The sequence below is a fragment of the Thioalkalivibrio sp. XN8 genome (assembly GCF_011058255.1).
In the GTDB taxonomy this organism is placed as follows: Bacteria; Pseudomonadota; Gammaproteobacteria; order Steroidobacterales; family XN24; genus XN24.
In genome coordinates this window covers 169,173-225,544 of sequence record NZ_JAALFH010000066.1, presented here as the reverse complement: position 1 = coordinate 225,544, position 56,372 = coordinate 169,173, and the positions used below count along the sequence as shown (strand labels likewise).

Sequence of the window (56,372 nt, the reverse complement as noted above, 5' to 3'; positions counted from 1 at the left end):
CATGCCGCACTACGAGGCCGGACCGGCGGACGGCCCGGGCACCGAGACCTGGCGCTTCGTCGCCCTCGAGCCCGGTCACGCGCACCTGGTGTTCGACTACCTGCAGCCCCTTGGCGGCGCGGCGCCGGCACGGTCCGTGACCTTCCATTTCGACGTCGAGTAGCGACCATGTGGCGACTGGTGTTCCCCGTCCTGGCGCTGCTCCTGCTCGGGGCCAGCTTTTTTCGCGCCGGCAGCGAGGCCATGCTCATCGCCGTCCTGCTGCTGGCGGCCGTGCTGGCCGTGCCGCGGCGCTGGGCGGCGCAGCTCGTCCAGCTGGGGCTGCTCGGCGGCGCCGGGTACTGGGTCATTAGGGCCTGGGAGATCGGGGCGCAGCGCGCGGCCGCGGGGGCGCCCTGGGCGCGGATGGCGCTGATCCTCGGCGCGGTGGCCGCCTTCACCCTGGTTGCGGCGCTGGTGTTCCGCAGCGAACGGCTGCGGCGCTTCTATCGGCCTCAGCCATCCGCGGCCGGCTGAGGCCGGCGCCCGCACCATGAGCTCCCGCCCGGTACCAAGGCACCGGCTCCGCAACCCGGAGACCTACCTGGATCACGCTGCCCGCTGGATGCTGATCGCCGCGGGCATGCTCTGCGTCGGACTCGGCGTGATCGGGATCCTGCTGCCGGGGCTGCCGACCACCCCGTTCCTGCTCCTTGCCGCCTACTGCTTCGCACGCAGCTCGGAACACTTCCACAATTGGCTGCTCAATCACCGCTGGCTGGGCAGCTACGTGCGCAACTTCGAGGAGGGACGCGGCATGACCCGGCCTGCCAAGGCCACCACCCTGCTGCTCATGTGGCTGTCCTTCGGCGTCACGATCGTGTTCTTCGTGCCGCTGGCCTGGGCGCAGGTCGCGATGTTCCTGCTGGCGCTGGCCGTGACCATCTACCTGGTACGGCTGCCGACGCCGCCCACCGGAGCGCCGTCCCCGCGGGACGGGCGCCAGCCGGCGAAATGAAGTCGGCTCCCCGCGATGTAACCGGCCCCGCGCCCGCGGCTGCGGGGCTACAGGGTGTCGAGCGGCACCCGCAGGTAGCGCCGCCCGTTGTCCTCCGGTTCCGGCAGGCGACCGGCGCGAATGTTCACCTGCACCGAGGGGATGATCAGGGCGGGCATCTTCAGCCCGGCGTCACGCTCGTTCCGCATGGCCACGAAATCGGCCTCGCGGGTCCCGGCGTTGATGTGCACGTTGCCGGCGCGCTGTTCCGCCACGCTCCACTCGCAGCGGGGCTCGCGGCCCGCCGGCGGATAGTCGTGGCAGAGGAACAGCCGCGTCTCCGGCGGCAGCTGGTACAGGCGCTGCACCGAGGCGAACAGGCGCGCTGCGTCCCCGCCGGGAAAATCGCAGCGGGCGCTGCCGTAATCCGGCGCGAACAGGGTGTCGCCGACAAAGGCGGCGTCGCCGATACGATAGGTGACACTGTCGTCGGTGTGGCCCGGCGTAGCCATGACCTCGACCTCGAGCTCGCCCAGCGGGAAGCGCTCGCCGTCGGCGAACAACCGGTCGAATTGCCGGCCGTCGACCGGGAAATCCGCGCCGAGATTGTAGATGTCGCGGAAGTTCGCCTGCACCGCCGTGATCCCGCGGCCGATGCCGACCGGCACCCCGGTGCGCTCGCGCAGGAAAGCGGCCGCCGACAGGTGATCGGCGTGGGCATGCGTCTCGAGGATCCAGCGCAGCTGCAGGCCCTCGCGCTCGATCATGGCCAGCAGCGCCGCCGCGCCGGCAGTGTCGGTGCGCCCGGCGGCGCCGTCGTAATCGAGCACGGGATCGATGATCGCCGCCGTGCGCGTCGCCGGGTCCCAGGCGAGGTAGGAGAAGGTCGACGTGGGGGAATCAAAGAGTCCCCTGACTTCAGGTCCTGTCGTCATGCGATGCCACCAACTGCGCTCGTCCCCGCCATTATTTCAGATGCCGCTAATTTAGTGAACTTCTCTTTCCCGCCCCGTCATCGTAGGATATGAGGCTTATGAGCGCGAAACCTGAAGCCGCCAACCCCGCCCAATGCACGCCGCGCCTGGCCGTGGACGCGGAAGAAATGCGCGCTCACGCGGACGATGCCGCGCGGCTCCTGAAAGCATTGTCCAACAGCTCCCGGCTGATGGTGCTCTGCAGCCTGGCCCACGGCGAGCTCACCGTGGGACAGATCAACGAGCGCGTGCCGCTGTCGCAGTCGGCGCTGTCGCAGCACCTCGGCGTGCTCCGGCGGGACGGCCTGGTGCACACGCGCCGCTCGGCCCAGGCGATCTACTACCGCCTGGCCGACGGGCCGGCGGGCCGCGTGATCGAGACCCTGCACGACATCTTCTGCGGTCCCTCGAGCACCTGAGATCCCCCCTGTCCAGCCCCCTGGACAGGCTAGTTCGACGAAATTGAATCCGGCCGCTCGCCCTGCGGCGAATCCCCCGCTGTACCAACACGGGAGATTCGCACCATGCTCCGGACCCTGTCCGCCACCCTGCTCCTTGCCGCCGCGCTGGCCGTCGCCCCGGCCAGGGCCGATGCCATGCCGGCCGGGCCGTTCGAGGCGCTGGTCGAGGTCGGCAGCGGCGAGCTGACCTGGTTCGGGCTCAGCGTCTACGATGCCCGCCTGCTGAGCGGCCACCCTGACTTCCAGGGACTCGACAGCGCCGAGCCGATGGCGCTGGAGCTTACCTATCGCCGCAAGATCTCCAGCCAGCGGCTGGTGGAGAGCACCGCCAAGGAATGGCGCCGGCTGGAGGACGAGCTGGTCCTGCCCGGTGCGGAGCGCCGGCAGCAGTGGCTCGACGCCGTGGCCGAGATCTGGCCGGACGTGGCGCCGGGCGACCGCATCATCGCCCGCTACGAGCCCGGCGGCCCGACGTTGTTCTATGGCAACGACGGCCTGCTCGGCGTGGTCGACGATCCCGAGTTCGGTCCGGCTTTCCTCGGCATCTGGCTGCACCCCGAGACGCGCGACACCGCGCTGCGCGCCGCCCTGCTGGGAGGACGCCGATGAGGCCCCGGCGCCACGGGCCGGCCCTGCGGCTGGCGGCACTGCTGGGCCTGTTGACCCTGCTGGGCGGCTGTGCGGCGCAGATCAGGGACTACGAAGGGCGCGAGCCCGCCCTCGACCTGCGCGAGTACTTCGACGGGCCGCTGGTGGCGTGGGGCATCGTGCAGGACCGCTCCGGCGCAATGACCCGCAGCTTCCGCGTCGACATGGTCGGCCGCTGGGACGGCGACACCGGCGTGCTGGAGGAGGACTTCAGCTGGAGCGACGGCAGCACCGAGCGCCGCGTGTGGACCTTTCGCCGGCTGGACGCGAACAACTACGTCGGCACCGCCGGCGACGTGGTCGGCGAGGCCACGGGCGAAGCGCGGGGCAATGCGCTCCACTGGCGCTACACCCTCGCTCTGCCCTGGAACGACGGCACCATCGACGTCTTTCTCGATGACTGGATGTGGCTCATCCAGGACGACGTGCTCGTGAACCGGTCCGAGATCCGCAAGTTCGGCCTGCGGGTCGGCGAGGTCACGATCTTCTTCCAGCAAGTGGAGGCCCCCGATGCCGGCTGACGCGCCGGAGGCCGGCCTGTACCCCATCCGGGTGGTGGCCGAGCTGACCGGCATCAACCCCGTCACCATCCGCGCCTGGGAACGCCGCTACGGGCTGGTGCAGCCGGCCCGCACGCCGGGCAGCCACCGGCTCTACAGCCGGCTCGACCTGGAACGCCTGCGGGCTGCGGCCAGCCTGGTCGCTGCCGGTGTCCCCATCAGCCAGGCCGCGCGCCAGCTCAACGGCGCGACCGACGCGCCGGCGGACCGCGCCGCCCACTGGCGCGACCTGCTCCTGCAGCGGCTCGAAGCGCTGGACCACGGGGGCATGCACGCGGCCCTCGACGCCGCCGACGTGGAGCGCCCCGGCCTGTCGCGGGAGGTGCTCGACCTGCTCGCCGTGCACGGCGCGGCGTTGCCGCCGCTGCTGGCCCGCTGCCTGCAACGCGTGCTCGACGCGCGCCTGGCCCTGGGTGCGCCGGGACACGCCGCCGCGGCGCGGCCGCAGCTGCTGGTCCTGCTGCCGCCCCAGCCCGGCCCCGCCGTCTGGCTGCTTGCGCTGGCGGCCACCGTAGCGCCCCTGGGCCTGCCATCGATCGTCGTGCAGGTCGGCAACGCGGACGAGGGGCACGAGGCCCTGGCGCGAGCCGGCTCCATGGCGTCCCTGACCCACGAGGCGGAGCTGGCCGAGGCGCTGGCGGACGCGGCCGGCGGGCCCCTGTTCTCCCGCGCCGGCAGCCGGCACAGCACGGCCCTCGGTGACGAACCGGCCGCGGCGCGCGCCACCCTCATGGCGACGCTCGAGCGGGACGCGGCGGCGTGAACCGGCCGCCGATCAACGCCGGCGGGGCCGCGGGCGGGCTGCTCGAGCGCTTCCTGCAGGTCTACCAGGCGCTGGACCGCGATCACCTGCACCTGTTGGACGAGGTGTATGCGGAGGACGTGGCCTTCACCGACCCCCTGCATCACGTCGAGGGCCTGCCCGCGCTGCACGAGTACTTCGCACGCATGTACGCCAACGTGACGGCCGTGCGCTTCGATTTCGAGCGCATCCTGGCGGGCGACGGCGAGGCGATGCTGACCTGGACCATGCACCTGCAGCATCCGCGGCTCAGCCCGGCCGAGCCGCTCGCGCTGCCGGGCGCCACGCACCTGCGCTTCGACGCGAAGGTGCGCTACCACCGCGACTATTTCGATGCCGGCGCCCTGCTCTACGAGCGCCTGCCCCTGCTCGGCGGCGTGGTTCGCGCCATCCGCCGGCGTGTCTGAAGCAGCCAGGAAGTACTTGACGTGAGAATAGCGATCATCGGCAGCGGCATTGCCGGGCTCACCGCGGCCCGCAAACTTTGCCTGGAACACGAGGTCACGGTGTTCGAGGCCAACGACTATATCGGCGGGCACACCAACACCATCGACGTCGAGGCGGAAGGCCGCCAGTGGGCGGTCGATACCGGCTTCATCGTCTTCAACGACTGGACCTATCCGAATTTCATCGCCCTGATGAAGGAACTCGGGGTGGCGTCGCAGCCGAGCCAGATGGGCTTCAGCATGCGTTGCGCGCGCACCGGCATCGAGTACTGCGGCAGCTCGCTGGACCAGTTGTTCGCGCAGCGCGCCAACCTCGCCAGCCCGCGCTTCTGGGGCATGATCCGCGACATCCTGCGCTTCAATCGCGAATCGCGGCAGCTCCTCGAGGGTGACGACGACACGCTGGGGCTCGGCGCCTATCTCGAGCGGGAAGGCTATTCGCGGCGCTTCATCGACCACTACATCGTGCCCATGGGCGCCGCGATCTGGTCCACCGATCCCCGCACCATGCTGCGCTTCCCGGCGCGGTACTTCGTTGACTTCTTCAACAACCACGGCCTGCTGTCGGTGCAAGACCGGCCGCAGTGGCACGTCATCAAGGGCGGCAGCCGCAGCTATGTCGGGCCGCTGACGGCTCCCTTTGCCGACGCCATCCGTCTCCGCACCCCGGTGCGGCGGGTGCTGCGCGACGAGGCCGGGGTCGACCTGGTGCTGGACGGCGGCCACCGCGAGCGCTTCGACGCGGTGGTCTTCGCCTGCCACAGCGACCAGGCGCTGGCGCTGCTCGAGCAGCCGACGGCCGCCGAGCGCGAGGTGCTCGGGGCCATCCCCTACCAGCCGAACCGGGCCGTGCTGCACACCGATACCCGCGTGCTGCCCCGCCGCCAGCGAGCCTGGGCGGCGTGGAACTACCACGTGCCGGCGCAGCCGACGGCGGCGGTCTCCGTGACCTACCACATGAACATCCTGCAGAGCCTGCCGGCCCGGACCCAGTTCCTGGTCACCCTCAACCCGACCATGGACATCGATCCGGCGCAGGTGATCCGCGAGATCGATTACCAGCACCCGGTCTACACGCCCGAAGGCGTGGCGGCGCAGCAGCGGCGCAGCGAGCTGATGGGCGTGAACCGCAGCTTCTATTGCGGCGCGTGGTGGAGCTACGGCTTCCACGAGGACGGGGTAAAGAGCGGGCTGGTCGCTGCCGCGGCCGTGCAATCCTGGAGCATGCATGCACAGCTGCCTTTACTTCGGGCGAGTTAGCCACCGGCGCCACGGCGGCGGCGCCGACCCGGTGTCGAACGCCTTCACCTACCGGCTGTTCATGGTCTGGCTGGACCTGGGCGAACTCGATCGCGTCTTCCGCGGCCGCTGGCTGTGGAGCACGCGTCGCCGCGCCCCGGCCTGGCTGCGCCGCGCCGACCATCTGGGCGATCCGCAGGTGCCGCTCGACGAGGCCGTGCGGACGCTGGTCGAGGAGCGCACCGGGCGGCGCCCGGGCGGCCCGATCCGGCTGCTGACCCACCTGCGCTATTTCGGCCACTGTTTCAACCCCGTCAGTTTTTACTATGTTTATGAGGAAACGGGGCGCGAAGTGGAGACCATCGTGTGCGAGGTGAACAACACGCCGTGGGGCGAGCAGCATTGCTACGTGCTGCCGCGCGACGAGGCCCGCGTGCGCGGGCCGAGCAGCGAGTTCGAGCTGGACAAAGCGTTCCACGTGTCGCCGTTCCTGCCCATGGAGACGCGTTACCGCTGGCGGTTCACGGCCCCCGGGCAGCGGCTGCTCGTGCACCTGCGCAACGAGGAAGCGCGCGGCCATGCGTTCGACGCGACGCTCAGCCTCGAGCGCCGCGAGATCACCGGCCCGGCCCTGGCGCGGGCGCTGGCCCGATTCCCCCTGGTGACGCTGCAGGTCGTAGTTTTGATCTACTGGCAGGCGCTGAAGCTGAAGCTCAAAGGCGCCGTGTTCCATTCGCACCCGTCCAAGCGCGAGACGGGACTGGAGAAGTCATGAGCGAAGACACCATCCCGGCACAACTGGCCCCTTCCCTGGACGACGGCCGCGTCGAGCCCGGCCGCATGCAGCGGCTGGCCAAGCGGCTGCTGCTCGAGCGGATGGCGCGCATCCGCAGCGGCGGCATCGAGGTGCACGACGCGGACGGCACGCGCCGTTTCGGCGAGCCCGCCGGCCCCGGCGTGTTGCAGGCCCGGATCGAGGTGCTGCATCCCCAGTTCTGGGCCGACGCCGCCTTCGGCGGCATCACCAGCGCGGGCGAGTCGTACATCCACGGCCTGTGGAAGTGCGACGACCTCACCGCCCTGGTGCGCATCCTGCTGGCCAACCGGGAGGTGCTCGACTCACTGAACGGCGGCGCCATGCACTTGACCGCCCTCGGGCGGCGCATAGCGCACTGGCTCAACCGCAACAGCCGGGAAGGCAGCCGCCGCAACATCGCCGCCCACTACGACCTGGGCAACGACCTGTTCCGGCTGTTCCTCGACCCGACCATGAACTACTCCTGCGGCATTTTCGAGCACGACGACGCCACGCTCGAGCAGGCCTCGATCGCCAAGATGGATGCCGCCTGCCGCAAGCTCGATCTCAAGCCGTCGGATCACCTGCTGGAGATCGGCACGGGCTGGGGCGCCCTCGCCGTCCACGCGGCGCGGAACTATGGGTGCCGCGTGACCACCACGACGATTTCCCGGGAACAGCACGCGCTCGCGGCGGAACGAATTCGCGCCGCGGGGCTGGAGGACCGCGTCACGCTGCTGCTCAGCGACTACCGCGATCTGGACGGGCAGTACGACAAGCTGGTCTCCATCGAGATGATCGAGGCCGTAGGGCACCAGTACCTCGACACCTATTTCGAAACCTGCGCCCGGCGCCTGAAGCCGGACGGGCTGATGCTGCTGCAGGCCATTACCATCCGTGACCAGCTCTACCAGCGGGCGCTGAAGTCGGTCGACTTCATCCAGCGCTTCGTGTTCCCGGGGGGCTTCCTGCCGTCGGTCGCCGCGATGAGCGACAGCATGGCCCGCACCACGGACCTGCAGCTGCTCCACCTGCAGGACATCGGCCTGCACTACGCCACTACGCTGCGGCGCTGGCGCGAGCGCTTCCTCGCCAACCTCGGCCAGGTCCGCGAGCAGGGCTACCCCGACAGCTTCATCCGGCTGTGGGAGTACTACCTCTGCTACTGCGAGGGCGGCTTCCTGGAGCGCAACATCGGCACGGTGCAGATGCTGCTCGCCAAGCCGCGCAATCGCCGCCCCTCGTTGGCCTACTGAGCGGCCCCCACCTCGCCCTGGCCCTCGCCCAGCCAGCGCTGGAACCAGCTCGCCAGCTCGCCATAGAAGTGGCGGCTGTTGTGGCCGGTCATGATCCAGTGGTTCTCCTTCGGGTACACCAGCAGCCGGCTGGGTACCTGGAGGCGCTGGAGCACCGTCCACAGCTCGAGCGTGTTGTTGACCGGCACACGGAAGTCCAGCTGGCCGGCGGTCACCAGCGTCGGGGTCTGGAAATTGGCCGCGAAGGTCATGGGACTCTGCTCGGTCCAGAGCGGATGCCCCTCCCAGGGCGGCCCGCCGACATTGACCTCGCGGTGATAGACCGCGTCGCTGGTGCCCCACTGGCTGGCCAGGTCGACCAGGCCGGCATGATTGACCAGGCAGCGGTAACGGTCGGTGGTGGCCAGCATCCAGCTGGCGAGGTGGCCGCCGTAGCTGGCGCCGGCGGCGCACTGGCGCGAGCCGTCGATGAAATCGTAGCGCTCGACGGCCACGTCGGCGCCCTGGTTGATCTCCTCGGCCGGACCCTTCAGGGGATCGCCCTGGATGCTCTGCGCGAAGGCCTCGCCGAAGCCGGTCGAGCCCTTGTAATTGGTGGCGACCAGCACGTAGTCGGTGCCCGCGATCAGGTGGTAGTTCCAGCGCAGGTGGACCTGGTCGCGCCACATGCTGTGGGGCCCGCCATGCATCAGCACCAGCAGCGGGTACTTGCGCGCGGGGTCGAAGCCGGCGGGCCGGACCAGCAGGTTGTGGATGCGCCGGCCGTCTTCCGTCTCGAACCAGAAATGTTCCACCGGGGGCAGGTCCAGCTCCGCCGTGGCGGCCGCGGTGAACTCGGTCAGGGCCGCGTGCCCGCCGCGGCGCAGGTCGATCCTGACCACCTCGGCCGGGCTCACGGCGCTCTCCCAGGTGGCCAGCAGCACCGGCCGGCCCCCGCGCGACATGGAGAGGCTGCCGTAACCGCCGGTGCCCGGCTCGAAGGCGGGCTCCGCCACGCCGCCCCGACTGCTGCCGCGATAGAGCCGGACCAGCCCGGCGTCCTGGCCTAGGACATAGACTTCGCGACCGTTCGGGGTCACCGCAAAATCGCCCGCCGTGCGCATCTCGGGCAAGGTGATCTCGGCCGCCACGGTGGCTGCGGGCCAGTCGAAGCGCACGATGCGAGCGGCATTGAAGACGCGCTCGGTCCGCGGCACGCGGCGCGCAAACAGGCTGCGGCCGTCCGCGCTGAACACCGGCGCGCTCCAGTTGTCGCCACCCTCGAGACCCTCACGGCCCGTCAGGCGGCGCGGCTCGCCCCCGGCGACCGGGACCTGCCACAGCTCGGAGTTGGTGAAATCGAAGGCCGCGCGATGCCGGTTGCGGCTGGCGACGAAGACGATCGACTCGCCGTCCGGCGCCCAGGCCGGGTCCAGCCCGCCGGCCGCGTAGAAGCCGGGCTCGCGGGCGAGCGCAGTGCCGGCCAGGAGGTCGACAGCCTCGTCCGTGCCGATGGTCTGCACCAGGAGGCGGGGCTGCCGATCCGGGTTCAGCCAGCGGTCCCAGTGGCGGATCGGGAAGCCGTCGTAGGCGTGCACCTCGTACTTCCGTTCCTTCTCCTCCTTTGTAATCCGCTCGCTGTCCGCATCGTTCATCGCCTCCGGGTGCACCTGGGTGGTGAAAGCGATGCGGGTCCCGTCGGGCGAGAAGCGGGGCTGCTGCGCGCCGGTGCTGACCGCGGTCACGCGCTCCGCTTCGCCGCCACGGGCGAGATCGAGCAGGTAGACCTGCGCGGCCTCGTCGCCCTCGCGCTTGGCGGTGAAGGCGATGCGCTCCCCGTCGGGGCTCCAGGTGACACCAGACTCGCCGGACTTCACGAAGGTGAGCTGGCGGGGCGGCGTCTTGCCGTCGGTCTCGACCAGCCACAGGTAGGTACCCCCCTCGTCCTTGTCGTAGGCCGGCTGCATGACCTGGAGGACGGCCTGCGTACCGTCGGGACTGGTCACGGGACCGCCGACGCGCGGCAGCAGCCACAGGTCCTCGTGGGTCATGGGGCGCGGGACCGCCGCTTCCTCCGCGGTAGCGAAGACGGGCAACAGCAGAAACAGCAGGATCAGGATACGCAAGGCCATGGGCAGAGGGCTCCCCTCGGTGATCAGGACGAACGAGGGGAAGAGTTTGCCAGAAAGTCGCAGCAGCGGGGGTTCAGGCCAGCGGACAGGTGAATCCGGGCGGCTTGACCACCAGCAGGTCGCAATCGACATGGTCGAGCAGGCGCTCGGCCGTGCCGCCGATGAAGACCTGTTCGACGCGACTGCGCGAGATGCCGCCGGTGACCAGGACGTCCGCGCCGAGCTCGGCGGCGAGCCGCGGCAGCTCGCGTTCGGGCCGGCCCTCGAGCAGCCGCAGGCTGCTGGCCGCCATGCCGTGGCGCGCCAGCAGGGCGAGCACGTTCTCGCGCGCCTGCCGGTGCAGTTCGGCGGCATAGTCCTCCGGCGCGGCCCCCAGGGCCTCGGGCATCATCGCCAGCGCCGCGGTGGATTCCAGGGCCGCCATCGACAGCACGCAATGGGCCACGCTCGCTTGTGCGCCCAGCCCGCCGGCCAGGCGTTGCACGAGATCGAGGATCGCATGGTCGAGCAGCGCGTGGCGATCGTCCCGGTGACTCGGATCCACCGCCGCGAGCAGGTGCGGCTGCTCGGGCCAGGGGCGGCCCTTGGCCAGCAGCAGTGGCGCGGGGCAGAGCCGGATGAGCTGCCAGTCGGCCGCGCTCAAGGTCGCGCGGGCCAGCCAGCGGTGGTGTTGCGTGCGGAGGACGGTGACCAGCGCCCGGGTGGCAAGCGCGCGCCGGGTCACCGCGTCGTGCGGCGGGTTGGCGTACACCGCGGCCACGCCGACCTGCAGGCCTTCCGCCCGCAGCGGCCGGGCAAGGGATTCCAGCCAGGCCCCGCTGGCGTCGACGCGGGCGGACCGGGCCGCTTCCAGCCGCTCGGTCACGCGGAAATGGCTGCCCTCCATGGCCTGGTCGAACTCCACCGCGAACAGTTCCAGCGGCGCATCGAGCGCCTGCGCCAGCCGCCGGCCGCGCGCCAGCGCATAGCCTTCCTCGTCAGCGCGGTCCACCACCACGAGTACGGGCGCTGCGCTGTTGCTCAAGGCGGTCACCTCGTCTGCGGGCTGCGGCGCGACCGGCCGTCGCCATCGAGGTCCAGCGCCTCGCCCAGCTTCTCAAGCGCGGGGAGATCGAGAATTTCGACGTCGCGCCGGCGGACCGCGACCAGGCCCTCTTCCTGGAAGCGCGCGAACAGCCGGCTGACGGTCTCGGTCGCAAGGCGGAGATGGCTGGCGATGTCCCGGCGCGGCATGGGCAGGGTGATCAGGTTGGCCACCAGGCCCCGGCGCCGGAATCGGCGCGAGAGGCTCAGCAGGAAGCCCGCCAGACGCTCGTCCGCGCTGTGCTCGGTCGCCAGCTGGGCGCTGGCCGAAATCTCCCGGCTCATCACGCGCAGGATCTGCGCCTGCAGCCCCGGCACCTCCCGGCTCAGCTGCTCCAGGCGGCTGAACGGCACGGCGCAGACGGTTGCGTTCTGCAACGCGACCGCGTTGCAGCGATTGTGGCCCGAGTGAATCCCGTCGAGGCCGACCAGCTCGCCGCCGAGGTGGAAGCCCAGCACGTGCTCACGGCCCTGGTTGTCGATGGTGTAAGTCTTCAGCGCCCCGGTCTTGACGGCGTACAACGCGTGGAAACTGTCGCCCTCGCGAAACAGGTGCTCACCGGGACGGATCGGCCCGCGGCTGTGCACGATGTCCTCGAGTTTCTGCATGTCGTCGTTGTCCAGGCCGAGCGGCAGGCACAGCTCGCGCAGGGAGCAGCTACGGCAGGTCTGCCGCAGGTGGGTGATGCTCACGACATTGGAATGATCAGGAGGCGGCACCGGCAGTCCTTATTGAGGGTACAGAAGGGATTCTAAACAAAGACTTGGATGCGGCGGCTTGGTGAAACCACTTATTTACCCTCAGCGGCGCCGTGGCCAGAATTGATCCAGATCAATTAACAGATTCCTTAACTGGCTAGAATCCCATTTAAATTCAACGACAAAGCATGGGAGTAACCACATGCGCACGCTAGCCCCAGCCCTTGCCCTGACAGCGGCCCTCGGCCTCGTTGCCCCGGCCTCCGCCCACGAAGCCGGCGACTGGCTGGTCCGCTTCGGCGCCAGCGCCGTCGATCCCAAGAGCGATAACGGCAGCCTCGACCTCACCGCCCTCGGTGACGGCCCCCGCCAGATCCAGGTCGACGACAAGACCGGCGTGACTTTCAACTTCACCTACATGTACACGAAGAACATCGGCGTCGAGGTCCTCGCCGCCCTGCCCTTCGAGCACGACATCTTCGTCGAGACCCTGGGCCTGGTCGGCAGCGTGAAGCACCTGCCGCCGACGATCAGCCTGCAGTACCACTTCATGCCCGACAGCGTGTTCCAGCCCTACGCCGGCATCGGCGTGAACTACACCCGCTTCTTCAGCGAGTCGGAGAAGGGCGTGCTGGTCGATCCGCTCGGCGTGACGCTGGACATCGACAGCTCCTCGTTCGGCCTCGCGGCCCAGCTCGGCTTCGATTACATGGTAACCGACCAGTGGTTCCTGAACTTCGATGTCCGCTACATCGACATCGACACTACGGCGACCATCACCGAAGTGCCGGCCATCACGGGCGATGTGAACATCGACCCGGTGGTCTACGGCATCCACCTGGGCTATCGCTTCTGATGCGGCCGGCGCGGAGCCAGCCCCTCCGCGCCGTCCATGGCGCGTGGCCGCGGCCGCACAGCGCCGCCCCGGCGACCCGCGAGCCGCGCGATGCGCGGCTCTTTGCGTCCGCCGTAAACCTACGAGTTTCTTGAGCCCGGGCCGCGCTCTCGCGGCCCGTTTATCTCCGGCAGCCGGTAGAGGACTATGACGACAGCAACCGCCTATAACGACAAGGTCGTCCGCCAGTTCACCATCATGACCATCGTCTGGGGCGTGGTCGGGATGCTGGTAGGAGTGATCATCGCGGCGCAGCTCCTGTGGCCCGCCCTGAACTTCGACATCCCGTGGCTGAGCTACGGCCGGCTGCGGCCGCTGCACACCAACGCCGTGATCTTCGCCTTCGGCGGCTGCGCGCTCTTCGCGACCTCGTACTACGTCGTCCAGCGCACCTGCCACGCCCGGCTCTTTGGCGGCGGCCTGGCGGCCTTTACCTTCTGGGGCTGGCAGGTGGTGATCGTCCTCGCCGCCATCACCCTGCCGCTGGGGCTGACCCAGGGCAAGGAATACGCCGAGCTGATCTGGCCCATCGATTTGCTGATCACCGCGGTATGGGTGGCCTACGCCATCGTGTTCTTCGGCACCATCGCGATCCGCAAGGTGAAGCACATCTACGTGGCGAACTGGTTCTTCGCGGCCTTCATCCTCACGGTCGCGGTGCTGCACATCGTCAACAGCCTGGCGCTGCCGACGAGCATGCTGCACTCCTACCCCGTGTACTCGGGCGTGGTCGACGCCATGGTGCAGTGGTGGTACGGACACAACGCGGTGGGCTTCTTCCTGACGGCCGGCTTCCTCGGCATGATGTACTACTTCGTGCCCAAGCAGGCGGGCCGGCCGATCTATTCCTACCGGCTGTCGGTGGTGCACTTCTGGGCGCTGATCTCCCTCTATATGTGGGCCGGCCCGCATCACCTGCACTACACCACCCTGCCCGACTGGGCGCAGACGCTGGGCATGGTGTTCTCGCTGATGCTGCTGGCGCCGTCGTGGGGCGGCATGATCAACGGCATCATGACCCTGTCGGGCGCCTGGCATAAGCTGCGCACCGACCCGATCCTGAAGTTCCTCATCGTGTCCCTGTCGTTCTACGGCATGTCGACCTTCGAGGGGCCGATGATGTCGATCAAGACCGTGAACGCGCTGTCGCACTACACCGACTGGACCATCGGCCACGTGCACTCCGGGGCGCTGGGCTGGGTGGCCATGATCTCCATCGGCTCGGTCTACATGCTGGTGCCGCGCCTGTTCGGCAAGGAACAGATGTACAGCATCAAGCTGATCGACGTGCACTTCTGGGTCTCCACCATCGGCGTCGTGCTCTACATCGCCTCGATGTGGATGGCCGGCGTGATGCAGGGCCTGATGTGGCGCGCGGTCAACGAGGACGGGACGCTCACCTACACGTTCATCGAGAGTATCGCCCGTTCCTATCCCTTCTACGGGGTCCGCCTGCTGGGCGGCGCCCTGTTCCTGGGCGGCATGCTGATCATGTGCGTCAATGTCTGGCGGACCATTCGCGGCGCCAAGGCCGCCGAAGAGCCCGTCATGGCGCCGGCACACTAGGGGGAGACTGGCGTGAAGCACGAAATCATCGAGAGAAAAGTCGGCCTCATGGCAGTGCTGGTGGTGATCGTCATCAGCATCGGCGGCCTGGTCGAAATCGTCCCGCTGATCTTCGATTCCCAGGTGCGCGACCCGGCGCCCGGCATCGAACCCTACGAACCGCTGCAGCTGGCGGGGCGGGACATCTACATCCGCGAGGGCTGTTACGGCTGCCACTCCCAGATGATCCGGCCCTTCCGCGCGGAGACGGAGCGCTACGGCCATTACTCGCTGGCCGGCGAATCCGTCTACGACCGGCCGTTCCAGTTCGGCTCCAAGCGCACCGGGCCCGACCTGGCGCGCGTCGGCGGCCTGTACAGCGACGAGTGGCACCGCCTGCACCTGCGCAACCCGCGCATCGTGGTGCCCGAGTCCAACATGCCGCCCTACCCCTGGCTCGAGCACAACGAGGTGAACGCGCGGGCCGTGGAGAAGCGCATGCTGGCGCTGCGCAAGCTGGGGCATCCCTACTCGGACGAGGAGATCGCCGGCGTCAATGCCGCCCTGTCCGGCAAGACCGAGATGGACGCGATCATCGCCTACCTGCAGGGCCTGGGGACCAACCTGGGCCGGGGTCGCTGAGCCATGAGCGGGGACAGCTGGCACATCGTCTGGACGCTGCTCCTGATGGCGGCGTTCATCGGCATCGTGGCCTGGGCCTGGAGCCGCAAACGGCAGCAGGACTTCAAGGAAGCCGCGCAGCTCCCTCTGGAAGAGGACGACCGCGGCGCGCACAGCACGCGTGAGAATGGGGAATCGCGATGAGCAGTTTCTGGAGCGGATGGATCATCCTGCTGACCGTGGCCAACATCATCGGCGCGGTCTGGCTGTTGTGGTGGACCTCGCGGATGACGGCCGAGGAAAAGGCCACCGAAACCACCGGGCACGTCTGGGACGGCGACCTGAAGGAATACAACAACCCGCTGCCGCGCTGGTGGCTGTGGCTGTTCTATCTGACGGTGGGCTTCTCGATCATCTACCTGGTGCTGTTCCCCGGCCTGGGGAATTTCCAGGGCGTGCTCGGTTGGTCCCAGACCGGCCAGTACGAGGCCGAAAGAGAACGCATGGACGAGCGCCAGCAGGCCTTTTTCAGCCGCTTCGCCGAGATGGACCTGGCGCAGCTGGCGGCGGATCCCGACGCCATGTCGGCGGCCGCCAATATCTTCGGCAATCGCTGTGCCATGTGCCACGGCTCGGACGCCCGCGGCGCGCCCGGCTTTCCGAACCTGCGGGACGACGCCTGGCTGTGGGGGCGTGACCCGACGGCCGTCCTGGCCAGCATCAGGGACGGCCGCACCGGGGTGATGCCGCCGATGGTGGATTCGCTCGGCGGCGAGCAGGGCGTGGCGCAGATGGTCGAGTACGTACGCAGCCTGGCCGGGCTGGAACATGACGCCGCTGCGGCCGCGGCCGCAGCGCCGCTGTTCCCCGTCTGCGGCGCCTGCCACGGCATGGACGGCACCGGCATGACCGCGCTGGGGGCGCCGGACCTCACGGACAGCGCGTGGCTGTACGGCGCCGATCGCGCCGCCATCGCCGCCACCATCACCCGCGGACGCGAGAACAACATGCCGGGGCAGCTGCCGGTGCTGGGCGAGCTGCAGAGCAGGCTGATGGCGGCCTACGTGCTGCGGATCTCGGGCCAGCTGGGCGACTAGGAGGTACGACGATGGCCCCCGCTTCCACGGGCAGCCGCTACGATTCCGAACTGGACCGGCCGCGGCCGTGGCGCCGCCGCCAGCGGGACATCGCCTACGTGGCGTGGGCTTCCTTCCTGATGGCCTGCGCGGCCAGCGCGGTGTTCTTCGCCGCGGTGGATCCGGAGGTGCTGTCAGGCAACAACACGCTGCAGTGGGAAATCGGGCGCCAGGCCGGCTACGCCCTCGGCTTTTTCGGCTTCTGGCTGCTGGCCGCGGCGACCGGGGCCTTCGTGCTGTGGCTGGTACGGACCGAAGGCCGCAACGGCGGCGGCGGAACGCGGCGCCGTGCCGGCGGTCAGAACACCCACCGGCGGCGCGGCCTGCTGCGCCGTCGTGCCCGGCCGGCTGCGGCGCGGGAACCAGAGGAATACTGATGAACGCCCAGGCCCAGGGCAGCGCCGGCGGCGGCGCGCCCGAGTCTTTCTACGTCGCCCACGAAAAGATCTACCCGCGCGAGGTCAAGGGGCGTTATGCCTCCCTGCGCAACCTCGCGGTCTGGGTGCTGCTCGGCATCTATTACGTGCTGCCCTGGATCAGCTGGGAAGGCCGCCAGGCCGTGCTGTTCGACCTGCCGGGCCGCAAGTTCTACATCTTCGGCCTGACCTTCTGGCCGCAGGACTTCTTCTTCATGTCCTGGCTGCTGATCATGGCCGCGCTGACCCTGTTCTTCGTCACGGCCATCGCCGGGCGGCTGTGGTGCGGCTATGCCTGCCCCCAGACGGTATGGACCGAGATCTTCCTGTGGATGGAGCGACTCACCGAGGGGAACCATTCGCAGCGCCGCAAGCTGGACCGGGGCCCCTGGACGCGGGAGAAAGTCCTGCGCAAGAGCTCCAAGCAGTTTCTCTGGATCACTTTCTCGCTCTGGACGGGATTCACCTTCGTCGCCTACTTCACGCCGGCCACCGAGCTCGGCGCCAAGGTGATGAGCCTCTCCACGGGCCCCTGGGAGACCTTCTGGATCCTGTTCTACGGCTTCGCCACCTACGGCAACGCCGGGCTGCTGCGGGAACAGGTGTGCAAGTACATGTGTCCCTACGCGCGCTTCCAGAGCGCGATGTTCGACCAGGACACGCTGGTCATTTCCTACGACGAGCGGCGCGGCGAGCCGCGCGGCGGGCGCAAGCGCTCGGTGGACCCGCGGGCCGCCGGGCTCGGCGACTGTATCGACTGCAACATGTGCGTCCAGGTCTGCCCCACCGGCATCGATATCCGCGACGGCCTGCAGTACGAGTGCATCGCCTGCGCGGCCTGCATCGACGTCTGCGACGACGTCATGGACAAGATGAACTACCCCCGCGGGCTGGTGCGCTACACCTCCCACAACGCCATGGAAGAGCAGCGGCCCATGCGCGTGCTGCGCCCGCGCGTAATGGTCTACGGTATCCTGCTGCTGGCGCTCCTGATCGGCTTCGGCGTCGCGCTGAGCAACCGCAGCACCCTGATCGTCGACGTCATTCGCGATCGCAACAGCCTCTACCGGGAACTCCCCGGCGGGCTGGTGGAGAACGTCTACACCATCACCTTCGTCAACAAGACCGAGACGCCGCGCGAGTATCGCGTCTCCGCCAGCGGCATCGAGGGCGTGGCGCTCGACTTCGACCTCCCGCTGCCGATCACCTCGGATCCCGGCGAGGTGCGCCGCGTGCCGATGCGCATCCAGGCCCCCGTCGCGGCGCTGCCCCCGGGCGGCGCCGAGGTCACGGTGACCGTCGAGGCGGTGGGCGCGGTACCCGAGACCATCCGGCGGGAAACCCGCCTGATCGGCCCGGCCGGCCCGCCGGGAGGACGCTGATGGATCACCTGAGGCATCGCGACGACGCGCCGCCCCCCTGGTACCGGCAGTTCTGGCCGTGGTTCCTGATCGCACTGCCGGCGAGCGTAGTGGCGGCGAGCATGTTCACTATCTGGCTCGCCACGCGCTCGCCCAATCCCATGGTCGTGGACGACTACTCGCGGATCAATCGCAGCACCGAGCTGCGCCGCGAGCGCGACCTGGCGGCAGCGGCCCTGGACGTCGAAGCAAACATCCGCTTCGTCCCGGGTGCGGACCTGGTGGAACTGGAACTGTGGCCCGCCACGGTGGAGCCCGAGGGCCTGCAGCTCCGCCTGTCCCACCCGCTGGTGGCCGAGCGCGACCACGTCGTCGAGCTGGTGCGCACGCCCGCCGGCTGGAGCGGCAGCCTGCCGCCCCTCGAGGGGCGCTGGTATGTCCAGCTCTACCCCAGCGACGGCAGCTGGCGGCTGTCCGGCGAAGTGGCCGGCGAAGCCGAGCTGCGGCTGGCGCCGCCGGCGACCCCCTGAGACATCGTGAGCGAGGCCAGCTGCTTCCATTGCGGCGAGCCGCTCTCCGGCACCGAACCCTGGTTCGTCCAGATCGAGGGTGAGGCGCACCGGGTCTGCTGTCCCGGCTGCAAGGCCGTGGCAGAGCTGATCCGCGAGAGCGGGCTGGCCGATTTCTACCGGTTCCGCACCCTGCCCGCCGGCCGGCCGGCCGAGGCTGCCCTCAGCGCGGCGCCGGAGCTGCCGTGGCAACCCTTCGATCGGCCCGAGATGCTCCAGGCAGTAAGTGCCCCGGCCGGCGACGGCCTGCGCAGCTGCACCATGCTGGTCGAGGGCGTGCGCTGCGCCGCCTGCGGCTGGCTGATCGAGCGCAGCCTCGAACAGGTCCCGGGCGTGCGGGAGATCCGCGTCAACCCGGCCACGGCACGGGCGCGGCTGGTCTGGAACCCGGAGAAGCTGCCCTTGAGCGGCGCGCTGGGCGTGCTCTCCCGCCTGGGCTACAAGCCCCATCCCGGCAGCGTCGGGGCGAGCGAGATGGCGCTCCGGGAGCGCCGCGCCGCCCTGCGCCGTCTCGGCGTGGCCGGCATCGGCATGATGCAGGTGATGATGTATGCGGTGGCGCTGTATGTCGGCGCCTTCCAGGACATGGATCCCGGCCTCGAGCAGCTGTTCCGCTGGGTCAGCCTGCTGGTGGCCACGCCGGTGGCGCTGTATTCAGGCCGGCCCTTCTTCGCCGGGGCCTGGCGCGACCTGCGCTCGGGCCGGCCGGGGATGGACGTGCCGGTGGCGCTTGCCGTCGGCGCAGCCTGGTCGGCGAGCGTCCTCCACACCTGGTCCGGCCAGGGCGAGGTGTACTTCGACTCGGTGACGATGTTCGTCTTCTTCCTCTCGCTGGCACGCTACCTGGAGATGAGCGCCCGCCACCACGCCGGCGACACCCAGGAAGCGCTGGCGCGCCTCCTGCCCGAGGCTGCCCGGCGGCGCGCGGCCGACGGCAGCTGGGAGACCGTGGCACTGCGCGAGTTGCGGGTCGGCAATGTCGTCTCGGTCCGGCACGGCGAGACGCTGCCGGCCGACGGGCGCCTGCTGCAGGACGGCACCCGGCTGGACGAGGCCATGCTGACCGGCGAGTCCCGGCCGCGCCGCCGCAATCGCGGGGAGCCGGCGCTGGCCGGCAGCATCAACCTCGGCGACCCGCTCGAGCTGGAAGTCGAGCGCACCGGCAGCGAGACCCTGGTCTCCAACATCGGGCGCCTGCTCGATCGGGCCCAGGCGGAGCGCACGCCGATCGCGGCCGCCGCGGACCGCGTCGCGCGCTGGTTCGTGGTCGGGGTGCTGAGCGCCGCCGCCCTGACCTGGTTCGCGTGGCACGCCATCGATCCCGCCCGCGCCTTCGAGATCACGCTGGCGGTGCTGGTGGTGACCTGTCCCTGCGCCCTCTCCATCGCGACGCCGGCCGCGCTCACCGCCGCCACCGGCCTGCTCGCCCGGCGCGGGCTGCTGGTCACCCGCGCGGGCGCCATCGAGCGCCTCGCCCGGGCGCGCCGGGTGATCCTCGACAAGACCGGCACGCTCACGCTCGGCCAGCTGCGCATCACGGCGGTCGAGCCGCTCGATGACCTGTCGTCCGAGCGGGCCCTCGCCGTCGCTGCGGCGCTGGAGTCGGTCTCGGAACATCCCATCGCGCGCGCCTTCGCCATGGCGCACCCGGCGGGCCCCGCCGCCGAGGTCAAGGTGGCGCCGGGCTGCGGCATCGAGGGCACGGTGGACGGGCGGCGCTGGCGCCTGGGCAAGCCGGACTGGGCCGCGGCGCTGCCCGGCGTCGCCGCGCCGGCGCTGCATGGCGACGATACCGTGGTGTGCCTGGCCGACGAGGGCGCGGTGCGGGCCGTGTTCCGGCTGGCCGACCGCCTCCGGCGGGGCGCGCGCGAGCAGGTCGCCGAACTCGCGGCGCTCGGCCTGGCGACCGAGATCGCCAGCGGCGACACGCCCGAAGCGGTGGCGCACGTGGCCGCCGCCGTCGGCATCGAGCGCTGGCAGGCGGGCATGACGCCCGAGGACAAGCTGGCCCTGCTGCGGCAGCGCCAGCAGGCGGGCGAAGCGGTGGTAATGGTCGGCGACGGGGTGAACGACGCGCCGGTCCTGGCTGGCGCGGACGTGTCCGTGGCCATGGCCGGCGGCACGCCGCTGGCCCAGACCAGCGCCGACATGGTGCTGCTCGGCGAGTCGCTGGGACCGCTGGCGGAGGGCCTGCTGCAGGCCCGCCGCACGCTCGGCATCGTGCGCCAGAACCTGGCCTGGGCGGCGGGTTACAACACCATCGCCCTGCCGCTGGCGGCGGCGGGCTTGATCGCGCCCTGGATGGCGGCCATCGGCATGTCGGCCAGTTCGCTGCTGGTGGTGCTCAATGCCCTGCGGCTGTCGCGCCCGCCCCGGAGCGTCGCCGCACCCGTCCCGCCGGCGCTGACCGGAGCGGCCGGCGCATGAGCATCCTGTACCTGATGATCCCGATGGGGATCCTGATCGTGATCGGGGCGGTCTGGGCCTTTTTCTGGGCCGTGAACAGCGGCCAGTTCGACGACCTCGACAGCCCCGCCTGGAGAATCCTCCTGGACGACGACTCGCGCCCGCCGGCATCCGGCGAGGCGCCGGACGCCGCAGGGCCCGACCCCGAGGAGAAAGAGCCATGACCCTGATGGAAACCGGCCTGGCGGCAGCGTTACTGGGCGGCCTGGTGGGCAGCGTGCACTGTCTCGGCATGTGCGGCGGCATCGCCGGTGCCCTGGGCATGGCCGGCGGCGGCCGGCCGGCGATGGCGGTGTCCTACAGCGCCGGCAGGATTGCCAGCTACGCCATGGCGGGCGCCATCGCCGGGGCCATCGGGGCCGGCCTGGCGGGCGCCATGGGCCTGGGCCCCTGGCTGCGGCTGCTGATGGGAGCGGTATTGGTGCTGCTCGGGCTGCAGGTGGCGATCAACCTGCGCGTGCTGGCCCCGCTGGAGGCCGCCGGCGCCCGGCTCTGGCAGCGGCTCGCGCCGCTGGCCCGCCGTTTCGTGCCGCCCCGGCACGCCGGCCAGGCGCTGGCGCTCGGCGCCTTGTGGGGCTGGCTGCCGTGCGGCCTGGTCTACGGGATGCTGGCCGCCGCCGCCGGCACGGGCGGGGCCGCCGAAGGCGCGCTGTTCATGGCGGTGTTCGGCCTCGGCACCGCGCCGGCCATGATCGGCGTGACCTGGGCCTCCGGACGCAGCGGCACCTTGCTCACGGCGCGGCGCCGCCGGCTGCTCGGGTGGTTACTGGTGCTGTTCGGCGCCTGGACGATGGTGACGCCGCTGCAGAAGCTGGCCGGTGGCGGCCATGGCGGGCACGCCATGCCGGCCACGGAGCAGCACCAGCCGGGACATCACCACTAGGCGGCCTCGGCGGCGGCCTTATTCCGGCCGCGGGATCTCGCGCGCGTCTGCTTGCGGCTCGGCGTGGAGCAGGGCCCGCAGCCGCGCGTCCTCGGCCTCCGCCTCGGCTTTCAGCCGCAGTTCGCGCTCGCGATCCAGGCGCGCCCGGTATTCCGCCCGGGCCGCCTCGAAAGCCTCGTTGCGCGCCTGGCGCAGCAGGCGTTCCTCGATGGTGGCAATCCGCTCCCCGGCCGTGCGGGCGTTCTGGCATTCCTGCGGGTCGACCGAACCCGGCTCCCGGTCGCAGCGCGCCAGGGTGCCGTAGAGCGCCGCCTCGTTCTCCATGAACTCGGCCACAGTGATAGGCCGCTTCTCCTCGCAGCCGGAGGCCAGCACGACGAACGTGCACAGGATCAGGGCAAGCACAGGTTTCATGAGCATCGTCCTCACTGTTCCGGGGACGAGTCTAGTCCGCCGCACCTGCCCGCAAGCGGCGCTGGTTCACATTATTGGACCGCCGCCTCGATCGGCCGCTCCTCCACCAGGTCGCCGGCGGCGTCGAAATAGAGGTGCAGGCGCCGCTGCCAGGATTCGAGCGCCGGCCGCCAGTCCTCGGCGGGCGGCGCCGGGCGCTCGAAGTCGAGCACGGCCATGGCCTCGGCGCGGGGACCGCCCACGACGGTCACGCGGCTGCCCCGCGCATTGGCGCTGCGCCAGGCGCCGGGCGCCACCGAGGCCGGCAGCAGGCGGCTGCCGAGCACTTCCAGGCGGCCGTCGACAATGCCGAGGCGGTGCAGCCAACCCGCAGTCTGGGCGAGCAGGGTTTCCCCGTCCGGCGAGAACCGGACCTCCAGCACCGGCGCGGCGAGCAGCACGGTAGCGCGCCGCGCGCCCCCGTCCAGCCCCCAGGCGCCAACCAGGCCGGTCGGACTCGCCGCCGCCACCCGGCTGCCGTCACCGTTCACGGCGATGCGTCCCACCGGCGCATCCAGCGCGGCGAACCACAGCCGCTCGCCGCTGTCGAGGTCCCAACGTTCCACCAGGCCGGCCGGCGTCCCCGTGAACACGCGGGTACCGGCGTCATCCAGCCCCACGGCGCTCACGGCACGCCCGGGGCCCAGCATGGGCCCGGGCGCCCCCGTCTCCGCGTTCCAGCTCCGCGCCCCTCGCGCTCCCGCCGTGACCAGGGTGCGGCCGTCGGCCGCCAGTTCCAGCCCGGCCAGCTCGCCGAGGCCGTGCTGCAGCGGCACGCCCAGCAGGCGTCCGTCACGCGCGTCCCACAACAGCACGCTGCCGTCGCCGCCGGCGCTGGCCAGGCGATGTCCGTCCGCGGCGAAGGCGAGGCCGGCCACGCCGTCGCCGTGGCGGGTCTCGGCGCCCGTCAGGGTGGCGAAATGCAGGTGCCGCGACTCCGGGTCGCGCAAGCGCACCACGACGCGGCCGTCGCTGGTCCCGGCCGCCGCCCGCAGGCCCGAAGGCGCCAGCGCGACCAGCTGCGGCAATCGCGGCAGGGCCAGTGGATCGGCCGCCGGGCGGGGCTGCCAGACGCGCAACACGCGACTGCCCAGGCCGCTGACCACGCGGCCGTCCTCGATCCGCAAGGCGTAAGCCCGCCCGGCTGCAGCCGGCCCGCGCAGCCCGCCGTCGCGCAATACGGGCGCGAGCGCGGCGCCGGCCCCCAGGTTCCAGTATTCGAGGCCGCGCCCGGCATCGAGCGCCAGCAGCCGGCCGCCACCGGCCGCCAGGCTGAAGCGGCCGTCGCTGTCCGGACGCACCAGTGCCGGCGCCTGGGCCGCTGCCGCAACATCCCAGGCCTGCAGGCGCCCGGCCGCGTCGACGGCCACGAGCCAGCGGCCCGCTGGATCGAAGGCCAGGCCAGTCGCCGGCGCGCCGCCCCGAAGCTCGGCCGCCAGGGCACCGTCGGTGGTGTGCCAGAGCCGAATGAAGCCGTCGCCGTCGGCGGCCGCGAACAGCAGCCCCCCCGGCGCCACCGCCACGGCCGTCGCCTCGCCGGCCAGCGCCAGCTGGAACACGTTGCGGCCGGTCTCGAGCTCCAGTACCCGGGCCACTCTTGGCTCGGTCTCGACGACGGCCAGGAAGCGCCCGTCCGGCGCGGCCGCAGGGCCGGCGCCGAGCGGCGTCGAGTACTCACGGGCGAACAGGACGGTTCCGTCCGCGCCGTCCAGGACCTGGAAGCGCTGTCGAGATCCGCGCCGCTCCACCAGCAGGAGACCGCCGTTGGGCAGGAACTCCAGGGCGCGTTCGCCGGCTGCCAGCGCCAGCGCGAACAGGCCGGCGCCGGTGCGGGCATCCCACCCCTCGAGACGCCCGCCCACCGCCGCGTCGGCCGGGGCGGTCGCGGCGCGCACGCCGCCCGGCGCAAGTGCCGCGATGACGGCGGAGGTCCGGCCCGGCGGGTCGATCGGCAAGGGATTCTCGGGGCGATCCTCGGCCTGGTGCCCGCTGGCGGCCGACAGGCGCAGGCGCCATGCGACCAGGGTCCCGGGGCGTCCCGCCTGCCGATCCTCGAGCTCCAGCGTCCAGGTCCCCAGCGCCTCCTCACCGCGGAACTCCCGCAGGCCGGCGGCCTGGCGCTCGCCCAGGACGAGTGAGACCTCGTCCCGGGCCGCTGCCGCCAGGGACAACGCCATGCTGCGGCCCGAAGGCGCCGCCAGGCGAGCCTGCAGGCGGGCCGGATCCTCGTGCTCGATCTCCAGTTCCAGCCGCACGGCGGCAACCGGCCCCGGGGCATCGATCCCAAGGCGACGACGCACCGGCAGGAACTCTTCCGCCAGCAGCTCCAGCTGGTCCAGCGCGACGCCGGTATCAGCGTCCCAACGCTGCAGGACGTTGCCGCTGCCCAGGGTGACCAGCGCGCCGTCCGCCGGGTCCATGGCGACGGCCGCCACCGGCCCGGCAGCGCGGATGACGGCCAGCAGCGACCCGTAGTCGCCGCCGGCCAGCGCCGCAGCCCGGCCGGCGTCAGCGGTTGGCCCGGCCTCATAGGCGCGCAGGCGGTAGAGCAGCGCCTCGTCGCGCCGCTCGGCCGCCTCCGCCGCTGCCGCGCGCCGCTCCCAGAATTCCACCTGCAGCGCATCGGCCCGCGAGGCGAAGCCCGGCAAGGATCGGAGCAGGTCGTCGGCCTCGGCGACCACGGCCCAGTCGTCGGCCAGCCGGCTGCGCCGGATGAGTACCCGGGCGAACAGCCGGTCCGCCCGGGCACCGAAGCCCGGCAACCGGCCCAGGGCCTGCCAGGCCCGTCGCGCCTCGTCGAGCTCGACCGACGCCACCTTGAGGGTCTCCACGTAGGGCCTCGGCAACACCTCGACGTAACTCCAGCCGGCGCCGACGACCAGCGCGAGCACGGCCGCGACGCGCGCGATCCGGCCCCATTCCACGGGCAGGGCTTCGCGCGCCCAGCGGCCCGAAAAGACCTCGGCGTAGATGCGGTTGCGTACCGCCAGGCGGCGGTCCGGCCCGAGGGTGGCGAGGCCGCAGACCCGCAGTAATTCGTGCTTGGGGTTGTCGGGGTCGTGGCGCAGCCGGCGGCCGCGATGGATGCGGCGATAGAGCCGCAGCGCCGGGCGCGCCAGCTTGCCGGCCCGGTCCAGGCCGTCCAGCACGCGGCTCATGCTGGCCTCCGTCCGCACCGTGTTGCGGCCGAGGAAGCGCGACCGCACGAGCTCGTCCACCACCTCGTCCGAACAGGCCGGGCCGGTGTTGCGGGCGATGGCCTGGCACAGCCGCTGGGTCAGGTAGGGATGGCCGGAAGTCCAGTACATGACCCGGTACAGGGCACGCTCGGCATCCCCCGCCGGCAGCCCGAGCCCCGGGGCCAGGTTGCGCGCCTGCTCGAACTGGAAGTCCTGCAGCTCGATGCGGCTGCTGATCTCGGTGACGGCCTCGCTGGCGCGTGCCGCGGCACCCGCCGGCAACGCCGTGCCGAGCAGCACGAAGCTGAGCCGCCCGTACTCCGGCTCGGCCGCGCGGGCGTCGAAGCAGGCCCGCACGACCCGGAACAGCTCGGCCGCGTAGTCCGCCTGCTCGACGCTCTCGATCTCGTCCAGGAAGATCGCCAGCGGGCCCTCGGTGCCCCGGATGACCGCTTCCCAGAAGAACTCGGCGAGACGCTGCGCGGGCGGCAGCGGGAGATGATCCTGCCACCAGCGCTGCAGGTCCAGTTTCAGGCGCAGGTCGCGCACGATGCGGTACGCCAGGCCGTAATACCAGCGTCCTACCTCCGTGGAACCGTCGCGGCTGCCGAGCTGGGACAAGTCCACGACGGCCGCCTGGCCACCCGCCTCCCGCAGCCGCCGGGCCACGTTGGCGGCGAGGCTCGTCTTGCCGGAGTAGCGCGGGGCGATGACGTGGCAATAGTCGCCCGCCAGCAGCCGGTCGAGCAGCTGGCGGTCGGCTCCCCGCACCACGTAGCAGGCGCGGTCCGGCCCTACCGGGCCGCCGGCGACGAAGAAGCCCCCGTCCCGCCGGCCGGCGGGTCGTGCCGGAGCGGGCCCGGGCCCGTCGCCGGGCGTCTGGCTGGATTCCTCCATGCCGGCCATTGTCCGCGACCGCTGCCGGGCCGCCAAGTGGCGGCGGGGTGGCATGTGACGCGCCGGCCGCGAATAATAGTCGGCCGGACCATCGCTGGAAGCCGCCATGACCGCCGCCTGTCACGAGCACAACCGCAGCCGCCCCCTGCCGGACGCGCCCAAGGCCTGGGGCATCCGGCTCAGCCTGCCGGAGCAGGACCCCATGCGGCCCCTGCTGGGCGACGACTGGGAGCAGTACCAGTGGTTCGCCAGCGAGGCGGCGCGGGAGGCCAAGCTGGCGCAGCTGCAGCAGCAGTTCACCTACTATCGCAACGGCGACCGGCCGAGCTTCGTGCTGGAGCGCGTCAACCGGGGGACGGACGATGGCAGCTGAGGCGCTCGAGGGCTTTCCGGTCCGGGTCGAAATCCCGGTCGCCTGGGGCGATATGGACGCCTTCGGCCACGTCAACAACGTGGTCTATTTCCGCTACTTCGAATCGGCCCGCATCGCCTGCTTCGAAGCCGTCGACTACATGGCGCTGACGGCCAGCTCCGGACTCGGACCGATCCTCGCGGCGACCGACTGCCGCTTCCGGCTGCCCCTGGAATACCCGGACACCGTCACCGCCGCGGCCCGCATCGGCACGATCGAGGCGGACGAGTTCATGATGCATTACCGCGTCTACAGCCATCGTTACCAGCGCCTGGCGGCCGAAGGCAGCGGGCGCATCGTCTCTTACGATTATCGGAACAAGTGCAAGGCTCCCATCCCCCAGGAACTCGCGGCCCGACTGGCTGCGCTCGCCCCGTCCGCCTGAGCTTGCTGCTCGCGGCGCTGCTCGGCAGTTCGCTCGCGGCTGCCACCGAGCTCGAGCCCGTGACGGTGACCGCGACGCGCTCGGCCGAGCCGGTGCTCGCGACCCCGGGCAACGTGGCGCTGATCGACGAGGCGTCGCTCGAGACCGTCGCGCCGCGCCATGCCTCCGAGATCTTCTGGCGCTCTCCCGGGACCTGGGTGACGCTGAACAGCGGCCAGGAGAGCCTGGTGGCGATCCGCTCGCCGGTGCTGACGGGCGCCGGTGCCTGCGGCGCCTTCCTGGTCATGGAGGACGGGCTGCCGTCCCGTCCGGCGGGCTTCTGCAACGTCAACCAGCTGTTCGAGCTCAACTTCGAGCAGGCCCGCGCGATCGAGGTGGTGCGCGGGCCCGGCAGCGCCCTGTACGGCTCCAACGCCCTGCACGGGACCATCAACGTGCTGATGCCGACCCCCGCGACAGGCCGCGACGCAGCCGCCGTCGACGCCGGGCCGGACGGCTACCTGCGCGGCCGCTTCGGCAGCGGCGCCTGGGACGGGCAGCGCGGGGTCCAGCTCAACGGCATGCTCATGCGCGACGATGGCTGGCGCGACGACACCGGCCACGAGCAGCTCAAGCTGAACGCCTCGTGGCTGGCACGCGACGGCGCTACCGAGCGTGCCGCCGCCATCTCGGGCTCCATCCTGCGGCAGGAGACCGCCGGCTATATCACCGGCTTCGAGGCTTATCGCGATCCCGAGCTGGCGCGTTCGAATCCCAATCCCGAGGCTTTCCGCGATGCCGACAGCCTGCGGGCATGGTGGGCCTGGCGCCACGCAGCCGGCGGCCGCAGCCTGGAAATCAGGCCCTACGTCCGCGCCAGCCAGATGGAGTTCCTGCAGCATTTCCTCCCCGGCCAGCCGCTGGAGGAGAACGGCCAGGTCAGCGGCGGCGTGCAGCTCACCGCCGCGGCCGACGCGGCCACCGGCCGGCTACACTACGGGCTCGACTTCGAGCTGGCCGAAGGCACGCTGCAGCAGTTCCAGGACGGCCCGACCACAGGCCTGCCGCCACCGGTGGCCGCCACGCGCCCCGCCGGCCTGCACTACGACTACCGCGTCCGGGCCTGGAGCATCGCCCCCTGGGTGCACTGGGAGCGCGAGCTGGCCCCGGACTGGTCGCTGGGCCTCGGGCTGCGGGCCGAGCGGCTGGCCTACGACTACGACAACCGCATGCTGGCCGGCAACACGCGGGACGACGGCACCGAGTGCCCCGGCGGCTGCCTCTACACGCGACCGGCGGACCGCCAGGACAGTTTCACCAACCTGGCCCCGAAGCTCAGCCTCGGCTGGCGCCTGCAACCCGGCCAGCTGGCCTGGGTGGCGTTGCGCCGCGGCTTCCGGGCCCCGCAGGCCACCGAGCTGTACCGCCTCCAGCGCGGCCAGGCCGTGGCGGACCTGCGCAGCGAGACCATCGACAGCCTGGAACTGGGCTGGCGGGGCTACGGCAGCGGACTGGCCTGGGAGCTGACCGCCTACGCCATGGAGAAGGACAACTACATCTTCCGCGACGGCGACGGCTTCAACGTGGCCGACGGCCGCACCCGGCACGTCGGCGCGGAAGTATCGTTGCGCTGGGAGCCCGGTTACGGCCTGAGCCTGCAGACCGACCAGTCATTCGCCCGGCACAGCTGGCGCTTCGATCGGGACGTCGGCCGCGGCGAAATCATCGTGTCCGGCAACGAGACCGACGGCTCGCCCCGTCGTTTCGGCAGCACACGGCTGCTCTGGCAGTCTCCCTGGCACTGGGCGGCGGAACTGGAGTGGCTCAACATGGGCGCGTACTGGCTGAACGCCGCCAACACCGCGCGTTATGACGGGCATGACCTGCTGCACCTGCGCCTGAGCCGGCCCCTCGCCCGCGAGTTCTCGGTCAGCCTGCGGGTCCATAACCTGACCGACGCCGCCTACGCCGAGCGCGCGGATTTCGCCTTCGGCCAATACCGCTATTTCCCCGGGCGCGAGCGCAGCCTGTTCGTGGAACTGGCCTGGCGGCGCGACCGGGCGCCCTAGTCCTTCGGCCCCAGGAACAACCAGATCAGCAGGCCCAGCACGGGCAGCAGCAGGATCACCACGATCCACCCCACCTTGGCCCCGGTGCTCGCACTGCTCTGGACGGTCTTCACGATGGCGTAGACATCGAGAATGAGAATGATCAGGCCCAACAGGCCCGTGACTTCGATCATGGGGATCTCCTATCCGCCCGTGACGTAACGCTCGAGTTCCTCGATCACCACCTGCTGGTCGGCAATGACGCATTTCACCAGGTCACCGATGGATACCACGCCCATGATCCGGTCGTCCTCGATTACCGGCAGGTGGCGAAAATGGCCTTCCGTCATCATGCCCAGGCAGTGCTGCGCGGTCATCCCGGGGGTCGCGGTCAGCACCTCGCTGGTCATGATCTCTTCCACCAGCGTGGCCTCGGAGCGGCGGCCCTTGAGGATCACCTTGCGCGCATAATCCCGCTCGGAGACGATGCCGACCAGCCGTTCGCCCTCCATGACGAGCAGGGCCCCGATTCCCAGCTCGGCCATCCGCTTCACGGCGTCCAGCACGGACGCGCCCGGCTCGATGGACCAGACTTCGGTGCTCGGCTTGTTCTTCAGGATGGTGCGCAGCGTGTTCATCCCAGCCTCTCCCGGTGACCTGTGGACCGAACTTACCGCAAGCACCGCCCCGGGGGCAAAGCCGGTGGTGCGCGGGGGCGCCACAACGGCGCCGAACCCCGTTAAACTTGCGGCCTTGCCTGCTGCGGTCGTCGCCGCGTCACCGGAGAAACAGATGCCGAGCCAAGTCGCTTTCCGCACCCTGGTCCTTGCCGCCCTCCTCGCCCTGGCCGCCTGCGCCCCGATGCAGCACAGCGAGGCGCCGGCCGAGCCGCAGGCCGAACCGCAGGCCGAACAACGCCCCTTCGTGGTGGTATCGCCCGAGGGCAACCGCGAGGACCCGTGGTACTGGCTGCGCGACGACGAGCGTGAGGACCCGGACGTCATCGCCTACCTGGAGGCGGAGAATGCCTGGTACGAGGCCTACGAGTCGCGCTATGCGGGGCTGGTCGACACGCTGTTCGAGGAGATCGTGGGCCGCATCAAGCAGGACGACGCCACGGTACCGGTCTTCGACAACGGCTACTGGTATTACGCCCGCTACGAGGAAGGCAAGCAGTACCCCATCCATGCGCGCCGCCAGGGGAGCATGGACGCGCCGGAGGAAATCCTGCTCGACGGTAACGCCATGGCCGAGGGGCATGCCTTCTTCGGCCTCGGCAGCTACGAGGTCTCGGACGACAACCGGCTGCTGGCCTGGACGGAAGACACCGTAGGCCGCCGGCAGTACGTCCTGAAAGTCAGGGACCTGGCCACCGGCGAGCTGCTTACCACGGGCATCGAGCCGGTCTCGAGCTTCACCTGGGCCGGCGACAGCCGGACCCTGTTCTACGTCGAGAACCACCCCGTCACGCTGCTCTCCTATCGCGTGCGCCGCCACGAACTCGGTGCCGCGGGCGAGGATCCCGTCGTCTACGAGGAGGCAGACACCAGTTTCTACACCTACGTCGGCCGCAGCCGCTCCCGCGACTACCTCGCCATCTATCTCAGCAGCACCGAGGCCACCGAGGTCCGCATCCTGGCGGCCGACGACCCCGCCGGCGAGTTCCGCCTGTTCCTGCCGCGCGAGCGCGGGCATCTCTACCTGCCCGACCACCAGGGCGACCGCTGGATCGTGCGCACCAACAAGGACGCGCCCAATTATCGCCTGATGAGCGTCCCGGTCGGCGCCGAAAGCGACTTCAGCGAATGGACCGACGTGGTGCCGCACAGCGAGGACGTGTTCATCCAGAGCTTCCTGGTGTTCGACACCTTCCTGGCGATCGGGGAGCGCTCAGACGGCCTGTTGCGGGTGCGCGTGCGGAACTGGGACGGCGAGGAACAGTACCTGCCGGCCGACCAGGTCCCCTCGACGACCTGGCTGAGCGGCAACGGCAATCCGCGCCTCGACACCACGGTGCTGCGCTACGCCTACACTTCGATGACGACGCCGACCACCATCTACGACATCGACGTGGTCACCGGCGCGCGCACCATGCTGAAGCGCGACCCGGTGCTGGGCGACTTCGACCCGGCGAACTACGCCACCGAACGGACCTGGGCCCAGGCGCGCGACGGCGAGAAGATCCCGGTGTCGCTGGTGTACCGCAAGGGCTTCTTGCCCGACGGCACGGCGCCGCTCTACCAGTATGCCTACGGCTCCTACGGCAGCAGTTCCGATCCGCGCTTCAGCTCGGTGCGCCTGTCGCTGCTCGATCGCGGCTTCGTCTTCGCCATCGCCCACATCCGCGGCGGGCAGGAAATGGGCCGGCACTGGTACGACGACGGCCGGCTGCTGAACAAGATGAACACCTTCACCGACTTTGTCGACGTAACCCGGCACCTGGTGCGGGAAGGCTATGCTGCGCCCGACAAGGTCTTCGCCATGGGCGGCTCGGCGGGCGGCCTGCTGATGGGCACGGTGGCCAACCTGGCGCCGGACCTCTACGCGGGCATGGTCGCGCACGTGCCCTTCGTGGACGTGGTGACCACGATGCTGGACGAGTCGATCCCGCTGACCACCAACGAGTTCGACGAGTGGGGCAACCCCAGCTTCGCGCCCTGGTACCAGTACATGCTCTCCTACAGCCCCTACGACAATGTCCGGGCGCAGCACTACCCGCCCCTGATGGTGACCACCGGGCTGTACGACTCGCAGGTCCAGTACTGGGAGCCCGCCAAGTGGGTGGCGAAGCTGCGCGCGTACCGGACCAATGACGCCCCGCTGATTTTCCGCACCACCATGGAAGCGGGCCACGGGGGCCGCAGCGGCCGCTTCGAGCGCCTGCGCGAAACCGCGCAGGAGTACGCCTTCATTATCGACCTGGCGGGGATCCGCGAGTGAGCCGGGGATGCCGGCGGCGGGCGCCCTGCAGCCAGTGCGGCGGCTGATCAGTTATCATCTGCATCCATCCAGGCGGCCCGCAGAAGGCCGCGTTCCGAAGGAGTCCCGGATATGTCTGTAGCCAAGATCGTCGTCCCCGAGGGCGGCGCCAAGATCACCATCGACAACGGCGTCCTGCAGGTCCCGGACAACCCGATCATCCCTTTCATCGAGGGTGACGGCACCGGTCCCGACATCTGGCGCGCTACCGTCCGGGTGCTCGACGCCGCAGTGGCCCAGGCCTACGGCGGCAAGAAGCGCATCCACTGGATGGAAATCTATGCCGGCCAGAAGTCCAACGAACTGTTCAACTCCTGGCTCCCCGACGAGACGGTCCAGGCCTGCCGGGAATACCTGGTGGCGATCAAGGGACCGCTGACGACCCCGATCGGCGGCGGTATCCGCAGTCTCAATGTCGCCCTGCGGCAGCTGCTGGATCTCTATGTCTGCCTGCGCCCGGTGCGCTGGTTCAAGGGCGTACCCTCGCCGGTGAAGAAGCCGGAAGACGTGGACATGGCGATCTTCCGCGAGAACACCGAGGACATCTACGCGGGCATCGAGTTCGAGCAGGGCTCGCCCGCGAACAAGCGTTTCCTGGCGCTGTTCGAGGAACACTTTCCGGAGGAGTTCCGCAAGATCCGCTTCCCCGATTCCAGCGGCATCGGCATCAAGCCGGTGTCGCGCGAGGGCACCGAGCGCCTGGTGCGGGCGGCGATCCAGTACGCCATCGACAACCGGCGCAAGAGCGTGACCTTCGTCCACAAGGGCAACATCATGAAGTTCACCGAGGGCGCCTTCCGCAAGTGGGGTTACGCCCTCGCGGAGCGGGAGTTCGCCGACCAGACCTACACCTGGGACCAGTGGGAGCGCACTCGCGACGAGGAAGGCGAGGCGGCCGCGAACGCCGAGCAGAAGGAGGCCCTGGCCGCCGGCAAGGTGCTGATCAAGGACGCCATCGCCGATATCACGCTGCAGCAGGTCCTGACCCGGCCGTCGGAGTTCGACGTGATCGCCACCCTGAACCTGAACGGCGACTATCTTTCCGATGCGCTGGCCGCCCAGGTCGGCGGCATCGGCATCGCGCCCGGCGGCAACATCAATTCGGTCACGGGCCATGCCGTGTTCGAAGCCACCCACGGCACGGCGCCGAAATACGCCAACCTGGACAAGGTCAACCCCGGCAGCCTGATCCTGTCGGGCGAAATGATGCTGCGCCACCTCGGCTGGCTCGAGGCCGCCGACGGCATCATCGCGGCCATGGACCGGACCATCGGCAGCAAGACCGTGACCTACGACTTCGCCCGCCTGATGGACGGCGCCAACGAGGTGAAGTGCAGCGAGTTCGCCGACGCGCTGATCGGCAATCTCGACTGACGCCGCGGCGGGATGCAGCAGGAAGCCCCCGACCTGGCCCTGGCGCGGGACTGCGCCAGGGCCATTTTCGATGCCTTCGGCGACTACAATGCCGAGTTCCGCGCCGTCACGCGCCGGGCGCGCCTGCGCTTCGAGACCTGTGACTGGGTGGGCGGGCGCAACGACGCCAGGGAACGAATCGACCTCTACGACCGCTACGTCGACTACACCACCACGCTGCTGCGGCAGCGGCTCGGCGAGCGCGCCGCCGACCGCGAGCTGTGGGTCCTGATCCGGCACTGCTTCGAGGACGAGATCCGGGACTTCATCGACCTGGAATTCGAGAAGACCTTCTTCAGCTCGATTACCCGGCGGCTGTTCGCCACCGTCGGCGTCGACCCGGAGGTCGAGTTCGTCGCGCTGGACCTCGATCCCCTGTCCAAGATCCGGCCGCCGCAGCAGCTCAAGCTCTACGAACTCGACGGCCGCCCGGAGGAGATGGTCGAGGAAATCCTCGAGGACCACACCTTCGAGTCGCCCTGGCAGGATTTCAAGGGCAGCGTGGATTTCGTCGTGAGCGAGCTGACGCGGGCCTGGGAGCCGCTGGGCGGCCTGCAGAAACTCGAGCGCGTCGAGTTCATGCGCCCGATTTTCTACCAGAACACGCGCGCCTACCTGGTCGGCCGCGCGCTCGGCGCAGCGCAGCCCCAGCCGCTGGTGATCGCGCTCAAGAACACCGCCGACGGCGTCGCCGTCGATGCGCTGCTCACCTCGGTGCGCGACACCAGCATCCTGTTCGGCTTCACCCGCAGCTATTTTCACGCCGACCTCGAAACCGTCCACGACGCCGTGGTCTTCCTGCGTACCATCCTGCCGCGCAAGCCGCTGGCGGAACTGTTCACCGTCCTCGGCCGCGCCCGGCAGGGCAAGACCGAGACCTATCGCACCCTGTTCCGCCACCTGCAGAATTCGCGCGACCAGTTCGTCGAGGCGCCGGGCGAACGCGGCATGGTCATGGCGGTGTTCACGCTGCCCTCCTACGACGTGGTGTTCAAGATCATCCGCGACCGCTTCGCCTACCCGAAGACCGTGGTGCGCCGCGACGTGCTCGACAAGTACTACCTGGTGTTCCGCCATGACCGCGCCGGGCGGCTGGTGGACGCGCAGGAGTTCAAGAAGCTCCGCTTCCCGCGCACCCGCTTCGAACCGGCGCTGCTCGCACACCTGCTGGAGTCGTGCTCGCAGACCGTGTCGGTGGAAGGCGAGGACGTGGTGGTCGATCATTGCTACGTCGAACGCCGCCTCCGGCCCCTCAACCTCTACCTGGCGGAAGCCTCGCCGCTGGCAGCCCGCCACGCCGTGCTGGACTACGGCCAGGCCATCCGCGACCTGGCCGCCACCAATATCTTCCCGGGCGACCTGCTCTTGAAGAATTTCGGCGTGACGCGCAACGGACGTGTGATCTTCTACGACTACGACGAGCTCTGCCTGGTGACGGAATGCAATTTCCGCAAGCTGCCGCGGGCCCGCTCAGTGGAAGAGGAGATGCAGTCCGAGGCCTGGTTCTTCGTCGACGAGGACGACGTCTTCCCCGAGCAGTTCATCAACTTTCTCGGCCTCGAGCCGGAACAGCTGGAGGTGTTCCTGGAACACCATGCCGACCTGCTGACGCCCGAGTTCTGGCGCGACCTGAAGCGGCGCCACGAGGCGGGGGAAGTGCTCGAGATCCTGCCCTACCGGCCGAGCCTGGCCGCGGCTGCGGATGCCGCCTGAAGCGGCCGGCCGCGGGCGCACCGCGCACCTGTGGCTGCTGCTGCCGGCAGCCGCCCTGGCGGCGCTGTGGCTGTCCTGGCACAGCCTGGCGGCGGTCGATTTCCTCTATCCCGTGTTCTACGACCGGATCGGCGTCCATGAGCACATCGAGGAGTTCGCGCCACAGAACCGCTACAAGCGCGGTTTCGAAACCACGACCCCCGCCGAGCGCCAGCGGCTGTTTGCCGCCATCGTCGACGCGATCCACCGCTCGGGCGAGGGCCTGGAGGAGCTGGCCTACCGCGATCCCGCCGGCAGGCCTCTCGACCGCCTGCTGCGGCCGCCGGAAGCAGGTCACCTGCGGGACGTCGCCACGCTGCTGGAGCGCCTGCTCCCCGCCGGGGCGCTGGCCATGGCATGGGTGGTGGTCCACCTGGTGCTGATGCGGCGCCTCGGCTGGACCATGCCGCCGCTGCGCCGGCTGCTGGGGCTGAGCCTGGCCGCAGTCGCCGCCGGGGTCGCGCTCGTGCTGCTGGTCGGGCCGCGCCGCGTATTCGCCTGGGCCCACGACCTGGTCTTTCCGCCGGACCACCCCTGGTTCTTCTATTACCAGGACTCGCTGATGTCGACCTTCATGATGGCGCCCTACCTGTTCGGCGCGATCACGCTGGTGATGCTGCCGCTGGCGGTGCTGTACTACGCCGCCCTGCTCTGGCTGGCGGGCCGCACGGCGCCTCAGGCCGGGTAGCGCTGCGCCAGCAGCCCGAAGGCCGCCCGCACTCCCTGGCTCATGCCGCCCTCCGGCCGCCCCGGCCGGTTGCGCGGATTCCAGGCAAAGGTGTCGACATGGGCCCAGGCCCCGGCCCGCCGCACGAAGCGCTGCAGGAACAGCCCGCCGTAGATGGCGCCGGCGAAGCCGTCGGCATTGATGTTGTTGAGATCGGCGATGCCGCCGGCGAGGTTGGCGGCATAAGGCGCCCACAGCGGCAGCGGCCAGAGCGGGTCACCCTGCTCAATGCCGGCCTTGGCCCAGTCCCGGGCCAGCATCTCGTCGGTGGCGAACAGCGCCGGCAGGTCGGGGCCGAGCGCCACCCGCGCGGCGCCGGTCAGGGTAGCGAAATCGAGCAGCAGCTCCGGCTCTTCCTCGTCGGCCAGGGCCAGCGCGTCGGCCAGCACGACCCGGCCCTCGGCGTCGGTGTTGCCGATCTCCACTGTCAGCCCCGCCCGGGTCGGCACGACGTCGCCCGGCCGGTAGGCGTTGCCCGAGACGCTGTTCTCGACCGCGGGAATGAGCACCCGCAGGCGCACCGGCAGCCCCGCATCCATGATCATCTTCGCCAGGCCGAGTACGTGGGCTGCCCCGCCCATGTCTTTTTTCATGTTGCGCATGCCCTGCGCCGGCTTGAGGTTCAGGCCGCCGGTGTCGAAACAGACGCCCTTGCCGACCAGCGTCACGCGCGGGCGGGCCGGGTCGCCCCAGCGCAGGTCCAGCAGGCGCGGCGGACGAACGCTGGCCCGGCCGACGGCGTGGATGGCCGGGAAGCCCTCGGCGAGCAGCGCCTCGCCCACGGTCTCGCGGAACTCCGCCCCGGCGGCGGCCGCCAGTCCCGCCGCCGCCTTGCCGAGCTCGGCCGGCCCCAGGTCGCCGGCCGGCGTGTTGACCAGGTCGCGCACCAGCGCATCCGCGGCCACGCCGGAGATCACTCGCTCGGCGTCGAGCCCCTCGGGCCAGGCCAGGACCCGCGGCGCCGGCGCCTGGCCCTCGCTGCGCCGGCTGTAGGCGTACTGGCCGATGCCCCAGGCCAGCGCGCGGCGCTCGAGTTCGCCGCTCGCGGCAGCGTCGGCGAAAAAGTAGCTGCCCGGAGGCAGCTGGGACGGCAGCGCCGCCAGCGCCCAGAACGGCTCGGGGCCGCCCGCCCCGGCCAGCACGGTGGCCAGGCTCCCTTCGGGGCCCGGCAGGGCCAGCACCGTGCCCGGCTTGGCCTGCCAGCCGGTAGCGCGGACCCAACTGCGATGCGCGTCCGTCAGCTCTCCGAGTTTCGCCTCGAGGCCGTCTTCGGGCACGAGGTGGACGGGGCAGGCGCCGGCGCCCTGAGTCGTGTAGAAGTCTTCTGCGGGCATGCGCGGGGTCCTCGGCAACAGCAACGGGGCGCCCGATTATGCCATCCCCGCCGCACGGCCATCGTGGTGCCGGGACGCTGCTTTGGCCGCGCCAAAAAAAGGGCGGCGCCACAGTCACCTGTGACGCCGCCACGTAGCTGCCTGGTCAGGGGGCGCCGGTGGGGCCGGCGCCCGCCAGGATCACTCCTGCTTGTAGTTGGGACCGCCGACGCAATCCACGATGGTGTTGCGGAACACCAGGTGCGGGCCCGGCGCATCCGGCGGCGTGCCGCCCTCTTCCGCCGCGCGGTCGAAGGTTTCCACGTCATTGAAGTTGATGCAACCGCTGTAATCGCCGGAGACGATCGTGTTGTGCACCTGGCCGCGCTTGCCCTCGCGGAAGCGAATGCCCTCGTCCCCGGCAGCCGGGTTGTTCGAGGCGCGGCTCACGGGACCCAGGATGGTCACGTTGGCGAGGAGCTCGAAGGTGATCGGCTCCAGTGCGAAGCGGGAATCGGCCTCGATGCCGTTGTTGCCGCGCGGCGCGCCCTCCTGGATGATCAGGACGTTCTGGGCACCGCCGGTCCAGCCCGAATCGTAGTCGAGGCTGTCGTCGCCGTTGCCCGTCAGCACCAGGTAGCGCACGAACGCGCCGCCACCGAAGAACTCGATGCCGTCATCGAAGCCGCGGTGGATCTGGACGTTCTGGATCTCGGTGTTGCGGCCGACGCCGAACAGGGTGAAGCCGTTGAGCTCGTTGCCCTGGCCGTCGAGGTCGTTGCCGGCATGGCGGATGATCAGGTAGTTGACGTTGCCCGACGAGTCGTCGTCGACGTCGCCGCCATAGTTGCCGATGCCGCCCTCGGCCAGCACGTTGCAGTCCGCGAAGCTGGCGCCGCACTGGTTGCTGCGGGCGCGGCCCATCAGCGCGAAGCCGGCCCACTCGCCCTGCTGGCTGCCGTCGACGTTGGTGCTGGGGTCGCCGTCGAAGCGGCCGCTCAGCTGCTCCAGCGACGTCATGACCACCGGCGCGCTCTGCGTGCCGTTGACCTCGATGGTGGCGCCGCGGGTCACGACCAGGGCTTCCTGCGGCTCGCCGTAGATCAGTGTCCCGGCCTCGATGACCAGGGTCACGTCCACGTCGTTGGCCGGATCGGCATCGTCGCCAAGGCCGACCTTGGTGCCCGGGAAGCCGTCAGCGATGTTGTAGACGTTGTCGTTGGTCAGCGTAATCGTGGCGCCGTCGGTGTCATAGCGCACCGCCAGCGTGCAGACGTCGTAGTCGCCGGTGGCGGCGCTGCCAGTGAACAGCTCGGCCTCGTCGTCCGCCAGCGCGCCGACGAGGTCCGAGAAGGTGCCGGCCAGGGTGGTGCCGGCCGGGCAGTTGCCGTCGGCCACCGGCGCCGAGGTGTTACCGGCGAGCGCAGTGCCCGGCTCGCCGCCCGCGAAGCCCCATACGGCATCGTTGCCGTTGACCCGGATGGTCCAGTCGGCTGTCCACTGCTGGTCGCGAGTGACCCCCGGGGGGAACGCGCCGATGTAGCTGGTGTTGCCGATATAGCTCGGCACCGGCAGCGAGGTCGCGTCCGTCGCGGAGGCCGGGGGCCACTCGGCGGGCGCCGAGAAGCTGGCCGACAAGCGCGCCGGCGAGCCGATCGGCATGCCGGTGCTGTCGATGGCGCCACGCACGTCTTCGGTGTTGTTCAGCGCGGGCGCGGCACTGATGCCGGCGAAGAAATCGCTGAGTGCCCAGGGGTCGTTCACGATGGCGTCGGGCGCCGGGGTCGCGCCGGTGTCACTGGCGCCATCATCCGAGGCCACGCAGCCGAGCAGGGCGCCGTCGGGAATCGGGTCGTTCGGGTTGTCGACGCGGCACGGGCCGGCCGGCTGGCCGCCGACAGTGTCGTCGTCCGGATCGCCCGGATCGACCGGGCCGCCACCGCCGCCGGTGTTATTGATAACCACCGTCACCGGGGGCTGGTTGATCACGATGGACGGGGACCCGGGGCCGAAATCGGACCCGTCGTCGCTATCGCAGCCGGCGATGAACGCCGCACCGGCAATGACAGCGATAAAGGCAGTCTTCTTGGAAAACATATCGGAGATTCCTCCAGCTCTGGACGGGGCTTGGTCAGGTTGATGGTTGGGTTGGGTGTTGCGGTTCATGGATCAAAAGCGGTACTTGAGCGAAGCTGAGTAGGTCCTGCCGGTGCGGTAGCTCCGCTGGATGAAGTCGCCCTGCTCCACCTCGATCCTGCTGTCGAGGAGGTTGCGGGCCTTCAGCCCGAGCACCCAGTTATCGAACAGCGCCTGGGTGTAGTTGAAGTCGAGCTGCGGCGCGGTCTGCTCCTTGGCGTCCTCGACGCCGTTGACGCCGGCCTCCGTGATGCGCTCGCCGAACGCGTTCAGCAGCAGCGCCGCGTCGATCTCGCGCTCAGGATTGCTGTAGCCCAGGGTCAGGTTGGCAACCCAGGGGGACTGGCCCTGGAGGCGCCGCTCGGCGTTGGTCGCCACGCCGATGTCGCTGACGCCGACCGTGACCTCCGAGTCGATCCAGGCGAAGTTGGCCGCCAGGTACATATTGGAGACGATCGGGGTGGCCTCGAACATGCTCGCCATGCTGTAGCGTCCGTCCAGCTCGAGGCCGTAGAGCGTGGCGCTGTCGGCGTTGGCGAAGGAGCGCACCCCGCGGTCGTCCGACCCGCCGCCGATGGTCACGACCTCGATGGGATCCGTAAAGTCCTTGTAGAAGGCCGCGACCGTAAAGCCCTCGTCATTCGACCAGTAGCGCTCGTAGCGCAGATCGAGGTTGAGGATCTCCGCCTGGTCGAGGTTGGGGTTGCCGACGGCCTCGAACCGGGTCTCTGGATCGCGATAGGGCGCGGGCGAAAGCTCGCGGAACTGGGGCCGGTTCAACGTCTGGCTCAACGCTGCGCGCAGCTGACTCTGGTCGTCGATGAACCAGGTGAAGTTCACTGCCGGCAGGATGTCAGTCTCGTCGATGCGACCTTCGCTGATGGCGCCCTGGGCCACCAGGGAGTTGGTCGTCACGGTCAGGTCGGAGGACTCGACCCGGAACCCGGCCTGCAGGCGGTAGTCGCTGCCGATGTAGAAATCGCCCATGAAATAGCCGGCGAGGATGTCGTGCGTGCCCTGGTAGTTGTCGGCGTTCTCGCCCCCGGCGGCGGCCGTGCTGGCGTTCACCAGCTGGAAGCCGTTCGGACCGATCCGCTCGGGGATCAGGATCATCTCCGGCGACGGGAAGACGAAGGTTTCGAAGAAGAACGGGTCGTTCACGCCGGCGCCGGGGGCCAGCGCAAAGCGCCAGCGCACGATCTCGTAGTCGCGGTCACGCTGGGTTGCCGACAAGCCGACTTTCCATTCGCCGCTCCAGTTGCTGAACAGCTCGGCGGGGATGTCGAAGCTGAACCCGGCGTCGAGCGTGTCCTCGTCGAGGTCTTCCCAGCTCCAGACCGGCGGCAGGCCAGCTTCGCCGGGCCCGGTGGCCAGACGGAAGAACTCATCCGAGCCGGCGGGTTTCGAATAGGTGTATTCGCGGGTGGCCGGCTCTTCGCGGTCCGCCGCCGAGAACGACACCTGCCAGTTCGCGATCACGCCGTCGAGCCAGGAGGTTTCATGGCGGCCGCTGAGCTGGTTGGAAAGCAGCTGGGACTCGGACCACTCCAAGGTGACGCTGCGGAAGTCACGCGAGTCGCTGGTGTTGAAGCCCTGCTCCAGGTAGGTGCCGTCGAGCGAGCGGCGCGAGAGCAGGGAGAGAAAATTGATCGTATTGCGGGGGTCGAGCTCGGCGCTGGCGGTCAGCATCGCGCCGGTCGCCACCGTGTTCTCGGTGCGCTGCAGTTCCGAGGTGTCGCCGAACAGCCCGGTGCTGGTGACCGTGGTGAAATCAGCGCGGTCCTCGCGGCGGAACCGCCAGCTGTTGTCGTACTGCAGCGCGAGGATCGCGCCCACCGGCGTGTCGCCCAGGGTGGTGCGGCCGCCCAAGGTACCGGCGAAACCGAAGTCCGGGTCCAGCTCGGAACCCATGATGTTGTAGTTATTCGGCAGCGACTCGGCGACGGCCTCGTTGTCCGCTGCCGAAAGCTGGTTCAGCGGCAGCCGCCCGTTGTTGGTCAGCCGCGCGGCGGTGTCGGGCAGGTCGCGTGCACCGTCGTCGTAGCCCCAGCGGTCGGTGTCGCTGCCCTGGTAGATGAGGCCGCGCTCCCCGGTGGAACGGGTGTTGTAGCCCGTCGAGGCGGAGATGCTGCCTTCGGTCTCATCTGGAATGCCGCGCGTCTGGAGGCGGATCACGCCGGCCGAGAAGTCGGCGGGCAAATCGGGGGAGAAGGTCTTCTGGACGGTAATCCCGCCGATCAGGTCGGTAGGGAAGATGTCGAGGCCGATGGCGCGACGCGAGGGATCCGGGCTGGGAATCTCGGCGCCATTGAGCAGGGTCGTGGAAAAGCGGTCGTTGAGCCCGCGGACCACCGGCAGGTCGCGCTGCACGGTCACGCCCGTTACGCGCTGCAGGGCCCCGGCTGCGGTCGAGTCGCCGGCGATCGCGATCTCCTTCGCCGTGATCACGTCGAGCACCGACTGGGCGGTGCGCTCATTGGCCATGGAGGTGTCCGGGATGTAGCGGCCGGTCACCACCACCTCCTCGATAACGCCGCTCGCGCCCGCCGCAGCGGCGGGACGCATCACCAGGTCGAGCGAGGCGCCGAGGCTGGCCAGGGCGCGGACCTCGCGGAGATTCATGGTGGCAAAGTCCGGATGGGCGACGACGAGCTCGAATTCGCCGCGCGGGAGATCCATGCTGAAGGTGCCGTCGGCCGCCGTGCGCACCTCGACGCCAACTGCCGGGGCGCTGACCGTGGCGTCGGCGAGCGGCTCGCCGAAGGGGTCGTACACGGTGCCGCCGACGGTCGCCCGGCCTTCGCCGCCGCTGAACTGGCGGACCTGGAGGCGGGGCTCGCGGCCAAGACCCATCAGCGTCACCGAGATCTCGGCCGACCGGCCCTCGGCGAGGCTGAAGGGAACTGTAGCAACCACGTTGGTACCACGGCGCAGCAGCAGCTCGTGGGCGCCCGCCGCCACGGCGAAATCGACGGCGCCCGAGGCATCCGTCCGGCCGAGCTCCATCTCGTCCAGCACGACGGCCAGGCCCTCTGCCGGCACGCCGCGATCGAACACGAACACGGTGACGTCGCCGGGGCCGTACTCGACCGCCAAGGCCATGCTCGAGAGCGCGAAGAGCCAGACTGCTGCCAGTAAGCGCATGGTTTACAAACTCCAGATCGATTAATGGATGCTTTTCGTTACGATTTTGCTGCGCGCCACGGCCGCGGCGTGACGCAACCCGGGTGGGCTTGATGGTGCGGCAGTCTAGGGCTGTAACATTACAGCGACGTTACGGCGCGCCGAGGAATTTCAGGATCACCTCTGCAGTGGCCGGGACCGGGGACGCTCAGCCGGCCTGCGCGATCTGCTCGCGCCGCTCCTTTTCCTTGCCGATGTAGTCGATCCACTGGCGCGCAGTAACGGCCAGGCGCTCGTCCGCCGCGGCCTGGCGGAAGTTGCCGACGGCTTCGTCCAGCCGGCCCACGTTGTAGAGCGCCATGCCGACCATGAGGTGCGCGTCGGCGCGGTCATCGATGCCTCGATCGAGCGCGGTACGCGCCGCCCCGAGCGCATCCTCCCAGCGGGACAGGCCGGCGTACTGCTGCGCCAGCCGCAGGTACAGCTCGGGGTCGCCTGACAGGCTGGCGGCCTCCTGCAGCGCCGCAATGGCCTCTTCGTTGTTCATCGCCAGCGTCCAGGCCTGGGACAGCAGGCGGAGGTTGCGGGCCGAACGCTCCACCGCGCCCTTCGCCATGCCGTCCTCCAGGACGCGGGCAGCCTTGTAGGGGACGTCCTGCTGCAGGTACAGCTGCGCCAGCAGCACGAGCTCGCGGTCCTTGTCCAGGTAGCCCTGCTCGTAGGCAATCTCGTACGCCACCAGCTGCTCCCGCTCGCGCCCGGTCTCGCCGTACATCGCAGCAAGCTGCACCCAGTACTCCTGGCGCGGATAATCCGTCAACAGCTGTTCGAGCACGTCCACGACCTGGCCGTAGCGCTCCAGCTCGAAATTCAGCGCCCGCGCCAGCAACAGCCAGTTCTCCTTCGCGGCCGTGCCCTGTTCGCGGGCAAGGCGCATGGCGTTCTCAATCGGCACCAGGGCCTTCTCGACCTGGCCTTGCTGGTAGTAGGCCTGGGACAACAGCACATAGGCGTCGGGACCCGGGTCGGGCACCAGGCGGAACCAGCGCTCCAGGTAGCCCACCGCACCGGCGTAGTCCTCGGTCACGAGGCTGAGCTGTGCTATGCCGTAGAGGGTGCTGACTTCGAGCGCCTCCGGCAGGTCGGGCTGCGACAGGAGGTTGCGATAAGCCTCGATGCTCTTCGCATACTGCTCCTGCGAGTAATAGATGAAGGCGTAGAAGTTGTAGAGCTGCGCGAGCTCGTAGCTGTTGAGGTCGTCGCGTTGCTTGACGCGATCCAGCAGCCGGAGCGCCTCGGCGATATCGCCGGTATCGGCCACCGACTGTGCCTGGCTCAATTCACGGAAGACGCTCTCGCGCATGGCCGGGGTCTTGCGGGTTTGCTGCGCCTGCGCCGCGGCCGCTTCGGGCCAGAGAGCCATGCCGCCCGCGCCGGCCGCGCCGGCCGCGAGCAGCAGGGCAACGGCCAGGGCAGGAAGGTTGCTGCGAGTGCCGCGGTTACTCATGCTCAACGCTCCAGCTGGAAGGTGATGCGGTTCTGCACGCCATGGACCTCGATAGCCTCGCCGTCGACGACGCGGGGCTTGTACTTGAACTTGAGGGCCGCGTTACGCGCCGCTTCCTCGAACATGCCTGGCGGCTCGGCCTCCAGGACACTGACATCGGTCACGGTGCCGGCCCGGGTCACTGTGAACTCCACGACCACGTACCCCTCGATGCCGCGCGCCAAAGCTCGCTGGGGGTACACCGGCGCCACCTTGACGATCGGCAGGTAGTCGCCGTCGCCGCCGCCGAGGCCAATGCCGCCGAGCTGCACGTCGGTAGACACCGGCGCGGCCGCAATGCTGATGCTGTCGGCCACGGGGTCGATGCTGTCGGTGCGCGGCTGCGGCTGGTCCGGCGGCGGCTCGGAAGGCTCCGGCGGCTTTTCCGGCTTGCGGTCCTTCCGCTCCACGACTTCCTCCCGCTGCGCCTGGACGAAGTCGACGAAGTGACGCGTCTGGGATTCATCCAGCTCCCGGTTGCCCATGGCGATCAGCGCCTGCATGGCGATGACCAGCAGCAGCGTGACCAGGAGCCCGGCCGGGACGGCAATGGCATAGCGTCCGAGCATCTGCGGCTAGTCCCCGATCCTCGGTGCCGCGATCGCCACGTCATAGACTCCGGCCATGCGCGCGGAGTCCATCACGCCGAGCAGCACTTCCGTTCTCGAGTCCTTGTCCGCCTGGATAACCACCGTGCCCTGCGGGTTCTCCGCGTGCAGCCGCTCGATATTGGCGCGCACCGCGCGCGCATCGACCTGGCGACGGTCGATCCAGATCTTGTCGTTGGCGTCGATGGCGATGAGGATGTTCGCCTTGTCCTTGGGCTCCGAGGTAGCTGCCTCGGGCTTGTTGACGTCGATCCCCGCTTCCTTGACAAAGGAAGCGGTCACGATGAAGAAGATCAGCATGATGAACACCACGTCCAGCATGGGCGTGATGTTGATCTCCTGATCCTCCTCTTCCTGCCCGAAGGTGGCAAAGCGTTGGCGCATGGGTTGCTCCCTAGATATCCATCGTCAGGCTGTCGCGCAGCTTCTCGACGGAGCGATCCGCCTTGCGCGCCAGTGTGGTCCCGGCAAACACGCCGGACAGCGCACCGACCATCCCGGCCATTGTCGGCACGGTCGCCATGGCTACCCCGGCGGCCATCGAGCGGGCGTTGCCGGTGCCCGAGACGGCCATGACTTCGAACACCGCGATCATCCCGGTGACCGTGCCCAGCAGGCCGAGCAGCGGACACAGCGCGACCAGCGTCTTGATCATCGGGATGCCCGCCGTGGCTTCGAGCTTGAATCGCGACACCAGGGCGTCCCGGATCTGGTGGGCATTCCAGGACTCCCGTTCCGGCCGTGCGGCCCAGCGCTCGCGCACCGCGCGCTCCATCTCGCGGCGACGGCGGCTGAAGAACATGAACCGCTCGACGATCAGCACCCACATGGCGAAGATCACGAACACAATCAGGACCAGCACGTCGCCGCCGAGCTCCAGGAAGTCCCGGATCGCAACGTAGCCGTCAAACAGCATCTGCATGACCGTTCCCGCCGCGCATTCAGGCCCGCATCGCAACGGCAGACATGGCCGGCCCGTGGCCGTCGCCGCCGAGCTCCTCCGCCCGCTCCGCCACTACGCCGGCGGCCTGCTCCTGCAGGATATGCTGGATGCGCCGGGCGCGGCCGTTCACCAGCGTGTGCAGGAACACCACCGGGATCGCCACCACGAGTCCCAGCACCGTGGTTACCAGCGCCTGGGAAATGCCGCCGGCCATGAGCTTGGGGTCGCCCGTGCCGAACAGCGTGATGGCCTGGAAGGTGACGATCATGCCCGTCACCGTGCCCAGCAGGCCGAGCAGCGGCGCCACGATCGAGATGATCTTCAGGAACAGCACCCCGCGATTCAACGCCGGCATTTCATGCAGCATCGCCTCGCCGAGCTTGAGCTCCAGGGTTTCCGTGTCGCGCCCGGCGTTCTGCTGCGCGACCAGCAGCAGCCGTCCCAGGGGGTTGCCGCTGTCGGGGGCGGAAGCATTGAGCTGGGCCGAGACCTTGCGGCTGGCGAGCCCCAGCGAAATGAGTCGCTCGGCCGCCAGGAGCAGCGCCAGGATGCCCAGGCCGATAATCACGTAGCCGACCACGCCGCCCTGCTGGATACGCTCCACCAAGTTGGGCTTCTCGGTCAGCAGGCCGAGAATCTGGCCCCGTGTCGGATCCACGGCGAAGGGCACCATCGTGTCCTCGCCGACAGCCGCAAACAAATTACCGGCCGAGCGCGTGAAGCGGGCCCGCTCCGGCTGGCGCGGCATCACCGCGACGTTCCCGGTCTCGGGCGTGAACTGCAGGAACTTGTCTCCGGCGATGATATTGAAGGCGCCGACCCGGACGATCTCCTCCTGTACGCGGGTGCCGTCGAGCGCGAAGATCTCGGTGGGGAAGCGCAGCACCCGGCCCTGTTCGGTCATCTCGCGTTGCAGCTCGAACCACAGCCGCTCGAGATCGTCGATCGAGGCCAGCTGCGAACTCGAACTCATCTTGGCGGTCAAGCCTTGCAGAAAATCGGTGCGGTCAGGGTACTGGATATTGATGATCGAGTTCTCGAACAGGCCCTGGGTGTCGCTGGAGACCAGCTGCAGCACGCCGAACAGCTCCTTCAGCGAGCCCAGGCGCCGGTTGAGCGCCTCCTCCAGCTCGGCGACGCGAGCCTCGTTGGCCTCGTACTCACCTTCGAGCCGCTCGCTCTCGGCCTCGAGGGCCCCGCGCTCGGCGCGCGCCTCCTGCAACAGCCGCTCCTGGTCTGCCTGCGCTGCACGGAACTCGGCCTCACGCTGCTGGAACTCCCGGCGATCCTGCACCTGGCCCTGCTCCACCCGCTGGAGCAGCTCGGCCAGCGAAGGCGCCTGTTCCTGGGCGACTGCCGGGGCAGCCAGCATGCCGGCGCTGAGCGCGACGGCCACGATCTTCAGTCGGTTCATGAGCCAACCCTCGGGGCGGGGACGGGCAGCAGCAGCAGGTCGGGCGCGACCTGCTTGTTGGCCACCCTGATTCCCATGCGGACCTGGTTGCGAGCCGCGGCGGAATCCAGCACCTGCCACTGCCCGACGTGGGGGTTCCAGACGCCGGTACGGGCGGCGTCGGCACTCTGGTAATAGAGCCCGATCCGGCCGACGCGCAGGAAATTCACCTCGCGCAGGCCGCCGTCGAGCTCGAGCGTACCCTCATAGGCCAGCACCGTCCGGCCGTAATCCATCTCGATCTGGTAGGCCTCGGTGACGCGCCGGAATTTTTCGGCGACGGTCACGTCGGCGCGCTCCATCAGCTCGTGCAGGCCCCGCACGCGCTCTTCCCGCTCTTCCAGCAGGAACGGCACGTCCAGGGCGATGAACTGCTCCAGGCCGTCGATCATCCGGATCATCAGCGGCGTGATCTGGCGCTCGATGACCGTGACCTGGTCGATGGCGGCACCGAGTTCCTCGATCTCGTTGATCTGGCCGGAGATCTGGGTGTTCATCAAGCCGTTGTAGACCTCCAGGCCTTCAATCTCCTTCAGCGCGGTCCGGTACTGGTCCTCGAGCGTGCGGGTCGACTCGACGATGTCGTCCACCCGGTCCTGGGCGGCCTGGGCGACGCGCACGCGCTCGGCCCCCTTGCGGATGACGCTGTCCACCTCGGCGCCCAGCACGAGCGACGGGCAGGTCGACGCTGCGAGCAAGACGCCCGCTAGCATGAATGAATTCAAAGTACTGGCTCGAGATCGCATGTCAGCTCCCGGGGTCATGAGGGCGCAGGTGCGCCGCCGCGGAGACGGCTAGAGGTCGAAAGCAGGAGAGGCCGCGCCGGTGACGGGCTGGCCTGCCTGGTTTCGTTGCGTGGCTGCGATACTAGGCGGGAAATGTTGCAGTAATGTTGCAGGCGGCCGGACGCGGTGCTCTTGAAGAGGAACCCGCAGCTAGCGCGGCTCCGCCAGCCAGCGCAGGAATGCCCGGCGTTCGTCCTCGCTGGCCTGATGCCACCAGCTCTTCATAAGGTCCAGCCAGCTCCCCTCCGGCGTGGGCGCAGAAGCGCTCTCCAGGGCGGCTTCCGGCACCGTCGTTGCCGTCGCCGCAGGCGCGGTCGCGGAACTGGACAGCGGTGCCACGGCCTGGCTTCCGCCACCGTCGCCGGAGGGCACCAGCACGTCGTCGAAGGCGAATGCGGAGGCGAGCCCGCCGCGAAACCGCAGGCCACTGGCCTGTGAAGGAGTCCGTTCCCCCGCGGCAAGATCCTCGATCCAGCCGTGAAAATCGGCCGCCAGCCCACGCGCCGACTCGAGGTTCTCAGGCCGCTGGTAATCCATGCGATAGCGGCCGCCTGCGGCGGCCTCCAGTTCGAACAGGACCGGATCGGAACGCAGGATCTCATGCTGCTCTCCCAGGGCCCACAACTCGCGGTAGAAGGCGAGGATCTCGTAGCGGCCCGGCGCGAGTTCCAGGGTCCGGTCCCCGCTGGTCAGCATGCCGCTGGCGCCCTCGATTTCGACCCCGTTGACGCGGGCGACCTCGAGCTGTTCCGGCAACACCAGTGTCGCCACCTCGTCCGCCGGTACCGCATTGTCGTGGAGGACGATCGGGCCGCTCGCGCAACCGGCGAACAGCACGGCGAGCAGCATCAGCGCGAGCGACAGGGACCTCTGCATGGCGTGGAACTCCGGCTCGGATGAAGACGGAACGGAAGCCTATCACAGCGCCCGGCAGCGGGCGGTCCGGCCGGATGACGCGGCGCCACCGTGGCCGCAGGGTCAGCTCCGGGCATAGAAATGCTCGTCGTAGAGCCGCACCCAGTCGGGGCGATAGACGATCAGCATGCTGGCCAGGGCCCCGTTGATGAAGGCCTCCGGGAACAGCACCAGGGGCAGGAAGCTCCACAACGCGACGCCGGGGCCGCTCGGCAATGGCTGGCCCGCCGTCAGCAGGAGCGCACTGGCCGCCAGCCAGGTGACGAGCAGCGCGCTGCCGGCGCCGAAGAAACCGCACACGAAGATGAAGATGAAGGGATTGCGCGGCAGCCGGAAGCGGGCCGCCCAGGCCACGAGCCAGCTCGCGGAAGCCGGCAGCACGCCGCTCAACAGCCAGTTCACGGGCGCGATTCCCGGGGCCACGTTGCCGCTCACGACCAGCGCCGCCTCCGCCAGGGCAGCCGCCACGAGCGCCAGTCGCCAGCCCAGCAAGAGCGTCGCGAGCGGCGTGCCGAGAACATGTACCGACACGCCGGGGTCGACCCGCGCGCTGACGCTCCACAATACGGCCAGCGCCACGGCAGTACCCAACAGGAGGTGCAGCCGCTCCGGATGGCCGCGCAGCGCGCCGAGGCCGCGCAAGGCCGGCAGCAGCATGACCGCAAGGCCCCAGGTCCACGGCAGCGCATGGGGGGGCAGCAGTTGCGGCTCGAATTGCATCGTGGCGGGTCGGATCCTGGCCGGGCAAGAAAAGCTGCCCGGCGGGCGCGGCCCGCCGGGCAGTCGCTATTGTACGCGGCGTCGCGCTCAGGGCCGCGCGACCACGCGCTCCTCATCGCGCTCCAACCGGATCTCGACCCGCCGCTGCAGTGCCCAGCCGTCGGGGTCAGTCATCACCTCCCCGTCCGCCGTCGCGCCATGGCCGGCGAGGCGAATCCGGCTGGCCGGGATGCCCGCCGCCACCAGCCGGTCGCGAATCGCCGCGGCACGGGCCTCGGACAGCGCCAGGTTGTGCTCGTCGGCGCCGCGCGGATCGGCATAGCCGTCGAGTCGCACCTCGAGGCCCGGCACCGCCGCAATCAGCAGCGCCAGCGCTGCCAGGCTGTCGTCCGCGGTCGCCGGCGGCTCGGCGCTGTCAGTCCTGAAGCCCACGCTGAAGGCCAGGCCGTCGGCCAGCTCGGAGACATCCGGGCGCGCGGCCGCCAGCCGCCGCTCGTGCTCGAGATGCCGGTCGAGTTCGGTCACCCGCGCCTGCAGGCCGCTGCGCTCTGCCGCGAGCCGGTCCCGCTCCCGGGCCAGGTTCGCGGTCTCCGCCTCGAGTTCGCCGTTGCGACGCGCCTCGAGCTCACGCTCGGTGGCGATGCCGCCCAGCGTCATGCCGGCGATGGCGCCCGGCGGCCCGCCGACGACCGCGCCGAGTACGCCGCCCACCACGATCCCGATGCTGGTTGCGCCCTGCCCGCTCTCCGGCGTGGCGGCACCGGCCGGCGTGGCGGCAGCGGCGAGGGCCGCCAGCGCGGCCAGTACGATGAATTTCCTGCTCATGCTCGATCCTCCGTTACAGCTGCGGACGGGATGTCCGCCGCGGGGAGTCATTGCACTCCCCGGGACGGGCATCCCCCGGGCATCGCCATGGCGAATGGAGGATCAATCCGGGCAGATCATGGCGCCGGCTCAGGCGCCGCGGGATCACGATACGCTCCGAGACGGCCCTTGAGCCTGAGTTCCTCGACCAGGCAGTACAGCACCGGCACGGTGAACAGGCTCAGCAGCACCATCATCATGCCGCCGACGCTGGGCAGCGCCATCGGGATCATGATGTCGGAGCCGCGCCCGGTGGAGGTCAGCACGGGCAGCAGCGCCAGCACGGTCGTGGCAGTGGTCATGAGGCAGGGCCGCAGCCGGCGCAGGCCCGCCGCCACGGTGGCGGCGCGCAGGTCGGCAACACTCCGGGTGCGGCGCTGCTCGAAGCTCTGCCGCAGGTAGGTCGCCAGCACCACGCCGTTGTCTACGGCGATGCCGAACAGGGCCAGGAAGCCGACCCACACCGCCACGCTCAGGTTCACGGTGCCCATGCCGAACAGCTCCCGCAGGTTGGCGCCGAGCACGCTGAAATCGGCGAACCATGGCTGGCCGTACAGCCAGACCAGGATGAAGCCGCCCGCCCAGGCCAGGGCGATGCTGCTGAAGACCACCAGCGTGGTCGCCACCCGGCGGAACTGGAAGTAGAGGATGAGGAAGATCACCAGGAGGGCGCCCGGCACCACCACCGACAACGTCTGCATCGCGCGCAGCTGGTTCTCGTAGTTGCCGGCGAAGCGCCAGCTCACGCCGCTGGGCACCACCAGCCGGCCGGCCTCGATGGCCGCAGCGAGATGCGCCTGGGCCTGCTCGACCACCTCCACCTCGGCAACGCCGGGCTGGCCGCCGAAGGTCACGTAGGCCGTCAGGAAGGTATTCTCGCTGCGGATCATCTGCGGGCCCCGGGTGTAGCTGACCGTGGCGAGTTCGCGCAGCGGCACCTGGGTCCCGTCGGGCGCGGCCACCAGCACGCTCTCGAGCTCGTCGATCTCGGTGCGCAGCTCGCGCGGATAGCGCACCCGCACGGGGTAGCGCTCGCGGCCTTCCACCGTGGTCGTGACCGTGCGGCCGCCGATCGCGACCGTGACCACTTCCTGGACGTCCGCGACCCTGAGGCCGTAGCGGGCGATGGCCACGCGGTCGATGTCGATCTCCAGGTAAGGCTTGCCGACCACGCGCTCTGCGCTGACCGTCTCGGCCCGGATCGCGGGCACCTCGCGCAGCTCGCGCTCCAGCTCGATGGCGACCGCTTCCATGGTGGCCAGGTCCGGCGCGCGCACCTTGAGCCCCATGGGCGCCCGCATGCCGGTCTGCAGCATCACCAGGCGGGTCTCGATGGGTTGCAGCTTCGGCGCCGAGGTGACCCCGGGCAGCTGGGCGGCCGCGACGATCTCGTCCCAGATGTCCTGTGGGCTCCTGATGTGGTCGCGCCACTGCCGGTAGGGGCGGCCCTCCTCGTCCAGAGCGTACTCGGGCTTGTAGTGGATGATGCTCTCGATCATCGAGATCGGCGCCGGGTCGAGCGCCGTTTCGGCGCGGCCGAGCTTGCCGGCCACCAGCTCGACCTCCGGCACCGACAGGATCGCCTGGTCCTGGTACTTGAGCACCTCCAGCACCTCGCCGATGGAAGCGTGCGGCATGGTGGTGGGCATCCACAGGAAGGCCCCCTCGTCGAGGGGCGGCATGAACTCCCGCCCGAGGCCGGGGAAGGCGTGGCTCGCGGCCTGCCAGGGCCGGCTGTCGCGGAGCCCGCGCGGATCGAGGCCGACAGCCTGCGCCGCGGCCGGCACCACGCCGAAGGTGCGGTCGAAGCCCAGCCAGGTGGTCAGGCCGAGCAGCAGCACCAGCACCGGCACGGTGGAGAACGCCAGCTTGTGGGCCAGGCACCAGCGCAGCACCGGGCCATAGACCAGCAGCAGCAGCCAGAAACTGCCCAGCACGCCGCCGACGACCAGGCCGACGAACAGCAGGTTCCGCAACCGGCCCGCCTCGGGGCCCAGCGGTTCCCAGATCACGCCGAGCCACCACCACACCACGAGCGCGCCGACGACGCTGGCCAGGTACGGGCCGGCGCGTCGCAGGATCGCCCCGGCCCGGGCCCGCCCGGCGGCGAGCGCCGGGGCCCGCCGCTCGAGCCGGTCGCCCCACAGCCGCCATGCGGTCGCGGCCAGCAGCAGCAGCGCCAGCACCGTCACCACCATCCAGCCGGCCCACAACGCGGCGAGCGCCAGCACCGCGGCGGCGACAGCCAGGCCGAACAGCAGCGCCCGCGCCAGTGCCGGCGCCAGCGGGCGGTCCCGGCCCGCGATGAACACGTGGGCCGCGGCCGGCACCACGGTGAGCGTCAGCAGCATCGCTCCGAGCAGGACGAAGGTCTTGGTGAAGGCCAGCGGCACGAACATCTTGCCCTCGGCCCCGGTCATGGTGAACACGGGCAGGAAACTGATGACGGTGGTGCTCAGGGCCGCCAGGATGGCCGAGGCGACCTCCGAGGTGGCCCGGAACACGACCTCGATGCGCGGCTCGTCCGGCGGCGCCTCCTGCAGGTGCTTCAGCACGTTCTCCGTGACGATCACGCTCATGTCGACGATGGTGCCGATGGCAATGGCGATGCCGGCCAGCGCCACGATATTGGCGTCCACGCCCGCCAGTTTCATCATGATGAAGCCGAACAGCACTGCCAGCGGCAGCGCGGCGCTGATCACCAGCGCCGCGCGCAAGTGCAGCAACATGACGATCACCACCAGCACCGTCACCAGGACCTGCTGCACCAGCGCCTCGTTGAGCGTGCCCAGCGTCTCGTAGATGAGGCCCGTGCGATCGTAGAAGGACACGATCTCCAGCTGGCTCAGGTCGACCCACTCCGGCCACTGCGCCGCCGGCGTCGCGCGCAGCCACTGCTGCCAGGCGTCCTGGTCGAGTCCGGCCCCGACGAACGCGTCGAGGCCCTGCTCCCGGGCGAAGCGCTCCACTTCGGCGCGGCTAGTCCGCGTCCAGTCGATGACCGCCTTGGCCGGCAGCCCCGGGGCGAGCTCCTCGATCTGCGCCTTGACGTTCTGGATCGCCTGCAGGGGGTTGTAGTTCTCCCGCACGATCACGACGCCGCCCACGGCTTCGGCGCCCCCGATGGTCAGCGCCCCGCGGCGCTGGGCCGGGCCGAACTGCACCGTGGCCACGTCACGCACGCGCACCGGCACCCGGTCGGGACCGACCCGGACCACCGCCTCCTCCAGGTCGGCCAGCGACTCGATGAAGCCGAGGCCGCGGACCAGGTACTCCACGCTGTTGATCTCGACCACGCGCGCGCCCACGTCGAGATTGCTCTGGCGCACGGCGGCGAAGACCTGCTGCAGCGTCACGCCGTTGGCCCGCAGGGCGTCGGGATCGACGTCAACCTGGTACTCGCGCACATAGCCGCCGATCGAAGCGACCTCGCTGATGCCTTCCGCCGCCAGCAGGCCGTAGCGCACGTACCAGTCCTGCACGCTGCGCAGCTCGTCGAGGTCCCAGCCGCCGAGCGGCTGCCCGTCGCGGCCGCGGCCCTCCAGCGTGTACCAGTACACCTGGCCCAGGGCGGTCGCGTCGGGCCCGAGCGCCGGGCTGACGCCCTCCGGCAGCAATCCCGCGGGCAGGCTGCTCAGCTTCTCGAGGATGCGCGAGCGCGACCAGTAGAACTCGATGCCCTCCTCGAAGATCAGGAAGATCATTGAGAAGCCGAACAGCGAGCTGCTGCGCACCTCCTTGACGCCCGGCACGCCAAGCAAGGCGACGGTCAGCGGATACGTCACCTGGTCGTCGATGTCCTGCGGCGAGCGGCCCGGCCATTCGGTGAACACGATCTGCTGGTTCTCGCCGAGATCGGGAATGGCATCGACCGGCACCGGCGCGCGCGGCAATGCACCCAGCTTCCAGTCGAAGGGCGCCACGGCCACGCCTCCGACCACCAGCGCCAGCACCAGCAGCGCCACCACGAGCTTCTGCTCGAGAAAGAAGCGGATGATCCCGTCGAGCGGGGCGCGCGGGGCGCTCATGACCCGTTCTCGCCGGCCGCCTCAGCGGGCACCAGCGTCTCGGCCACCCAGCCGCAGCGGAGCATCGCGGCGCCATAGTAGGGGTTGGCGATCTGCTCCTCGTCCTGCAGCCAGAAGCCGTCGCGTCCCTGCACCATCGGGCAGACGGCGCGATACACCGGCCCGGTGCCCGCCACGCCGAAGGCCAGCACGGCGCTGGTCAGCGCATCGCTGAAGGTCTCGAAGGACCGGCGCTGCGGCGCCAGCTCCGCAGCCTGCGCCACGCCGGCCAGCCCGCGGTGCATGCTGGCGGCGAGCTCGTTCCAGTGCTCCCGCGCCGCCGGCGCTCCCAGCACCGTCGCGTCCGCCTCGTGCAGCACGGCATCCACCGCCAGCGCCGCGTCGCGGGCCGCGGCCGGGTCGTCGTCGGCCAGCGCCTGGACCAGCGCGAACTGCGCGGTCACCAGCCGGCCCACGTCATGTTGGAACGCCTCGGGCGCCGCGCCGTGGTCGTGCCCGGGCGGCATGCCGCCCTCCGGCTGCATCATGCTCGGGCGCCCGCGGAGCTGGAGCTCCGCGTCGATCCGGAAAGCCCCGTTGGCGACCACGAGCTCGCCCTCGCTCAGCCCCGACCGCACCACGTACCAGTCGCCGGCTTTCGGCCCGAGCAACACGTCGCGCGCCTCGTAGGTCGGGCGGTCGGCCGCGGGCTGCTGCACGTACACCACCGCGCGCTTGCCGGTGAGCAAGGGCGCGGACGCCGGCACGAGCAAGGGCGCTGTCGTCGCGTCTTCGCCCTGCTCCGGATCGCCCGCGGCGACCGTGCCGCGGACGAGCATGCCGGGTTTCAGGCGGCCGGCGCTGTTGTCGATTTCGACGCGAACTGCGGCGGTGCGCTTGCGCGGGTCGAGCGTGGGGTCGATAAAAGTGATGTTGCCGCTGAACTCCTCGCCGGGATAGCTCTGCGTGGTGAAGCGCGCCTCCTGTCCGACCTGCAGCCAGCGCAGGTCCGACTCGTAGACCTCGAGCTGCGCCCACAAACGCGACAGGTCGGCCAGGCGATAGATCGGCTCGCCGGTCGCGACGTAGTCGCCGACCGCCACCAGGCGCTCGAGGACCACGCCGCCGACCGGCGCCGGCAGGGTCACGTAGTCCTCGACGGTGCCGCGGCGCTCGAGCTCCGCCACCTGCGCGTCGGCCAGGCCGAGCAGCCGCAACCGGTCGCGCGCGGCCTCGACCGTCCTCTGGGTCGCCTCGAGCACGATGCCGATGCCGTCCGCCTCGAGTTCCCGCGCGGCCCGGATCGCGTGCAGCAGCTCCTCCTGCGCGGCAATCAGCCTGGGGCTGAACACGCGGGCCATGGGCTGGCCGGCGTCCACCTCGGCGCCGGTGAAGTCCACGTGCAGCCAGTCGAGCCGGCCGGGGACCCAGGCCGCAATGGTGCGCAGCCGGGTTTCGTCGTATTCCAGCAGGCCGACCACCGGCACGCTCACGCTGGCGGCCTGGCGGATCACCGGCTGCACCTCCACCTGCATCAGGGCGGCCGCGCGCGGTGAGACGGCGAGTCGCGGCAAGTCGCCGCCCGCGGCGTCGTCGGCCTCGTCCGTCGGCACCGGGATCAGGTCCATGCCGCAGATCGGGCACGGGGCATCGGGATCGGTGCTGCGCACCTGCGGATGCATGGAGCAGGTGTAGACCACGGGTTCCGCGGCGTCGGCTCCGGCCGTCGCCGCCGAGTGCCCGGGGGCCGGCCCCGGCTCGCCGCCCAGCCACGCGGCCACGACGTACCCGC

General features: G+C 70.0%; 51 protein-coding genes (2 of these 51 cut by a window edge). 29 read left to right on the top strand and 22 right to left on the bottom strand.

Annotated elements, in window-relative coordinates:
- The 3 genes in view from G6N75_RS12130 to G6N75_RS12120 are tightly spaced (at most 16 nt apart) and all read left to right on the top strand, a layout consistent with a single transcriptional unit that may run on beyond the window.
- Positions 1–163: the end of a protease inhibitor I42 family protein gene (locus G6N75_RS12130; RefSeq protein ID WP_165348619.1), read on the top strand. The gene continues 302 nt to the left of window position 1, outside the view; 163 of the gene's 465 nt are visible here — the last part of the coding sequence; its start codon lies off the left edge, out of view; its stop codon occupies positions 161–163.
- Between the two features lie 5 nt (positions 164–168).
- A complete protein-coding gene (locus tag G6N75_RS12125; RefSeq protein WP_165348618.1) occupies positions 169–516 on the top strand; it encodes a hypothetical protein in 348 nt (115 codons plus the stop codon).
- Positions 517–532: 16 nt separating this feature from the next.
- Positions 533–997 carry a YbaN family protein gene (locus tag G6N75_RS12120; RefSeq protein ID WP_165348617.1) on the top strand — a complete coding sequence of 155 codons (465 nt, stop codon included), beginning with the start codon at positions 533–535 and terminating at the stop codon, positions 995–997.
- A 47-nt stretch (positions 998–1,044) separates the two neighbouring features.
- Here G6N75_RS12120 and G6N75_RS12115 read toward each other — a convergent pair whose 3' ends face one another.
- A complete protein-coding gene (locus G6N75_RS12115) occupies positions 1,045–1,911 on the bottom strand; it encodes an MBL fold metallo-hydrolase (RefSeq protein ID WP_165348616.1) in 867 nt (288 codons plus the stop codon).
- 98 nt (positions 1,912–2,009) lie between these two features.
- Here G6N75_RS12115 and G6N75_RS12110 point away from each other — a divergent pair, with 98 nt between their 5' ends.
- From G6N75_RS12110 to G6N75_RS12075, 8 genes are all read left to right on the top strand, one after another.
- Positions 2,010–2,369 carry a metalloregulator ArsR/SmtB family transcription factor gene (locus G6N75_RS12110; RefSeq protein WP_240901105.1) on the top strand — a complete coding sequence of 120 codons (360 nt, stop codon included), beginning with the start codon at positions 2,010–2,012 and terminating at the stop codon, positions 2,367–2,369.
- A gap of 105 nt (positions 2,370–2,474) precedes the next feature.
- Positions 2,475–3,020, top strand: a complete 546-nt coding sequence (locus tag G6N75_RS12105; RefSeq protein ID WP_165348615.1) for a chalcone isomerase family protein — start codon at positions 2,475–2,477, stop codon at positions 3,018–3,020.
- Positions 3,017–3,580, top strand: coding sequence for a DUF3833 domain-containing protein (locus tag G6N75_RS12100; protein ID WP_165348614.1), 564 nt, complete (start codon positions 3,017–3,019; stop codon positions 3,578–3,580). The genes G6N75_RS12105 and G6N75_RS12100 overlap by 4 nt, the downstream gene beginning before the upstream one ends.
- A complete protein-coding gene (locus G6N75_RS12095) occupies positions 3,570–4,382 on the top strand; it encodes a MerR family transcriptional regulator (protein WP_165348613.1) in 813 nt (270 codons plus the stop codon). Before G6N75_RS12100 ends, G6N75_RS12095 begins: the two co-directional genes overlap by 11 nt.
- Entirely contained in the window at positions 4,379–4,828 is a 450-nt protein-coding gene (locus G6N75_RS12090) for a nuclear transport factor 2 family protein (protein ID WP_206203101.1), read from the top strand. Before G6N75_RS12095 ends, G6N75_RS12090 begins: the two co-directional genes overlap by 4 nt.
- Positions 4,829–4,849: 21 nt before the next feature.
- Entirely contained in the window at positions 4,850–6,127 is a 1,278-nt protein-coding gene (locus tag G6N75_RS12085) for an FAD-dependent oxidoreductase (protein ID WP_165348612.1), read from the top strand.
- Positions 6,096–6,881 carry a DUF1365 domain-containing protein gene (locus G6N75_RS12080; RefSeq protein ID WP_165348611.1) on the top strand — a complete coding sequence of 262 codons (786 nt, stop codon included), beginning with the start codon at positions 6,096–6,098 and terminating at the stop codon, positions 6,879–6,881. Before G6N75_RS12085 ends, G6N75_RS12080 begins: the two co-directional genes overlap by 32 nt.
- Positions 6,878–8,158 (top strand): cyclopropane-fatty-acyl-phospholipid synthase family protein, encoded by a 1,281-nt coding sequence (locus G6N75_RS12075; RefSeq protein WP_206203100.1) that lies wholly within the window; start codon positions 6,878–6,880, stop codon positions 8,156–8,158. The genes G6N75_RS12080 and G6N75_RS12075 overlap by 4 nt, the downstream gene beginning before the upstream one ends.
- Here G6N75_RS12075 and G6N75_RS12070 read toward each other — a convergent pair.
- From G6N75_RS12070 to G6N75_RS12060, 3 genes are all read right to left on the bottom strand, one after another.
- Positions 8,152–10,269, bottom strand: coding sequence for a S9 family peptidase (locus G6N75_RS12070; RefSeq protein WP_206203099.1), 2,118 nt, complete (start codon positions 10,267–10,269; stop codon positions 8,152–8,154). The two genes, G6N75_RS12075 and G6N75_RS12070, sit on opposite strands and share 7 nt — an antisense overlap.
- 73 nt (positions 10,270–10,342) lie before the next feature.
- Positions 10,343–11,293 (bottom strand): universal stress protein, encoded by a 951-nt coding sequence (locus tag G6N75_RS12065; protein WP_165348610.1) that lies wholly within the window; start codon positions 11,291–11,293, stop codon positions 10,343–10,345.
- Positions 11,294–11,298: 5 nt separating this feature from the next.
- Positions 11,299–12,045 (bottom strand): helix-turn-helix domain-containing protein, encoded by a 747-nt coding sequence (locus G6N75_RS12060; RefSeq protein WP_346765531.1) that lies wholly within the window; start codon positions 12,043–12,045, stop codon positions 11,299–11,301.
- A gap of 208 nt (positions 12,046–12,253) precedes the next feature.
- Here G6N75_RS12060 and G6N75_RS12055 point away from each other — a divergent pair, with 208 nt between their 5' ends.
- From G6N75_RS12055 to G6N75_RS12005, 11 genes are all read left to right on the top strand, one after another.
- Positions 12,254–12,907: an OmpW family outer membrane protein gene (locus tag G6N75_RS12055; RefSeq protein ID WP_165348609.1), complete on the top strand. Its 654-nt coding sequence runs from the start codon at positions 12,254–12,256 to the stop codon at positions 12,905–12,907.
- A 186-nt stretch (positions 12,908–13,093) separates the two neighbouring features.
- Positions 13,094–14,512, top strand: a complete 1,419-nt coding sequence (gene ccoN / locus G6N75_RS12050) for a cytochrome-c oxidase, cbb3-type subunit I (protein WP_165348608.1) — start codon at positions 13,094–13,096, stop codon at positions 14,510–14,512.
- A gap of 12 nt (positions 14,513–14,524) precedes the next feature.
- Entirely contained in the window at positions 14,525–15,133 is a 609-nt protein-coding gene (ccoO, locus tag G6N75_RS12045) for a cytochrome-c oxidase, cbb3-type subunit II (RefSeq protein WP_165348607.1), read from the top strand.
- 3 nt (positions 15,134–15,136) lie between these two features.
- Positions 15,137–15,316 carry a cbb3-type cytochrome c oxidase subunit 3 gene (locus tag G6N75_RS12040; RefSeq protein WP_165348606.1) on the top strand — a complete coding sequence of 60 codons (180 nt, stop codon included), beginning with the start codon at positions 15,137–15,139 and terminating at the stop codon, positions 15,314–15,316.
- Positions 15,313–16,209, top strand: a complete 897-nt coding sequence (ccoP, locus tag G6N75_RS12035; RefSeq protein ID WP_165348605.1) for a cytochrome-c oxidase, cbb3-type subunit III — start codon at positions 15,313–15,315, stop codon at positions 16,207–16,209. The genes G6N75_RS12040 and ccoP overlap by 4 nt, the downstream gene beginning before the upstream one ends.
- An 11-nt stretch (positions 16,210–16,220) precedes the next feature.
- On the top strand, positions 16,221–16,625 hold the full coding sequence (locus G6N75_RS15145) for a hypothetical protein (RefSeq protein WP_206203098.1): 405 nt from the start codon (positions 16,221–16,223) through the stop codon (positions 16,623–16,625).
- Entirely contained in the window at positions 16,625–18,046 is a 1,422-nt protein-coding gene (gene ccoG, locus G6N75_RS12025) for a cytochrome c oxidase accessory protein CcoG (protein WP_165348604.1), read from the top strand. Before G6N75_RS15145 ends, ccoG begins: the two co-directional genes overlap by 1 nt.
- The gene (locus G6N75_RS12020; RefSeq protein ID WP_165348603.1) at positions 18,046–18,555 is read left to right on the top strand and encodes a FixH family protein; all 510 of its coding nucleotides are present in this window, start codon (positions 18,046–18,048) and stop codon (positions 18,553–18,555) included. Before ccoG ends, G6N75_RS12020 begins: the two co-directional genes overlap by 1 nt.
- Before the next feature lie 6 nt (positions 18,556–18,561).
- Complete coding sequence (locus tag G6N75_RS12015) at positions 18,562–21,021, top strand: heavy metal translocating P-type ATPase (protein ID WP_165348602.1); 2,460 nt, start codon at positions 18,562–18,564, stop codon at positions 21,019–21,021.
- Positions 21,018–21,224, top strand: a complete 207-nt coding sequence (ccoS, locus tag G6N75_RS12010) for a cbb3-type cytochrome oxidase assembly protein CcoS (RefSeq protein WP_165348601.1) — start codon at positions 21,018–21,020, stop codon at positions 21,222–21,224. The genes G6N75_RS12015 and ccoS overlap by 4 nt, the downstream gene beginning before the upstream one ends.
- Positions 21,221–21,943 carry a sulfite exporter TauE/SafE family protein gene (locus G6N75_RS12005; RefSeq protein WP_240901104.1) on the top strand — a complete coding sequence of 241 codons (723 nt, stop codon included), beginning with the start codon at positions 21,221–21,223 and terminating at the stop codon, positions 21,941–21,943. Before ccoS ends, G6N75_RS12005 begins: the two co-directional genes overlap by 4 nt.
- An 18-nt stretch (positions 21,944–21,961) precedes the next feature.
- Here G6N75_RS12005 and G6N75_RS12000 read toward each other — a convergent pair whose 3' ends face one another.
- Together G6N75_RS12000 and G6N75_RS11995 are read right to left on the bottom strand one after the other, a co-directional pair.
- Complete coding sequence (locus G6N75_RS12000) at positions 21,962–22,357, bottom strand: EexN family lipoprotein (RefSeq protein ID WP_165348600.1); 396 nt, start codon at positions 22,355–22,357, stop codon at positions 21,962–21,964.
- A 71-nt stretch (positions 22,358–22,428) separates the two neighbouring features.
- Complete coding sequence (locus G6N75_RS11995; protein WP_165348599.1) at positions 22,429–26,472, bottom strand: AAA-like domain-containing protein; 4,044 nt, start codon at positions 26,470–26,472, stop codon at positions 22,429–22,431.
- 106 nt (positions 26,473–26,578) lie between these two features.
- Between G6N75_RS11995 and G6N75_RS11990 the strand changes: the two genes are divergently transcribed.
- From G6N75_RS11990 to G6N75_RS11980, 3 genes are read left to right on the top strand one after another with little or no spacing between them, the layout of a single operon-like run.
- Positions 26,579–26,845, top strand: a complete 267-nt coding sequence (locus G6N75_RS11990) for a hypothetical protein (RefSeq protein ID WP_165348598.1) — start codon at positions 26,579–26,581, stop codon at positions 26,843–26,845.
- Positions 26,835–27,269 carry an acyl-CoA thioesterase gene (locus G6N75_RS11985; protein ID WP_165348597.1) on the top strand — a complete coding sequence of 145 codons (435 nt, stop codon included), beginning with the start codon at positions 26,835–26,837 and terminating at the stop codon, positions 27,267–27,269. Before G6N75_RS11990 ends, G6N75_RS11985 begins: the two co-directional genes overlap by 11 nt.
- A gap of 2 nt (positions 27,270–27,271) precedes the next feature.
- On the top strand, positions 27,272–29,317 hold the full coding sequence (locus G6N75_RS11980) for a TonB-dependent receptor (protein WP_165348596.1): 2,046 nt from the start codon (positions 27,272–27,274) through the stop codon (positions 29,315–29,317).
- Here G6N75_RS11980 and G6N75_RS11975 read toward each other — a convergent pair.
- Together G6N75_RS11975 and G6N75_RS11970 are read right to left on the bottom strand one after the other, a co-directional pair.
- Positions 29,314–29,490 carry a PLDc N-terminal domain-containing protein gene (locus G6N75_RS11975; RefSeq protein WP_165348595.1) on the bottom strand — a complete coding sequence of 59 codons (177 nt, stop codon included), beginning with the start codon at positions 29,488–29,490 and terminating at the stop codon, positions 29,314–29,316. The genes G6N75_RS11980 and G6N75_RS11975 overlap by 4 nt on opposite strands.
- A 9-nt stretch (positions 29,491–29,499) precedes the next feature.
- Positions 29,500–29,934 carry a CBS domain-containing protein gene (locus tag G6N75_RS11970; protein ID WP_165348594.1) on the bottom strand — a complete coding sequence of 145 codons (435 nt, stop codon included), beginning with the start codon at positions 29,932–29,934 and terminating at the stop codon, positions 29,500–29,502.
- A gap of 154 nt (positions 29,935–30,088) precedes the next feature.
- On the opposite strand from G6N75_RS11970, the gene G6N75_RS11965 reads away from it, so the two are divergent.
- The 4 genes from G6N75_RS11965 (at position 30,089) to G6N75_RS11950 (ending at position 36,128) form a co-directional block, all read left to right on the top strand.
- On the top strand, positions 30,089–32,236 hold the full coding sequence (locus tag G6N75_RS11965) for a S9 family peptidase (protein ID WP_206203097.1): 2,148 nt from the start codon (positions 30,089–30,091) through the stop codon (positions 32,234–32,236).
- Between the two features lie 111 nt (positions 32,237–32,347).
- The gene (gene icd, locus G6N75_RS11960) at positions 32,348–33,649 is read left to right on the top strand and encodes an NADP-dependent isocitrate dehydrogenase (protein WP_165348593.1); all 1,302 of its coding nucleotides are present in this window, start codon (positions 32,348–32,350) and stop codon (positions 33,647–33,649) included.
- Between the two features lie 12 nt (positions 33,650–33,661).
- Entirely contained in the window at positions 33,662–35,401 is a 1,740-nt protein-coding gene (gene aceK / locus G6N75_RS11955) for a bifunctional isocitrate dehydrogenase kinase/phosphatase (RefSeq protein ID WP_165348592.1), read from the top strand.
- Complete coding sequence (locus G6N75_RS11950) at positions 35,391–36,128, top strand: DUF1461 domain-containing protein (RefSeq protein WP_165348591.1); 738 nt, start codon at positions 35,391–35,393, stop codon at positions 36,126–36,128. Before aceK ends, G6N75_RS11950 begins: the two co-directional genes overlap by 11 nt.
- Here G6N75_RS11950 and G6N75_RS11945 read toward each other — a convergent pair.
- From G6N75_RS11945 to G6N75_RS11880, 14 genes are all read right to left on the bottom strand, one after another.
- Entirely contained in the window at positions 36,116–37,501 is a 1,386-nt protein-coding gene (locus G6N75_RS11945) for a leucyl aminopeptidase family protein (RefSeq protein WP_165348590.1), read from the bottom strand. The genes G6N75_RS11950 and G6N75_RS11945 overlap by 13 nt on opposite strands.
- A 180-nt stretch (positions 37,502–37,681) precedes the next feature.
- Positions 37,682–39,577, bottom strand: coding sequence for a hypothetical protein (locus G6N75_RS11940; protein WP_165348589.1), 1,896 nt, complete (start codon positions 39,575–39,577; stop codon positions 37,682–37,684).
- Between the two features lie 72 nt (positions 39,578–39,649).
- Positions 39,650–42,760: a TonB-dependent receptor gene (locus tag G6N75_RS11935; RefSeq protein WP_165348588.1), complete on the bottom strand. Its 3,111-nt coding sequence runs from the start codon at positions 42,758–42,760 to the stop codon at positions 39,650–39,652.
- Between the two features lie 187 nt (positions 42,761–42,947).
- A complete protein-coding gene (locus G6N75_RS11930; RefSeq protein ID WP_165348587.1) occupies positions 42,948–44,246 on the bottom strand; it encodes a tetratricopeptide repeat protein in 1,299 nt (432 codons plus the stop codon).
- A 2-nt stretch (positions 44,247–44,248) separates the two neighbouring features.
- On the bottom strand, positions 44,249–44,854 hold the full coding sequence (locus tag G6N75_RS11925) for an energy transducer TonB (RefSeq protein WP_165348586.1): 606 nt from the start codon (positions 44,852–44,854) through the stop codon (positions 44,249–44,251).
- 6 nt (positions 44,855–44,860) lie between these two features.
- The gene (locus G6N75_RS11920) at positions 44,861–45,277 is read right to left on the bottom strand and encodes a biopolymer transporter ExbD (protein WP_165348585.1); all 417 of its coding nucleotides are present in this window, start codon (positions 45,275–45,277) and stop codon (positions 44,861–44,863) included.
- A 10-nt stretch (positions 45,278–45,287) separates the two neighbouring features.
- The gene (locus tag G6N75_RS11915; protein WP_165348584.1) at positions 45,288–45,815 is read right to left on the bottom strand and encodes a MotA/TolQ/ExbB proton channel family protein; all 528 of its coding nucleotides are present in this window, start codon (positions 45,813–45,815) and stop codon (positions 45,288–45,290) included.
- A gap of 19 nt (positions 45,816–45,834) precedes the next feature.
- Positions 45,835–47,250 carry a MotA/TolQ/ExbB proton channel family protein gene (locus tag G6N75_RS11910; protein ID WP_165348583.1) on the bottom strand — a complete coding sequence of 472 codons (1,416 nt, stop codon included), beginning with the start codon at positions 47,248–47,250 and terminating at the stop codon, positions 45,835–45,837.
- Positions 47,247–48,002, bottom strand: a complete 756-nt coding sequence (locus G6N75_RS11905) for a DUF3450 domain-containing protein (RefSeq protein WP_165348582.1) — start codon at positions 48,000–48,002, stop codon at positions 47,247–47,249. The genes G6N75_RS11910 and G6N75_RS11905 overlap by 4 nt, the downstream gene beginning before the upstream one ends.
- A gap of 222 nt (positions 48,003–48,224) precedes the next feature.
- Entirely contained in the window at positions 48,225–48,950 is a 726-nt protein-coding gene (locus G6N75_RS11900) for a DUF2057 family protein (protein WP_165348581.1), read from the bottom strand.
- A 102-nt stretch (positions 48,951–49,052) separates the two neighbouring features.
- Positions 49,053–49,709 (bottom strand): energy-coupling factor ABC transporter permease, encoded by a 657-nt coding sequence (locus G6N75_RS11895; RefSeq protein WP_165348580.1) that lies wholly within the window; start codon positions 49,707–49,709, stop codon positions 49,053–49,055.
- Between the two features lie 87 nt (positions 49,710–49,796).
- A complete protein-coding gene (locus tag G6N75_RS11890) occupies positions 49,797–50,534 on the bottom strand; it encodes an OmpA family protein (RefSeq protein ID WP_165348579.1) in 738 nt (245 codons plus the stop codon).
- A 116-nt stretch (positions 50,535–50,650) separates the two neighbouring features.
- Positions 50,651–54,601: an efflux RND transporter permease subunit gene (locus G6N75_RS11885; protein ID WP_165348578.1), complete on the bottom strand. Its 3,951-nt coding sequence runs from the start codon at positions 54,599–54,601 to the stop codon at positions 50,651–50,653.
- Positions 54,598–56,372 carry the 3' portion of an efflux RND transporter periplasmic adaptor subunit gene (locus G6N75_RS11880; RefSeq protein WP_165348577.1) on the bottom strand. 58 nt of this gene lie beyond the right edge of the window, so only the last 1,775 of its 1,833 coding nucleotides appear in the window; its start codon lies off the right edge, out of view; its stop codon occupies positions 54,598–54,600. The genes G6N75_RS11885 and G6N75_RS11880 overlap by 4 nt, the downstream gene beginning before the upstream one ends.

Coding starts and splice junctions, on each gene's coding strand:
- G6N75_RS12125 (WP_165348618.1), top strand. CDS start 169: ATGTGGCGACTGGTGTTCCCCGTCCTGGCGCTGCTCCTGCTCGGGGCC.
- G6N75_RS12120 (WP_165348617.1), top strand. CDS start 533: ATGAGCTCCCGCCCGGTACCAAGGCACCGGCTCCGCAACCCGGAGACC.
- G6N75_RS12115 (WP_165348616.1), bottom strand. CDS start 1,911: ATGACGACAGGACCTGAAGTCAGGGGACTCTTTGATTCCCCCACGTCG.
- G6N75_RS12110 (WP_240901105.1), top strand. CDS start 2,010: ATGAGCGCGAAACCTGAAGCCGCCAACCCCGCCCAATGCACGCCGCGC.
- G6N75_RS12105 (WP_165348615.1), top strand. CDS start 2,475: ATGCTCCGGACCCTGTCCGCCACCCTGCTCCTTGCCGCCGCGCTGGCC.
- G6N75_RS12100 (WP_165348614.1), top strand. CDS start 3,017: ATGAGGCCCCGGCGCCACGGGCCGGCCCTGCGGCTGGCGGCACTGCTG.
- G6N75_RS12095 (WP_165348613.1), top strand. CDS start 3,570: ATGCCGGCTGACGCGCCGGAGGCCGGCCTGTACCCCATCCGGGTGGTG.
- G6N75_RS12080 (WP_165348611.1), top strand. CDS start 6,096: ATGCACAGCTGCCTTTACTTCGGGCGAGTTAGCCACCGGCGCCACGGC.
- G6N75_RS12075 (WP_206203100.1), top strand. CDS start 6,878: ATGAGCGAAGACACCATCCCGGCACAACTGGCCCCTTCCCTGGACGAC.
- G6N75_RS12070 (WP_206203099.1), bottom strand. CDS start 10,269: ATGGCCTTGCGTATCCTGATCCTGCTGTTTCTGCTGTTGCCCGTCTTC.
- G6N75_RS12055 (WP_165348609.1), top strand. CDS start 12,254: ATGCGCACGCTAGCCCCAGCCCTTGCCCTGACAGCGGCCCTCGGCCTC.
- ccoN (WP_165348608.1), top strand. CDS start 13,094: ATGACGACAGCAACCGCCTATAACGACAAGGTCGTCCGCCAGTTCACC.
- G6N75_RS12040 (WP_165348606.1), top strand. CDS start 15,137: ATGAGCGGGGACAGCTGGCACATCGTCTGGACGCTGCTCCTGATGGCG.
- ccoP (WP_165348605.1), top strand. CDS start 15,313: ATGAGCAGTTTCTGGAGCGGATGGATCATCCTGCTGACCGTGGCCAAC.
- G6N75_RS15145 (WP_206203098.1), top strand. CDS start 16,221: ATGGCCCCCGCTTCCACGGGCAGCCGCTACGATTCCGAACTGGACCGG.
- ccoG (WP_165348604.1), top strand. CDS start 16,625: ATGAACGCCCAGGCCCAGGGCAGCGCCGGCGGCGGCGCGCCCGAGTCT.
- G6N75_RS12020 (WP_165348603.1), top strand. CDS start 18,046: ATGGATCACCTGAGGCATCGCGACGACGCGCCGCCCCCCTGGTACCGG.
- ccoS (WP_165348601.1), top strand. CDS start 21,018: ATGAGCATCCTGTACCTGATGATCCCGATGGGGATCCTGATCGTGATC.
- G6N75_RS12005 (WP_240901104.1), top strand. CDS start 21,221: ATGACCCTGATGGAAACCGGCCTGGCGGCAGCGTTACTGGGCGGCCTG.
- G6N75_RS12000 (WP_165348600.1), bottom strand. CDS start 22,357: ATGAAACCTGTGCTTGCCCTGATCCTGTGCACGTTCGTCGTGCTGGCC.
- G6N75_RS11995 (WP_165348599.1), bottom strand. CDS start 26,472: ATGGAGGAATCCAGCCAGACGCCCGGCGACGGGCCCGGGCCCGCTCCG.
- G6N75_RS11990 (WP_165348598.1), top strand. CDS start 26,579: ATGACCGCCGCCTGTCACGAGCACAACCGCAGCCGCCCCCTGCCGGAC.
- G6N75_RS11985 (WP_165348597.1), top strand. CDS start 26,835: ATGGCAGCTGAGGCGCTCGAGGGCTTTCCGGTCCGGGTCGAAATCCCG.
- G6N75_RS11975 (WP_165348595.1), bottom strand. CDS start 29,490: ATGATCGAAGTCACGGGCCTGTTGGGCCTGATCATTCTCATTCTCGAT.
- G6N75_RS11970 (WP_165348594.1), bottom strand. CDS start 29,934: ATGAACACGCTGCGCACCATCCTGAAGAACAAGCCGAGCACCGAAGTC.
- G6N75_RS11965 (WP_206203097.1), top strand. CDS start 30,089: ATGCCGAGCCAAGTCGCTTTCCGCACCCTGGTCCTTGCCGCCCTCCTC.
- icd (WP_165348593.1), top strand. CDS start 32,348: ATGTCTGTAGCCAAGATCGTCGTCCCCGAGGGCGGCGCCAAGATCACC.
- aceK (WP_165348592.1), top strand. CDS start 33,662: ATGCAGCAGGAAGCCCCCGACCTGGCCCTGGCGCGGGACTGCGCCAGG.
- G6N75_RS11950 (WP_165348591.1), top strand. CDS start 35,391: ATGCCGCCTGAAGCGGCCGGCCGCGGGCGCACCGCGCACCTGTGGCTG.
- G6N75_RS11945 (WP_165348590.1), bottom strand. CDS start 37,501: ATGCCCGCAGAAGACTTCTACACGACTCAGGGCGCCGGCGCCTGCCCC.
- G6N75_RS11940 (WP_165348589.1), bottom strand. CDS start 39,577: ATGTTTTCCAAGAAGACTGCCTTTATCGCTGTCATTGCCGGTGCGGCG.
- G6N75_RS11935 (WP_165348588.1), bottom strand. CDS start 42,760: ATGCGCTTACTGGCAGCAGTCTGGCTCTTCGCGCTCTCGAGCATGGCC.
- G6N75_RS11930 (WP_165348587.1), bottom strand. CDS start 44,246: ATGAGTAACCGCGGCACTCGCAGCAACCTTCCTGCCCTGGCCGTTGCC.
- G6N75_RS11925 (WP_165348586.1), bottom strand. CDS start 44,854: ATGCTCGGACGCTATGCCATTGCCGTCCCGGCCGGGCTCCTGGTCACG.
- G6N75_RS11920 (WP_165348585.1), bottom strand. CDS start 45,277: ATGCGCCAACGCTTTGCCACCTTCGGGCAGGAAGAGGAGGATCAGGAG.
- G6N75_RS11915 (WP_165348584.1), bottom strand. CDS start 45,815: ATGCAGATGCTGTTTGACGGCTACGTTGCGATCCGGGACTTCCTGGAG.
- G6N75_RS11910 (WP_165348583.1), bottom strand. CDS start 47,250: ATGAACCGACTGAAGATCGTGGCCGTCGCGCTCAGCGCCGGCATGCTG.
- G6N75_RS11905 (WP_165348582.1), bottom strand. CDS start 48,002: ATGCTAGCGGGCGTCTTGCTCGCAGCGTCGACCTGCCCGTCGCTCGTG.
- G6N75_RS11900 (WP_165348581.1), bottom strand. CDS start 48,950: ATGCAGAGGTCCCTGTCGCTCGCGCTGATGCTGCTCGCCGTGCTGTTC.
- G6N75_RS11895 (WP_165348580.1), bottom strand. CDS start 49,709: ATGCAATTCGAGCCGCAACTGCTGCCCCCCCATGCGCTGCCGTGGACC.
- G6N75_RS11890 (WP_165348579.1), bottom strand. CDS start 50,534: ATGAGCAGGAAATTCATCGTACTGGCCGCGCTGGCGGCCCTCGCCGCT.
- G6N75_RS11885 (WP_165348578.1), bottom strand. CDS start 54,601: ATGAGCGCCCCGCGCGCCCCGCTCGACGGGATCATCCGCTTCTTTCTC.